At 72.2% G+C, this 50,780-nt stretch carries 47 protein-coding genes, 1 pseudogene and 1 riboswitch; of the genes and pseudogenes, 35 read left to right on the forward strand and 13 right to left on the reverse strand.

The genetic code is table 11. From position 1 onward, the window contains the following. From ABZV94_RS18675 to ABZV94_RS18720, 10 genes and pseudogenes are all read left to right on the forward strand, one after another. Nucleotides 1–538: pseudogene (locus tag ABZV94_RS18675) on the forward strand (rRNA cytosine-C5-methyltransferase); the annotation flags it as partial. Nucleotides 539–658: 120 nt separating this feature from the next. Continuing rightward, a complete protein-coding gene (gene rpe / locus ABZV94_RS18680; protein ID WP_356341448.1) occupies nucleotides 659–1,345 on the forward strand; it encodes a ribulose-phosphate 3-epimerase in 687 nt (228 codons plus the stop codon). A gap of 90 nt (nucleotides 1,346–1,435) precedes the next feature. Continuing rightward, nucleotides 1,436–2,479, forward strand: a complete 1,044-nt coding sequence (locus tag ABZV94_RS18685) for a sugar-binding domain-containing protein (RefSeq protein WP_356341450.1) — start codon at nucleotides 1,436–1,438, stop codon at nucleotides 2,477–2,479. Nucleotides 2,480–2,583: 104 nt separating this feature from the next. Then, nucleotides 2,584–2,991, forward strand: coding sequence for a ribonuclease domain-containing protein (locus tag ABZV94_RS18690; protein ID WP_356341451.1), 408 nt, complete (start codon nucleotides 2,584–2,586; stop codon nucleotides 2,989–2,991). Beyond that, the gene (locus ABZV94_RS18695; RefSeq protein ID WP_356341452.1) at nucleotides 2,988–3,341 is read left to right on the forward strand and encodes a barstar family protein; all 354 of its coding nucleotides are present in this window, start codon (nucleotides 2,988–2,990) and stop codon (nucleotides 3,339–3,341) included. The genes ABZV94_RS18690 and ABZV94_RS18695 overlap by 4 nt, the downstream gene beginning before the upstream one ends. Before the next feature lie 108 nt (nucleotides 3,342–3,449). Further along, nucleotides 3,450–4,892, forward strand: coding sequence for a GuaB1 family IMP dehydrogenase-related protein (locus tag ABZV94_RS18700; protein ID WP_356341453.1), 1,443 nt, complete (start codon nucleotides 3,450–3,452; stop codon nucleotides 4,890–4,892). A gap of 377 nt (nucleotides 4,893–5,269) precedes the next feature. Then, nucleotides 5,270–6,757, forward strand: coding sequence for an amino acid permease (locus tag ABZV94_RS18705; protein ID WP_356341454.1), 1,488 nt, complete (start codon nucleotides 5,270–5,272; stop codon nucleotides 6,755–6,757). 27 nt (nucleotides 6,758–6,784) lie between these two features. After that, nucleotides 6,785–7,237: an Lrp/AsnC family transcriptional regulator gene (locus ABZV94_RS18710; RefSeq protein WP_356341456.1), complete on the forward strand. Its 453-nt coding sequence runs from the start codon at nucleotides 6,785–6,787 to the stop codon at nucleotides 7,235–7,237. Between the two features lie 535 nt (nucleotides 7,238–7,772). Continuing rightward, complete coding sequence (locus ABZV94_RS18715; RefSeq protein ID WP_356341457.1) at nucleotides 7,773–8,561, forward strand: carbon-nitrogen hydrolase family protein; 789 nt, start codon at nucleotides 7,773–7,775, stop codon at nucleotides 8,559–8,561. Between the two features lie 46 nt (nucleotides 8,562–8,607). Next, entirely contained in the window at nucleotides 8,608–10,320 is a 1,713-nt protein-coding gene (locus tag ABZV94_RS18720) for an NAD(P)/FAD-dependent oxidoreductase (RefSeq protein WP_356341458.1), read from the forward strand. Nucleotides 10,321–10,396: 76 nt separating this feature from the next. On the opposite strand, the gene ABZV94_RS18725 is transcribed toward ABZV94_RS18720, so the two are convergent. Both ABZV94_RS18725 and ABZV94_RS18730 read right to left on the reverse strand, forming a co-directional pair. Continuing rightward, the gene (locus ABZV94_RS18725; protein ID WP_356341459.1) at nucleotides 10,397–11,083 is read right to left on the reverse strand and encodes a DUF5995 family protein; all 687 of its coding nucleotides are present in this window, start codon (nucleotides 11,081–11,083) and stop codon (nucleotides 10,397–10,399) included. Nucleotides 11,084–11,159: 76 nt separating this feature from the next. After that, nucleotides 11,160–12,569 (reverse strand): solute carrier family 23 protein, encoded by a 1,410-nt coding sequence (locus ABZV94_RS18730; protein ID WP_356341460.1) that lies wholly within the window; start codon nucleotides 12,567–12,569, stop codon nucleotides 11,160–11,162. A 149-nt stretch (nucleotides 12,570–12,718) separates the two neighbouring features. On the opposite strand from ABZV94_RS18730, the gene ABZV94_RS18735 reads away from it, so the two are divergent. Both ABZV94_RS18735 and ABZV94_RS18740 read left to right on the forward strand, forming a co-directional pair. After that, nucleotides 12,719–13,987 (forward strand): alginate lyase family protein, encoded by a 1,269-nt coding sequence (locus tag ABZV94_RS18735; protein ID WP_356341462.1) that lies wholly within the window; start codon nucleotides 12,719–12,721, stop codon nucleotides 13,985–13,987. Nucleotides 13,988–14,094: 107 nt separating this feature from the next. Beyond that, on the forward strand, nucleotides 14,095–14,550 hold the full coding sequence (locus ABZV94_RS18740) for a thioesterase family protein (RefSeq protein ID WP_356341463.1): 456 nt from the start codon (nucleotides 14,095–14,097) through the stop codon (nucleotides 14,548–14,550). Here the strand turns inward: ABZV94_RS18740 and ABZV94_RS18745 are convergent. After that, nucleotides 14,510–15,721: an MFS transporter gene (locus ABZV94_RS18745; RefSeq protein ID WP_356341464.1), complete on the reverse strand. Its 1,212-nt coding sequence runs from the start codon at nucleotides 15,719–15,721 to the stop codon at nucleotides 14,510–14,512. The two genes, ABZV94_RS18740 and ABZV94_RS18745, sit on opposite strands and share 41 nt — an antisense overlap. A gap of 139 nt (nucleotides 15,722–15,860) precedes the next feature. Between ABZV94_RS18745 and ABZV94_RS18750 the strand changes: the two genes are divergently transcribed. From ABZV94_RS18750 to ABZV94_RS18795, 10 genes are all read left to right on the forward strand, one after another. Further along, nucleotides 15,861–17,132: an ROK family transcriptional regulator gene (locus ABZV94_RS18750; RefSeq protein WP_356341465.1), complete on the forward strand. Its 1,272-nt coding sequence runs from the start codon at nucleotides 15,861–15,863 to the stop codon at nucleotides 17,130–17,132. A 290-nt stretch (nucleotides 17,133–17,422) separates the two neighbouring features. After that, a riboswitch (FMN riboswitch) is annotated at nucleotides 17,423–17,553 on the forward strand. A gap of 164 nt (nucleotides 17,554–17,717) precedes the next feature. Next, entirely contained in the window at nucleotides 17,718–18,323 is a 606-nt protein-coding gene (locus ABZV94_RS18755; protein WP_356341466.1) for a riboflavin synthase, read from the forward strand. Next, complete coding sequence (locus ABZV94_RS18760) at nucleotides 18,320–18,961, forward strand: nicotinamide mononucleotide transporter family protein (RefSeq protein WP_356341468.1); 642 nt, start codon at nucleotides 18,320–18,322, stop codon at nucleotides 18,959–18,961. The genes ABZV94_RS18755 and ABZV94_RS18760 overlap by 4 nt, the downstream gene beginning before the upstream one ends. Continuing rightward, nucleotides 18,958–20,277, forward strand: a complete 1,320-nt coding sequence (locus tag ABZV94_RS18765; RefSeq protein ID WP_356341469.1) for a bifunctional 3,4-dihydroxy-2-butanone-4-phosphate synthase/GTP cyclohydrolase II — start codon at nucleotides 18,958–18,960, stop codon at nucleotides 20,275–20,277. The genes ABZV94_RS18760 and ABZV94_RS18765 overlap by 4 nt, the downstream gene beginning before the upstream one ends. Before the next feature lie 23 nt (nucleotides 20,278–20,300). After that, complete coding sequence (gene ribH, locus ABZV94_RS18770; protein ID WP_030644798.1) at nucleotides 20,301–20,786, forward strand: 6,7-dimethyl-8-ribityllumazine synthase; 486 nt, start codon at nucleotides 20,301–20,303, stop codon at nucleotides 20,784–20,786. A 34-nt stretch (nucleotides 20,787–20,820) separates the two neighbouring features. Further along, complete coding sequence (locus ABZV94_RS18775) at nucleotides 20,821–21,093, forward strand: phosphoribosyl-ATP diphosphatase (RefSeq protein ID WP_023552153.1); 273 nt, start codon at nucleotides 20,821–20,823, stop codon at nucleotides 21,091–21,093. A gap of 57 nt (nucleotides 21,094–21,150) precedes the next feature. After that, the gene (gene hisG / locus ABZV94_RS18780) at nucleotides 21,151–21,999 is read left to right on the forward strand and encodes an ATP phosphoribosyltransferase (protein WP_356341470.1); all 849 of its coding nucleotides are present in this window, start codon (nucleotides 21,151–21,153) and stop codon (nucleotides 21,997–21,999) included. Nucleotides 22,000–22,014: 15 nt separating this feature from the next. Continuing rightward, nucleotides 22,015–22,500: a PH domain-containing protein gene (locus ABZV94_RS18785; protein ID WP_356341472.1), complete on the forward strand. Its 486-nt coding sequence runs from the start codon at nucleotides 22,015–22,017 to the stop codon at nucleotides 22,498–22,500. 164 nt (nucleotides 22,501–22,664) lie between these two features. Beyond that, nucleotides 22,665–23,999 carry a hemolysin family protein gene (locus tag ABZV94_RS18790; protein ID WP_356341473.1) on the forward strand — a complete coding sequence of 445 codons (1,335 nt, stop codon included), beginning with the start codon at nucleotides 22,665–22,667 and terminating at the stop codon, nucleotides 23,997–23,999. Further along, nucleotides 23,996–25,069: a hemolysin family protein gene (locus ABZV94_RS18795; protein WP_356341474.1), complete on the forward strand. Its 1,074-nt coding sequence runs from the start codon at nucleotides 23,996–23,998 to the stop codon at nucleotides 25,067–25,069. Before ABZV94_RS18790 ends, ABZV94_RS18795 begins: the two co-directional genes overlap by 4 nt. 76 nt (nucleotides 25,070–25,145) lie before the next feature. On the opposite strand, the gene ABZV94_RS18800 is transcribed toward ABZV94_RS18795, so the two are convergent. Then, nucleotides 25,146–27,017: an AAA family ATPase gene (locus ABZV94_RS18800; RefSeq protein WP_356341476.1), complete on the reverse strand. Its 1,872-nt coding sequence runs from the start codon at nucleotides 27,015–27,017 to the stop codon at nucleotides 25,146–25,148. 431 nt (nucleotides 27,018–27,448) lie between these two features. Continuing rightward, nucleotides 27,449–28,102, reverse strand: coding sequence for a hypothetical protein (locus tag ABZV94_RS18805; RefSeq protein WP_356341478.1), 654 nt, complete (start codon nucleotides 28,100–28,102; stop codon nucleotides 27,449–27,451). A 223-nt stretch (nucleotides 28,103–28,325) separates the two neighbouring features. On the opposite strand from ABZV94_RS18805, the gene ABZV94_RS18810 reads away from it, so the two are divergent. The 5 genes from ABZV94_RS18810 to ABZV94_RS18830 all read left to right on the forward strand — a co-directional run bounded on the left by ABZV94_RS18810 (nucleotide 28,326) and on the right by ABZV94_RS18830 (nucleotide 33,425). Beyond that, a complete protein-coding gene (locus tag ABZV94_RS18810; RefSeq protein WP_356341479.1) occupies nucleotides 28,326–29,282 on the forward strand; it encodes a hypothetical protein in 957 nt (318 codons plus the stop codon). Between the two features lie 41 nt (nucleotides 29,283–29,323). Continuing rightward, nucleotides 29,324–30,862: an amino acid permease gene (locus ABZV94_RS18815; protein ID WP_356341481.1), complete on the forward strand. Its 1,539-nt coding sequence runs from the start codon at nucleotides 29,324–29,326 to the stop codon at nucleotides 30,860–30,862. 215 nt (nucleotides 30,863–31,077) lie between these two features. Then, nucleotides 31,078–32,442 carry a peptidase C39 family protein gene (locus ABZV94_RS18820; RefSeq protein WP_356341483.1) on the forward strand — a complete coding sequence of 455 codons (1,365 nt, stop codon included), beginning with the start codon at nucleotides 31,078–31,080 and terminating at the stop codon, nucleotides 32,440–32,442. Nucleotides 32,443–32,558: 116 nt separating this feature from the next. Further along, nucleotides 32,559–32,699, forward strand: a complete 141-nt coding sequence (locus tag ABZV94_RS18825; protein ID WP_356341484.1) for an SCO1431 family membrane protein — start codon at nucleotides 32,559–32,561, stop codon at nucleotides 32,697–32,699. Nucleotides 32,700–32,777: 78 nt separating this feature from the next. After that, nucleotides 32,778–33,425 (forward strand): TetR/AcrR family transcriptional regulator, encoded by a 648-nt coding sequence (locus ABZV94_RS18830; protein ID WP_356341486.1) that lies wholly within the window; start codon nucleotides 32,778–32,780, stop codon nucleotides 33,423–33,425. Nucleotides 33,426–33,438: 13 nt separating this feature from the next. Here ABZV94_RS18830 and ABZV94_RS18835 read toward each other — a convergent pair whose 3' ends face one another. Then, entirely contained in the window at nucleotides 33,439–34,671 is a 1,233-nt protein-coding gene (locus tag ABZV94_RS18835) for a glycoside hydrolase family 18 protein (RefSeq protein WP_356341487.1), read from the reverse strand. A 333-nt stretch (nucleotides 34,672–35,004) separates the two neighbouring features. Between ABZV94_RS18835 and ABZV94_RS18840 the strand changes: the two genes are divergently transcribed. Next, nucleotides 35,005–36,177, forward strand: coding sequence for an acyl-CoA dehydrogenase (locus ABZV94_RS18840; RefSeq protein ID WP_356341489.1), 1,173 nt, complete (start codon nucleotides 35,005–35,007; stop codon nucleotides 36,175–36,177). Between the two features lie 511 nt (nucleotides 36,178–36,688). On the opposite strand, the gene ABZV94_RS18845 is transcribed toward ABZV94_RS18840, so the two are convergent. Next, nucleotides 36,689–37,123, reverse strand: a complete 435-nt coding sequence (locus tag ABZV94_RS18845) for a hypothetical protein (RefSeq protein ID WP_356341490.1) — start codon at nucleotides 37,121–37,123, stop codon at nucleotides 36,689–36,691. A gap of 235 nt (nucleotides 37,124–37,358) precedes the next feature. Between ABZV94_RS18845 and ABZV94_RS18850 the strand changes: the two genes are divergently transcribed. The 4 genes from ABZV94_RS18850 to fxsA all read left to right on the forward strand — a co-directional run bounded on the left by ABZV94_RS18850 (nucleotide 37,359) and on the right by fxsA (nucleotide 41,656). Beyond that, on the forward strand, nucleotides 37,359–37,799 hold the full coding sequence (locus tag ABZV94_RS18850; protein WP_356341492.1) for an Lrp/AsnC family transcriptional regulator: 441 nt from the start codon (nucleotides 37,359–37,361) through the stop codon (nucleotides 37,797–37,799). 275 nt (nucleotides 37,800–38,074) lie between these two features. Then, a complete protein-coding gene (locus tag ABZV94_RS18855; protein ID WP_356341493.1) occupies nucleotides 38,075–39,682 on the forward strand; it encodes an amidohydrolase in 1,608 nt (535 codons plus the stop codon). A gap of 559 nt (nucleotides 39,683–40,241) precedes the next feature. Then, nucleotides 40,242–41,036, forward strand: a complete 795-nt coding sequence (locus ABZV94_RS18860; RefSeq protein ID WP_356341494.1) for a polyprenol monophosphomannose synthase — start codon at nucleotides 40,242–40,244, stop codon at nucleotides 41,034–41,036. Between the two features lie 68 nt (nucleotides 41,037–41,104). Then, nucleotides 41,105–41,656 carry an FxsA family membrane protein gene (gene fxsA, locus ABZV94_RS18865; protein ID WP_356341496.1) on the forward strand — a complete coding sequence of 184 codons (552 nt, stop codon included), beginning with the start codon at nucleotides 41,105–41,107 and terminating at the stop codon, nucleotides 41,654–41,656. An 80-nt stretch (nucleotides 41,657–41,736) separates the two neighbouring features. On the opposite strand, the gene ABZV94_RS18870 is transcribed toward fxsA, so the two are convergent. The 4 genes from ABZV94_RS18870 to ABZV94_RS18885 form a co-directional block, all read right to left on the reverse strand. Beyond that, the gene (locus ABZV94_RS18870; RefSeq protein WP_003977404.1) at nucleotides 41,737–42,111 is read right to left on the reverse strand and encodes an RNA polymerase-binding protein RbpA; all 375 of its coding nucleotides are present in this window, start codon (nucleotides 42,109–42,111) and stop codon (nucleotides 41,737–41,739) included. A 278-nt stretch (nucleotides 42,112–42,389) separates the two neighbouring features. Continuing rightward, nucleotides 42,390–43,736, reverse strand: a complete 1,347-nt coding sequence (locus ABZV94_RS18875; RefSeq protein ID WP_356341497.1) for an MFS transporter — start codon at nucleotides 43,734–43,736, stop codon at nucleotides 42,390–42,392. 55 nt (nucleotides 43,737–43,791) lie between these two features. Beyond that, entirely contained in the window at nucleotides 43,792–44,568 is a 777-nt protein-coding gene (locus ABZV94_RS18880) for a glycerophosphodiester phosphodiesterase (RefSeq protein ID WP_356341498.1), read from the reverse strand. Then, complete coding sequence (locus tag ABZV94_RS18885) at nucleotides 44,565–45,236, reverse strand: hypothetical protein (protein WP_356341499.1); 672 nt, start codon at nucleotides 45,234–45,236, stop codon at nucleotides 44,565–44,567. Before ABZV94_RS18885 ends, ABZV94_RS18880 begins: the two co-directional genes overlap by 4 nt. A gap of 103 nt (nucleotides 45,237–45,339) precedes the next feature. Between ABZV94_RS18885 and ABZV94_RS18890 the strand changes: the two genes are divergently transcribed. Continuing rightward, nucleotides 45,340–46,848 (forward strand): PLP-dependent aminotransferase family protein, encoded by a 1,509-nt coding sequence (locus ABZV94_RS18890; RefSeq protein WP_356341500.1) that lies wholly within the window; start codon nucleotides 45,340–45,342, stop codon nucleotides 46,846–46,848. Nucleotides 46,849–46,914: 66 nt separating this feature from the next. Here ABZV94_RS18890 and ABZV94_RS18895 read toward each other — a convergent pair whose 3' ends face one another. Continuing rightward, on the reverse strand, nucleotides 46,915–48,534 hold the full coding sequence (locus tag ABZV94_RS18895) for a hypothetical protein (protein WP_356341501.1): 1,620 nt from the start codon (nucleotides 48,532–48,534) through the stop codon (nucleotides 46,915–46,917). Between the two features lie 40 nt (nucleotides 48,535–48,574). Next, nucleotides 48,575–48,769: a hypothetical protein gene (locus ABZV94_RS18900; RefSeq protein WP_014671463.1), complete on the reverse strand. Its 195-nt coding sequence runs from the start codon at nucleotides 48,767–48,769 to the stop codon at nucleotides 48,575–48,577. Between the two features lie 295 nt (nucleotides 48,770–49,064). Between ABZV94_RS18900 and ABZV94_RS18905 the strand changes: the two genes are divergently transcribed. Continuing rightward, nucleotides 49,065–49,457 carry an ankyrin repeat domain-containing protein gene (locus tag ABZV94_RS18905; RefSeq protein WP_030985309.1) on the forward strand — a complete coding sequence of 131 codons (393 nt, stop codon included), beginning with the start codon at nucleotides 49,065–49,067 and terminating at the stop codon, nucleotides 49,455–49,457. A 300-nt stretch (nucleotides 49,458–49,757) separates the two neighbouring features. Next, nucleotides 49,758–50,780 (forward strand): HEAT repeat domain-containing protein (locus tag ABZV94_RS18910; protein WP_356341503.1); only part of this gene is annotated, 1,023 nt, incomplete at its 3' end.

Raw genomic sequence — 50,780 nt, forward strand, 5'->3', positions numbered from 1 at the left:
GGCCGCGCTGCTGGCCGCGCTCGCCGCCGAGCGCGGGGACGCGCTGCTCGCCTCGGAGAAGCAGCCGCACCGGGCCGGTCTGGTGGCCCGGGCCCTGCACGGCAACCCGGGGCCGTACCAGGTCATCGCCGCCGACGGCACCCGCCCGCCGTGGCGGCCCGGCAGCTTCGACCGGGTGCTGGTGGACGTCCCCTGCACCGGCCTCGGCGCCCTGCGCCGCCGCCCCGAGGCACGCTGGCGCCGCCGCCCCGAGGACCTGGACAACTTCGCCCCGCTCCAGCGCGGCCTGCTGCGCACCGCCCTGGACTCCGTCCGCGTCGGCGGCGTCGTCGGCTACGCCACCTGCTCACCGCACCTGGCGGAGACCCGCGCGGTCGTCTCCGACGTGCTCAAGCAGCGCCCGGACACGGAACTGATCGACGCCCGCCCCCTCCTCCCCGGCGTCCCCGACCTCGGCGAGGGCCCGGACATCCAGCTCTGGCCGCACGTGCACGGCACGGACGCGATGTACCTGGCGCTGATCCGCAGAACCGGATGACGCCGGGTCCCGAACGGGGCGCGGGGAACCGCGCGACCGGCCCGCACCGGCCCGCACACGAACCCCCACCTCAAGGGACCGCCGCTACAGCCCAGCGCGGCGACATGGCAGGCTTGGGTCATGGCCGTGCAGATCAACCCCAGCATCCTGTCCGCCGACTTCGCCCGCCTCGCGGAGGAGGCCAAGGCGGTCCAAGGCGCCGACTTCCTCCATGTCGACGTCATGGACAACCACTTCGTCCCGAACCTCACGCTCGGCGTGCCGGTCGTGGAGTCCCTGGCCCGTGCGACGGACACCCCGCTGGACTGCCACCTGATGATCGAGGACCCCGACCGGTGGGCGCCCCAGTACGTCGAGGCGGGGGCGTCGTCGGTGACCTTCCACGTGGAGGCCGCCGCCGCACCGGTGCGGCTCGCCCGGGAGATCCGCGCCAAGGGCGCCCGCGCCTCCATGGCGCTCAAGCCCGCGACGCCGATCGAGCCGTTCGAGGACCTGCTGCCGGAACTCGACATGCTGCTGATCATGACGGTGGAGCCCGGCTTCGGCGGCCAGGCGTTCCTCGACATCATGCTGCCGAAGATCCGCCGCACCCGTGAACTGATCAAGAAGCACGGTCTGGAGCTGTGGCTGCAGGTCGACGGAGGGGTCTCGGCCTCGACGATCGAGCGCTGCGCGGACGCGGGAGCGGACGTGTTCGTGGCCGGCTCGGCCGTCTACGGTGCGAAGGACCCGGCGGAGGCCGTACGTGCCCTGCGCGCCCAGGCGGAGGCGGCCACCGCCAAGGCGTCCTGGGCATGCGACCACTGAGCCACGCCCAAGTGAACGGTTAAGTGAACGGCGCCCATCAGGGCAGATCAGTCGCCCCGAATCTGCAAGGATGAACGGCGAATCCAGAGTGTGAACAGCAGTGAGGAGATCGCCGTGTCGGGTATGTCGGCGGGCCGGTCAGCCATGCGGATGGGACCCGCTGAGCTGGTGCAGGCGGCGGCCATGGCCCGCCGCTTCTACCTCGAGGGAAAGTCCAAGATCCAGATCGCGGAGGAGTTCGGCGTCAGCCGCTTCAAGGTGGCCCGGGTACTGGAGACTGCCCTCGAAAGGGACCTCGTACGCATCGAGATCCGCGTGCCGGCCGAACTGGACGCCGAGCGCTCCGACGCGCTCCGCGCCCGCTACGGCCTGAGGCACGCCGTCGTGGTCGAGTCCCCGGCCGATGCCGAGGAGACCCCCGATCCCGAGAACCTCGGCGAGGTCGCCGCCGACCTGCTCGGCGAACTCGTCAACGAGGGGGACGTGCTGGGGCTGGCCTGGGGCCGGTCCACCATCCACATGGCGGCGGCGCTCGACCGGCTGCCGCCGTGCACGGTGGTGCAGCTGACGGGCGTGTACGACGCCGGGACCGCCGAGCGCGGCTCGGTGGAGGCCGTCCGCCGGGCCGCCCAGGTCTCCGGCGGCGACGCGCACCCCATCTACGCGCCGATGCTGCTGCCGGACGCGGCCACCGCGGCGGCGCTGCGCCACCAGACCGGGATCGCGCGGGCCTTCGAGTACTTCGACAAGGTCACGGTCGCCTGTGTCTCCATCGGTTCCTGGGAGCCGGGCATCTCGACGGTGCACGACATGCTCAGCGACGAGGAGCGCGCCCACTACGCCTCGCTCGGGGTCGCCGCCGAGATGTCGGCGCACCTCTTCGACGCCGAGGGGCGCCGGGTCGGACGGGACCTGGGGGAGCGGTGCATCACGGTCAAGGCCGACCAGCTGCGCCGTATCCCGGAGGTCGTGGCCATCGCGGGCGGGCAGCGCAAGGCCGCCGCGATCGACGCGGTGCTGCGCTCCGGGCTGGTCACCAGCCTGGTGACGGACACCTCGGCCGCCGACTACCTGATGACGGCGGGCCCGACCCCGAAGCCGGCGCTCAGCCGTCAGGACCCCGACGGGATCTGAGGGCCGGCCGCCGGGACCTTCGGCGGACTCCGACCGGGTCCGGCGGCGTCCGGTAGCGGGTCGCGGCGGGGCCGTCGCGGGACGGCCGTGGCAGCATCGTCCGCATGCTGCCACGGTTCGTCCCCCGTGCTCTCGCCGGGCTGCTGGTCTGTCTCGCCGTCCTCCTGGCCGGGTGCTCCGGCGCCACCGGCCCCGCCTCCCCGGCGTCACCCGCGTCACCGGCCCGGACGCGGGGCATGGCGACCGTCCCGGAGTCCCGGCTCCCGGCCGAGGCCCGCAGGACGCTCGCCCTCATCGACAAGGGCGGCCCCTTCCCGTACGCCAAGGACGGGACCGTCTTCGGGAACTTCGAGGGACGGCTGCCGAAGCACCGGCGCGGCTACTACCACGAGTACACCGTGCCGACCCCGGGCTCGCACGACCGCGGCCCCCGGCGCATCGTCACCGGGCAGGGCGGGGAGTTCTACTACACCGATGACCACTACGAGTCGTTCCGGGCGGTACTGAGATGAGCGAAGACCTGACCGGCCGCCTGGTGGTCGCGCTCGACCTCGACGGCGTCACGGACAAGGCCGGCCTGATGGACCGCGCCGCCCGGGCCCTGTCCCTGCCCGACTGGTTCGGCCGCAACTGGGACGCGCTGGCCGACTCCCTGTCCGACCTGTCCGTGTGGCCGCGGGAGGCGGAGGGCAGGGGGCTCCTGGTCGTCGTACGGGGCTGGGAGGGGTACGCGAAGAAGCGCCCGCGGGAGTGGGAGACCGCCCAGGAGGTGTTCACGCACGCCATGCGCGTGACGCCGTCGCTCACCGTGGCCCTCGCCCTTGGAGGAACCTCCGAGCTGATCGGCGACGACCCTGGATGATCCGTCAGGGCATGACACGGGCACCGACATGGGACAATGAAGTACGTGCTCTTTCCCCCTGGCACACCTGTCAGGGGGTCGCCTCTGATCGACTGGGATGTGCAGCACGTGCGTTTCCTCAATGACATCCAGCCCGCGTACGACCTGACGTACGACGACGTGTTCATGGTGCCGAGCCGCTCCGCGGTCGGCTCGCGTCAGGGCGTGGACCTCGCCTCGCCGGACGGCACGGGCACCACCATCCCGCTCGTCGTCGCCAACATGACCGCCATCGCCGGCCGCCGCATGGCCGAGACGGTGGCCCGCCGGGGCGGCCTGGTGGTCATCCCGCAGGACATCCCGATCGACGTCGTCACCGACGTGATCTCCTGGGTGAAGAGCCGCCACCTGGTGCTGGACACCCCCATCGTGCTGGCCCCGCACCAGACCGTCGCCGACGCCCTCGCGCTGCTGCCCAAGCGGGCGCACAACGCCGGCGTCGTCGTGGACGACGATCACCGGCCCGTCGGTGTCGTCACCGACGCCGACCTGTCCGGCGTCGACCGCTTCACCCAGCTGGAAGTGGTCATGTCCAAGGACCTGCTCCTGCTGGACGCCGACATCGACCCGCGCGAGGCCTTCAACACCCTCGACCACCACAACCGCCGCTACGCCCCGGCCGTCGACAAGGACGGCAGGCTCGCCGGCATCCTCACCCGCAAGGGAGCTCTGCGCGCCACGCTGTACACCCCGGCCGTGGACGCGAACGGCAAGCTGCGGATCGCCGCCGCCGTCGGCATCAACGGCGACGTGGCGGGCAAGGCCAAGCAGCTGCTCGACGCGGGCGTGGACACGCTGGTCATCGACACCGCGCACGGCCACCAGGAGTCGATGATCAACGCCATCAGGGTGGTGCGCGCGCTCGACCCGCAGGTGCCGGTCGCCGCGGGCAACATCGTCTCCGCCGAGGGCGTCAAGGACCTGATCGACGCCGGCGCGGACATCATCAAGGTCGGTGTCGGGCCGGGCGCCATGTGCACCACCCGCATGATGACCGGCGTGGGCCGGCCGCAGTTCTCCGCCGTCCTGGAGTGCGCCGCCGAGGCGAAGAAGTACGGCAAGCACGTCTGGGCCGACGGCGGTGTCCGCCACCCGCGCGACGTCGCCATGGCGCTCGCCGCCGGCGCGTCCAACGTGATGGTCGGCTCCTGGTTCGCGGGCACCTACGAGTCGCCCGGCGACCTCCAGCACGACGCGGGCGGCCGCGCCTACAAGGAGTCGTTCGGCATGGCGTCCGCGCGGGCGGTGGCCAACCGCACCTCGGAGGAGTCGGCGTACGACCGCGCCCGCAAGGCGCTGTTCGAGGAGGGCATCTCCACCTCCCGCATGTTCCTCGACCCGGCCCGCCCGGGCGTCGAGGACCTGATCGACTCGATCATCGCGGGTGTGCGCTCCTCCTGCACCTACGCCGGCGCCGGCTCCCTGGAGGAGTTCGCCGAGAAGGCCATCGTCGGCATCCAGAGCGCGGCCGGCTACGCCGAGGGCAAGCCGCTGCACGCCAGCTGGAGCTGATCCGCTCCGCACCGACGGCCCCCGCCGTTCCCGCGTCCGGGAACGGCGGGGGCCGTCGGCGTTCGCGGCGCCGGGGGGAAGCCGGCCGGCACACGGGACGGGCGGGACCGGCGGGACCTGTGTGCAACGGTCGACAGGTCGCGCGCAACGATTTGTCATTCCACCCCGATGAACGCAATGATCATGCGGGGATGCGCAAGGTTGCTGCATTACGCCCGTGAAGGCCCGCCTCATAGGGTGCTGCGCTAGTACGTGGCGTGGCGGGGACCCCGCTCGGCGGGTTCCTGCCCTCGCAGGCCCCGCTGGTCCCCGCCCACGAGGGCCGGCGCTCTTGCCGGCCCGCCCCGCGATCCCCGGCAGCGATAAGGAGCCAGCGCGTGCTCGACCAAGGCGCACCCCCGCAGAACCAGACATCGGCCGCCCCCGCGTCCCCGGGCGTCGCCGCGCGCCTCCTACGTCGCAAGCCCGTGGAGCGGCTGGTCGCGGAGGGCGGCCACGGTGAGGGAGGGCAGCTGCGGCGCTCCCTCGGCCTGTGGCAACTGACCATGATCAGCATCGGTGCCACCCTCGGCACCGGCATCTTCGTCGTCCTCGGGGACGCCGTTCCCAAGGCCGGGCCCGCCGTCACCCTGGCCTTCGTCATCGCCGGCCTCACGGCGCTGTTCTCGGCCCTGTCCTACGCCGAACTGGCCGGCAGCATCCCCGTCGCCGGCTCCTCCTACTCGTATGCGTACGCAACGATGGGCGAACTGGTCGCCTGGGTCTGCGGCTGGTGTCTCGTGCTGGAGTACGGCGTCTCGGTGGCCGCCGTCGCCGTCGGCTGGGGCGAGTACCTGAACGAGCTGCTGGACGGCACCATCGGCGTCACCATCCCGGCCGCCCTGTCCTCGGCGCCGGGCGAGGGCGGCATCATCAACCTGCCGGCCCTGATCGTCGTCCTGCTGGCGATGGCGTTCCTGCTCGGTGGCGCGCGGGAGTCCGCCCGCGCGAACACGATCATGGTCTGTGTGAAGATCGCCGCGCTGGTGCTGTTCTGCGCGATCGGCGTCATGGGCTTCAAGTCCGGCAACTACGCCGACTTCATGCCGCTCGGCATGACCGGGGTCAGCGCCGCCGGTGCCACGCTGTTCTTCTCCTACATCGGCTTCGACGCCGCCTCCACCGCCGGTGAGGAGGCGAAGGACCCCAAGCGGGACCTGCCCCGGGCGATCATGCTGTCGCTGATCATCGTGACCGCGCTGTACGTGCTGGTCGCGGCCGTCGCCGTGGGCGCCTGGAACTGGAAGAAGTTCGACGGCTCCGAGGCCACCCTCGCCGGGATCATGAACGACGTCAGCGGTCAGACGTTCTGGGGCACGCTGCTCGCGCTCGGCGCGGTCATCTCCATCGCGAGCGTGGTGCTCACCGTCCTCTACGGCCAGACCCGCATCCTGTTCGCGATGGCCCGCGACGGCCTGGTGCCGAAGGCGCTCGGCAGGATCCACGCCAAGACCGGCGCGCCGCGCCTCAACACGGTGATCGTGTCCCTCTTCTGCGGTGCGCTCGCCGCCCTCATCCCGCTGGGCAAGCTCGTCGACGCCACCAGCATCGGCACGCTGTTCGCGTTCGGTCTGGTCAACATCGCGGTGATCGTGCTGCGGGTCAAGCGGCCGGAGCTGGAGCGCACGTTCAAGGTGCCGTTCGGCCCGGTCCTGCCGGTGCTGGGCTTCCTGTTCTGCGCGTACAACATGTTCAGCCTCGACACCGTCACCTGGGTGGTCTTCGGATGCTGGATGGCCGCCGGGCTCGTGTTCTACTTCCTCTACGGCTATCGCCGTTCCCGTCTCGCGGCCGACGGCGCTCTCGCGGTGACGGCAGAGAAGTGACCGGACCGAAGAAGTGAACCACCCCCTGTGCTGAACGATCTCGACGAACGCATCGTGCACGCCCTCGCCGAGGACGCCCGCCGCTCCTACGCGGACATCGGGCAGATGGTCGGCCTGTCCGCGCCCGCGGTGAAGCGGCGCGTGGACCGGCTGCGGGCCACCGGAGCCATCACCGGATTCACCGTGCGGGTGGATCCGGCGGCGCTCGGCTGGGAGACCGAGGGATTCATCGAGATCTACTGCCGGCGCAACACCTCGCCGGAGACGATCCAGCGGGGCCTCGAGCGGTACCAGGAGGTCGCGTCCGCATCCACGGTCACCGGGGACGCGGACGCGATCGCGCAGGTCTTCGCGTCCGACATGCGTCACTTCGAGCGGGTGCTGGAGCGGATCGCCGGGGAGCCGTTCGTGGAGCGGACCAAGTCCGTCCTGGTGCTGTCGCCCCTGCTGCGCAGGTTCTCCTCGGGGGCGCCGGGCTAGAGGCGGACCCCGTCGCGGGGCGCGCCCCCGTCGCGGGGCGCGCGGTCGGGTGCCGGGTGCGGTCACCTCGGGCGGCTTCCTCCGGGGCCCGTGTCGTTGCTGCGGCAGCGTGTGGTGCCGGGGTGGAGGCGGACCCGCCCGGTGCCGGTACGCCGTGGTACCTCGCGCGGTTCCCCGCGCCCCTAGGGGGGCGCCTCCGCCGTCCTTGCGCAGCCCCTCCTTGCAAAAGCGGTGTGCCCACGGCAGGTTGGGCGCGCGGTGCCGCGCCCTCGGCGATAGCCGGCTCGGTCTTCCCGGGGCGTTCGGCCGGGCCTCGGGCGCTGCCCCTGCGGGTGCCGGGCGGCCCGCCACCCCGCGTGTGCGGAGCCGTCCACCCGGAACCGCTCCCCCCGGCGCGCAACGAATCGCCGTCTGGGCCCCGCTCGACGCAACGAACCGCGCACCGGCGCGCAACGGCTCCTTCTTGTCCGGCCGAGCGCGCCGAACGTACCTTCTTTCTGACCCCCCAAACCACCCGTTCCGGTGAGGATGACGCATGCGCACCGCCCTGCTCCAGAGCTCCGGCCGTCCCGGCTCGGTCGCCGAGAACCTCAAGGTCCTCGACGAGGCCGCGGGCCGGGCCGCCGCCGCGGGCGCCGGGCTGCTGGCCGCGCCGGAGATGTTCCTCACCGGGTACGCGATCGGCGACGACATCGCCCGCCTCGCCGAGCCCGCCGACGGAGACTCCGCCGACGCGATCGCCGAGATCGCCACCCGGCACGGCCTCGCCCTCGCCTACGGCTACCCCGAGCGCGACGGCGACGCCGTCTTCAACTCCGCCCAGTTGATCTCCGCCGACGGCACCCGGCTCGCGAACTACCGCAAGACCCACCTCTTCGGCTGCTTCGAGCGCGACCACTTCACGCCGGGCGGGCGGCAGGTCGTCCAGGCCGAGCTGAACGGCCTCACCGTGGGCCTGCTGATCTGCTACGACGTCGAGTTCCCGGAGAACGTCCGCGCCCACGCCCTGGCCGGCACCGACCTCCTGGTCGTGCCGACCGCGCAGATGCACCCCTTCCAGTTCGTCGCCGAGTCGATGATCCCGGTGCGCGCCTTCGAGAACCAGATGTACGTCGCCTACGTCAACCGGGTCGGCCAGGAAGGCGAGTTCGAGTTCGTCGGCCTCTCCGTCCTCGCGGGACCCGACGGCGTCGCTCGCACCCGGGCCGGCCGCGCCGAGCAGCTGGTGCTCGCCGACGCCGACCCCGCCTTCCTGGCCGCCTCCCGCGAGCACAACCCGTACCTGAGGGACCGCCGCCCCGGTCTGTACGGGTCCCTCGTCTGACACCCCAGCCTTCCCCGAACCACCCCGTGCAAGGAGTCCGTACCCCATGACGTCCACGGTGCCCAACGCCGTCGAGCACACCGACGAGCAGCAGCCGCCGATCACCATGTTCGGCCCGGACTTCCCCTACGCCTACGACGACTTCCTCGCCCACCCGGCGGGCCTCGGCCAGATCCCGGCGACCGAGCACGGCACCGAGGTCGCGATCATCGGCGGCGGCCTGTCCGGCATCGTGGCCGCCTACGAGCTGATGAAGATGGGTCTCAAGCCCGTCGTCTACGAGGCCGACCAGATCGGCGGCCGGCTCCGCACGGTCGGTTTCGAGGGCTGCGACGACTCGCTGACCGCCGAGATGGGCGCGATGCGCTTCCCGCCGTCCTCCACCGCGCTCCAGCACTACATCGACCTGGTCGGCCTGGAGACCAAGCCGTTCCCGAACCCGCTGGCCGAGGCGACCCCGTCGACCGTGGTCGACCTCAAGGGCGAGTCGCACTACGCCGAGACGATCGACGACCTGCCCCAGGTGTACCGGGACGTCGCCGAGGCCTGGAACAGGTGCCTGGAGGAGGGCGCCGACTTCTCCGACATGAACCGCGCGATGCGCGAGCGGGACGTCCCGCGCATCCGCGAGATCTGGGCCAAGCTGGTCGAGAAGCTGGACAACCAGACCTTCTACGGCTTCCTCTGCGACTCCGAGGCCTTCAAGTCCTTCCGGCACCGCGAGATCTTCGGCCAGGTCGGCTTCGGCACCGGCGGCTGGGACACCGACTTCCCGAACTCCATCCTGGAGATCCTCCGCGTCGTCTACACCGAGGCCGACGACCACCACCGCGGCATCGTCGGCGGCTCCCAGCAGCTCCCGCTGCGCCTGTGGGAGCGCGAGCCGGAGAAGATCGTCCACTGGCCGTACGGCACCTCGCTCGCCACGCTGCACGAGGGCGGCAAGCCGCTGCCCGCCGTGACCCGGCTGCACCGCACCGCCGGCAACCGGATCACCGTGACGGACGCGAACGGCGACATCCGCACCTACCGGGCGGCGATCTTCACCGCCCAGTCCTGGATGCTGCTGTCCAAGATCCAGTGCGACGACTCGCTGTTCCCGATCGACCACTGGACCGCGATCGAGCGCACGCACTACATGGAGTCGTCGAAGCTCTTCGTGCCGGTCGACCGGCCGTTCTGGCTGGACAAGGCCGTCGACGACAGGGGAAATCCGACCGGGCGGGACGTCATGTCGATGACGCTCACCGACCGCATGACGCGCGGCACCTACCTGCTGGACGACGGCCCGGACAAGCCCGCCGTGATCTGCCTGTCGTACACCTGGTGCGACGACAGCCTGAAGTGGCTGCCGCTGTCCGCGAACGAGCGGATGGAGGTCATGCTGAAGTCGCTCGGCGAGATCTACCCGAAGGTCGACATCCGGAAGCACATCATCGGCAACCCGGTGACCGTCTCCTGGGAGAACGAGCCCTACTTCATGGGCGCGTTCAAGGCCAACCTGCCCGGCCACTACCGCTACCAGCGGCGCCTGTTCACGCACTTCATGCAGGACCGGCTGCCCGAGGACAAGCGAGGCATCTTCCTCGCCGGCGACGACATCTCGTGGACGGCCGGCTGGGCCGAGGGCGCCGTGCAGACCGCGCTCAACGCGGTCTGGGGTGTCATGCACCACTTCGGCGGCGAGACCGACGCGGCGAACCCGGGCCCGGGTGACGTCTACGACGAGATCGCTCCGGTGGAGCTTCCCGAGGACTGAGCCGGGAGACGGACCAAGGCGCGGGCGGCGGAGCACGGAACTCCGGCCGCCCGCGCCTTTTCCATCCCCTGAGGTCTCAGTCGGCCAGCGGCGTCAGCAGCATCCGGCCCGCGAACCCCACCGCCGCGTCCAGCCGTTCGGTGAACTCCTCGGCCACGTCGGCGCAGTCGCGCAGCACCCACAGGGCGCGGGCCGCCGCCCAGGTCGCGTCCCGGGCCCGCTCCAGGCTCCAGGAGCCCAGCAGATGGGTGAGCGGGTCGGCGATCTGCAACAGGTCGGGGCCCGGCATCAGGTCCTCGCGGATGCGCTCCTCCAGCGACACCAGGAGGTCGCCCACGCGGTCGAACTCGTCCTCCAGGTCGGCCGGTTCGCAGTCCAGGGTCCGGCAGGCGTCGACCACGGCCAGGGCGAGGTCGTGCCCGATGTGCGCGTTGATGCCCGCCAACGCGAACTGGAGCGGGCGCACCCCCGGGTGGCGGCGGAACTGGAACAGGGGCCGCCAGCAGGCGGGCGGGCGGCGGTCCGCGGCGGCCGCGTCCACCGCGGCGAGATAGCGCTCGGCGAACCGGACGTCCAGCGCCGCAGCGGCGCGCGGGTCCGGGAACTCCCCGGCGTCCAGGCGCCGGTCGATCTCCTCGGTGACGGCGAGGTAGACCCGGTTGAACACGGCGACACCGTCCCGTGGGGGCAGGGCCGCGTCCATTGCGCGCATCCGTGCGACGACGGCGTCGACGGGGGCGGTGAGGTGTTGCAGCTGCACCATGGGGGAAGGGTCCCAGCCCGGGGCCGGCCGGCGGGCCGACCGGCCCGGTGCTTCGCCGGAACGGGGGAACGCCGGACTACGACTCGGCGCGCGGCGCCGCCGAGTCCGCGCCCGCCTCCGGGTCGTAGGAGGACGTGCCCTCGTCCAGCAGGGGCTCCTGCTGCTTCAGGTGGGCCGGGGCGAAGGCGCGCAGCGCGTGGTAGCCGGTGATGACGACCAGCGTGCCGAGGGCGATGCCGCTGAGCGAGAAGGTGTCGGTGAACTTCATGGTGACGTTGCCGACGCCGATGATGATGCCCGCGGCGGCCGGGACCAGGTTCAGCGGGTTGCGCAGGTCCACCTTGGCGTGCAGCCAGATCTGGGCGCCGAGCAGGCCGATCATGCCGTAGAGGATGACGGTGATGCCGCCGAGCACCCCGCCCGGGATCGCGGCGACGACCGCGCCGAACTTGGGGCAGACGCCGAAGAGCAGCGCGAAGCCGGCGGCGGCCCAGTAGGCGGCGGTGGAGTAGACGCGGGTCGCGGCCATCACGCCGATGTTCTCGGAGTAGGTGGTGTTGGGCGGGCCGCCGACGGCCGTCGACAGCACGGAGGCGACGCCGTCCGCCGAGATCGCCGTACCGAGCTTGTCGTCCAGCGGGTCGCCGGTCATCTCGCCGACCGCCTTGACGTGGCCCGCGTTCTCCGCGACCAGCGCGATGACGACCGGCAGCGCGACCAGGACGGCCGACCACTGGAACGTCGGGCCGTGGAAGGACGGCAGGCCGATCCAGTCGGCCTTGGACACGCCGGAGAGGTCGAGCCGCCAGTGGTCGGTGAGCCTGCCGCTCGCGTCCACCGAGTGGATCTTGCCGAAGAGCCGGTCGGACGCCCAGGAGAGGGCGTAGCCGAACACCAGGCCCAGGAAGATGGCGACGCGGGACCAGAAACCGCGCAGACAGACCACGGCCAGACCGGTGAAGAGCATCACCAGCAGGGCCGTCCACTGGTCCTGCGGCCAGTAGGTGGACGCGGTCACGGGGGCCAGATTGAAGCCGATCAGCATGACGACGGCGCCGGTGACGATGGGCGGCATGGCGGCGTGGATGATGCGCGCGCCGAAGCGCTGCACCGCGAGGCCGACCAGGAACAGCACGGCACCGACGACGAGGACGGCGCCGGTCACGGTCGCGCTCGTACCGCCCTGGGCGCGGATGACGGCGGCCACGCCCACGAAGGACAGGGAGCAGCCGAGGTAGCTCGGCACCCGGCCCCGGGTGGCGAGCAGGAAGATCATGGTCGCCACGCCCGACATCATGATCGCCAGGTTGGGGTCCAGGCCCATGAGCACGGGGGCCACGAAGGAGGCGCCGAACATGGCGACCACGTGCTGGGCGCCCAGGCCCACGGTGCGGGGCCAGGACAGCCGTTCGTCGGGGCGTACCACCGCTCCGGGCGCGGGCGTGCGCCCGTCACCGTGCAGCTTCCAGCGCACGCCGAGATCCATGAGGGGTTTCGCTTTCTCTGTACGTGAAGAGGGTCCGCACCATTGTCAGGGGTACCTGGCGGCTCTACGCTCGCACGGTCTTACTCATGAACTCGGTTCACATACCTGATCGACGTCTGAGCGTGCCGAGCGAAGATCGGAGTGCCTGAATGAGTGGAAGACCCCGTGCGGTCGCTCTCCTCGCCGCCCTGGTGGCCTTCGGAGCCCTGCTCGTCCCCGCCGCACACGCGGCACCGGCCCCGTCCGCGGCGGCCCCGCGGACCGCGGTCCTCGACGGAGTCCGCCTCCGGCAGACCCGGGCCCGCCTGCCCCACGACCCCCGGCTCCGGCGTGCCCTCGCGGACCTGACCGCGCGCGCCGACGCCTGGCTGGACCAGGGTCCCTGGACGGTCGTCGACAAGCCGAGGCCCGCCCCCGGCGGCGACGTCCACGACTACCTGAGCCAGGCCCCCTACTGGTGGCCCACGACCGCCCCCACCGCCGACAACCCCTGGGGCTGCCCCTACGTCCAGCGCGACGGGCAGCGCAATCCGGAGGTCGACAGCGGGACCGACCGGCAGGACGCGGAGAAGGTCTTCGACGCGACGTACGACCTCTCCCTCGCCTGGTACTACACCGGAAGGCGGAGCTACGCCGAGAAGGCCGGGCAGATCCTGCGCACCTGGTTCCTCGACCCGGCCACCCGGATGAACCCCGAGCTCGACCACGCCCAGTTCATCCCGTGCAAGTACGACGGCCGGGCCATCGGCATCATCGACTTCTCGCAGTCCTACACCAGCGTCCTGGACGCACAGGCGATCCTCGCCACCGGCGCACCCGGCTGGACGGCCGCCGACCGCACCGCGATGACCCGCTGGAACCAGGACTTCCGCGACTGGCTGGAGCACAGCGACTTCGGCCGGCAGGAGGGCGCCGCCGCCAACAACCACGGCACCTTCTACGACCTGCAGCTCGCCGCCCTCGCCTACGCCACCGGCGACACCGCGCTCGCCCGGCGCACCGTGCTGGAAGCGCGCGCGAAGCGCATCGACCCGCAGATCGCGGCCGACGGCAGCCAGCCCCAGGAGCTGACCCGCACCCGCAGCTGGCACTACTCGACCTTCGACCTGGTCGCCTACACCCGGCTCGCGGCCATCGGCCGGCACGTCGGGGTGAACCTGTGGGGCTACGCGGGACCGGAGGGACAAGGCCTGTTCAAGGCGGTCGACTACCTGCTGCCCGCCGCGACCGGCGCCGCCGCCTGGCCGCACCCGGAGCTGGAGTTCCACCGCTACGCGGCGACCGACGTCGTGCACGCGGCGGCCGACGCGGGTGACCCGCTGGCCGAGGCGGCCGTACCGAAGCTTCAGGCGCCGCCCGGGGGAGACCTCTGGGCGCTGCGTCCCGCCGCCGAGCAGCTGGACTCGATCGCGGGCTGACCCCGGTTGACCTGGGGGTTCCGGGCCAGGGCTCCTGAGCGGTCGCTTAGTATGGGGGCGTACGAGGGTGCCGCCACCCCCACAGCGTCTGCTCAGGAGCCCTGCCCGTGACCGTCGAAGCGACCGCCCCCGCCGTCTCCTACGGCCGGCTGATCCCCGTCACCGTCCACTTCGACGACCTCGACGCGCTCGGGCTGCTGCACAACGCCCGCTACCCGCTGATGGTCGAGCGCGCCTGGACCGAGCTGTGGAACGAGCACGGAGTCCGCTTCGACGGCGACTGGGCGGCGGCCGGCGACGCCTGCAACGCCGTACGGGAGCTGCGCATCGGCTACGAGGCGCCGGTCACCCGCCCCGGCACCTACGCCGTCCACCTGTGGCTGGAACGGCTCGGCACCACCGGTCTCACCTACGGCTTCCGGTTCTGCTCGGCCGACGGGACCGAGACCTACGCCCGGGGCACCCGGGTGCTGGTCCGGCTGGACGCGGCCACCCTGCGCCCCGCGCCCTGGAGCGAGACCTTCAGGGCCGTGGGTCGGGAACTGCTGCGGCCCGCCGGCTGACCTCGCCGCCGCCGCGCTCGGCGGTGCGCAGCACCCCCGCGAACGCCGCGAGTCCGCACGCCAGCGCCGTCACCACCACGAAGGACACCATCAGGCTGGTCGCCTGGGCCACCCCGCCGATCAGGCTCGGCGCGATCAGCCCCGACGTGTAGGTGATGGTCGCCACGCCCGCGATGGCCTGGCTGGGGTTCGGTCCCGCGTGCCCGGCCGCCGCGAAGCACAGCGGCACGACCACCGCGATGCCGAGCCCCATCAGCGCGAACCCGGTCATCGCCACCACCGGATGCCCGGCGAGCACGATCAGCAGCCCGCCCAGCCCGGCCAGGACACCGCCGGCCCGTACCGTACGGACCGCGCCGAAACGGTTCACCACCGCGTCCCCGGCGATCCGCGCCACTGCCATGGTCAGCATGAACCCGGTCGTGGAGGCCGCCGCCAGCCCCGCCGAACTGTCCAGCCGGTCCCGCAGGAACACGGCCGACCAGTCCAGGCTCGCCCCCTCCGCGAACACCGCGCAGAAGCCGACCGCGCCGATCAGCAGCGCGGAGCGCGGCGGCAGCGCGAACCGCGGCGGCGGCTCCTCGTCCTCGGCGGGCTGGAGGTCCAGCACCCAGCCGCAGGCCACCAGGCCGAGCAGGGTCAGGACGGCCGACGCCAGGGCGAAGTGCACGCGCGCGTCCGCGCCGAGATGCGCGGCGAGGGTGCCGGCCGCCGAGCCGATCAGAGCGCCCGCGCTCCACATGCCGTGCAGCCCCGACATGATCGACTTTCCGAGCCGCCGCTCGACCTCCACGCCGAGCGCGTTCATCGCGACATCGGCCATGCCCGCGCTCGCGCCGTAGACGAACATCGCCAGGCACAGGGTGACCAGGTTCGGCGCGATCGACGGCAGGATCAGGGACAGCGTCCACAGCGCGAGCAGGCCGCGCAGGGCCGTACGGCTGCCGAAGCGATGGGTGATCCCGCCCGCCAGCGGCATCGCGCACGAGGCGCCGAGCGCCGTGAAGGCCAGTGCGAACCCCAACTGGCCGGCGCCGAGCGAGGTGTGGTCCTGGACCCACGGCACGCGCGTCGCGAACGAGCCGGTCACGGCGCCGTGCACCGCGAAGACGGCCGCCACGGCGTACCGGGCGCGCCTGATCTCGTCGCCCGCACGCGTCACGTCACTCATGATCCTGCCCCTCCCCGGGAGTGCCCGGCCGGTCGGCGCCGCTCCGCTGCAACGGGCCGTAAACTATCAGGAACCCTGCCTGATAGATAGCGGATACACCGACCGGCCCGGCCACGGCCCATCTGGGAGGATTCCCGTCATGCCCGCATCACCCAGCACCGCCCGGGCCATCAACGACCGGCTGGCCCTGCGGCTGCTGCAGCAGGAAGGCCCGCTGACGGCAGGGCAGTTGAAGCAGCTGACCGGCCTCTCGCGGCCCACCGTCGCCGACCTGGTCGACCGGCTCACGGCCTCCGGGCTGATCACGGTGGTCGGGGAGTCCGGCGCACAGCGCCGGGGCCCCAACGCCCGGCTCTACGGCATCGTCGCCGACCGCGCCCACCTCGCCGCGCTCGACGTCCGCACCGAGGGTGTCCTCGTCCTCGTCTCCGACCTGGTCGGGCGGGTGCTCGCCGAGGCGTCCGTGCCGATCGGGGCCGACGCCGGAACCGGGCCCGCCGTGGAGCAGGCGGTGGCGGCGGTGGAGAGCGCCGCGAAGGAGGCCGGGGCCGACCGGTTGCACACCGTCGGCATCGGTGCGCCGGGCCTGATCGACCCGGCCACCGGAGACCTCCGCGACTCGGCCGGGCTGCCCGCCTGGCACCGCAGCCTGGCCGCCACCCTCCAGGACCGGCTGCCCGGCGCCCGGATCACCGTCGAGAACGAGACGAACCTGGCCGCCCTGGCCGAACAGCGCGAGGGCGCCGCACGGGACCGGGACACCTTCGTCCTGCTCTGGCTCGGCCACGGCGTCGGCGCCGCGGTCGTCCTGGACGGCACCCTCCGCCGCGGGGCCTCCGGCGGCACCGGCGAGATCGGCTTCCTGCCGGTCCCGGGAACGGACACGCTGCCCTCGGCGACCGACTGCGCCGGCGGCTTCCACTCCCTCACCGGCGCGTCGGCGGTCGCCGCCCTGGCGGCGGAGTGCGGCCTGCCGGCCCCCGCCGCACCGGACGGCCCCGGGGCGGCCGAGGCGGTGCGGGGGGCTGTGGCGGAGGTGGAGAGGGCGGGGGCGGAGACGCCGGCGCGGAGTGCGGTGCCGGTGCCGGTCTCGGTGCCGGTGGCCCTGCCCGGGGACCTTCCCGCCACCCGTTTCCTGCGCGTCCTCGCCGACCGGATCGCCGTCGGGGCCGCCTCCGTGGTGGCCGTTCTGGACCCCGGCTGCGTGGTGCTCGGCGGGGAGGTCGGCCAGGCCGGGGGCGCGGTGCTCGCCGGGCTGGTGGAGGAGCGGCTGCGCCGGATGTCGCCGCTGGTCACCGAGGTGCGGGCGAGCGGCCTCGGCGGGACGGCCGTACTCCGCGGCGCGCTGCTCACCGCCCGGGAGCGGGCGCAGGACGAACTGTTCGCGCCACCGGAGCGCCCGGGCGGCTGACACGCCTCCGGGGGCCCATGTCCGCCTGCCCGTCGCGGAGTTCACTCGGCGGGGTGGCGGCCCGGCGGCGGGCAAGGGCCGTCGTCACCGCCGCCGGGCCCGACCGCACCCTAAAAGGACTAGACCAGTACGGTCAATGGTCCGGACCGAGGCCAATGCCCCTTCCGTCGTGGCCGGTTGGCGAGGCCGGCCGGGGAGCGTACGAGCGGGGACACGCCCTGTGAGCGACCCCACACCCTTCACCCGCTTGGACGCGTACCCGGCGTGGCACACTGGCCCTGTACCAGAAGCAGCGCACTCCGGGGTCGGTGAAACTCCGAACCGGCGGTTACAGTCCGCGACCCGGTCGCTTCCAGCGGCCGGTTGACCAGGTGAAATTCCTGGACCGACGGTTAAAGTCCGGATGGGAGGCAGTGCGCGGCGGGCGGGCATGCGTTCTCCGTGTGCGCGCCGCCGTATTCCGGACGCGTCCGTGCGCGGGCGTGCCCCTTGCGGCGACGCCCCCGGTGCGTGCTCATCCGTACACCTCTGTCGTCATCGACAGGCCCCGGAGTCCGTGCCCGAAGAGGCAGGAGGACCCGGGAAGTGTTCACCGGAATCGTCGAAGAACTGGGTGAAGTCACCGCCGTCGAGAACCTCGGCGACTCCTCCCGCTTCCGGCTCCGCGGCCCCGTCGTGACCGAGGGCGCACGCCACGGCGACTCCATCGCCGTCAACGGGGTCTGTCTCACGGTCGTCGAGCACGAGGGCGACGAGTTCACCGCCGACGTCATGGCCGAGACCCTGAAGCGGTCCAGCCTGGGCGCGCTCACCGTCGGCTCCCGCGTCAACCTGGAGCGCCCCACCGCCGTCGGTGCCCGCCTCGGCGGACACATCGTGCAGGGACACGTGGACGGCACCGGTGAGATCCTGGCGCGCACGCCCTCCGAGCACTGGGAGATCGTGAAGATCTCCCTGCCCGCCGACCTCTCCCGCTACGTCGTGGAGAAGGGCTCCATCACCGTCGACGGCATCAGCCTCACCGTCGTGGAGGCCGGCCCCGGCCACTTCACCGTCAGCCTCATCCCGACCACCCTCGCCCTCACCACGCTCGGCGTGAAGCAGCCCGGCGACCCCGTCAACCTCGAAGTCGACGTCATCGCCAAGTACGTGGAGCGTCTGCTCGCGGCCGGACAGGGGGCCGGCAAGTGAACTGGATGAACTCCGAGGCGTTCACCCTCTTCGGCCAGCACATCATCTGGTCCGACATGATCGGCAACATCCTGGGCCTCATCACCCTGGCCCTCGGCTGGCGCCGCTCCCTGTGGACCTGGCCCGTGCAGTTCCTGTCCGGCCTGGTCCTGTTCGCCGCCTTCTACGGCCACCTGACCGGCAGCGCCGGCAAGCAGGTCGTCGTCATGGCCGTCGCGCTGTACGGCTGGTGGCAGTGGCAGCGCAGCAGGGACCGGTCCGACGACGGCCACATCACCCCCCGCTTCGCCACCTGGCGGGAGCGCGCGGCCATGCTCGCCGCGGCCGCCGCCGGAACCGTCGCCGTCGCCCTGCTCTTCACGGCCTACCCCAAGCTCTCCTGGGACCCCTGGCCCGACGCCTACATCTTCGTCGGGACCATCGTCGCCATGTACGCCCAGGCCAAGGGCATGGTCGAGTTCTGGATCGCCTGGCTGCTCGTCGACCTCGTCGGCGTCCCCCTCAACTTCGCCAACGGCTACGCCTTCTCCGGCTTCGTCTACGTCATCTACGGCGCACTCGTCCTGTGGGGCATGCGCGACTGGTGGCTGCGCTCCCGCCGGGGCCCGCAGCCCGCACTGGAAGGAGCCCCGGCATGACCTCCGCACCGCTGCTGTACGGCACCGACGACACCGACATCGAGAACTTCGCCCTCGACCCCGTCGAGCAGGCCATCGCCGACATCGCGGCGGGCCGCCCGGTGGTCGTCGTGGACGACGAGGACCGGGAGAACGAGGGCGACCTCGTCATCGCCGCCGAGAAGGCGACCCCCGAGATCGTCGCCTTCATGATGAGCGAATGCCGGGGCCTGATCTGCGCCCCCATGGAGGGCGAGGAACTGGACCGGCTGCACCTGCCGCAGATGGTCCAGGACAACACCGAGTCGATGAAGACCGCGTTCACCATCTCGGTGGACGCCTCCGCCGCCCACGGCGTGAGCACCGGCATCTCGGCCGCCGACCGCGCGACGACGCTCCAGCTGCTCGCGAGCGGCACGGCGGAACCCACCGACCTCGTCCGCCCCGGCCACGTCTTCCCGCTGCGCGCCCGGTCCGGCGGCGTCCTCGTGCGCAACGGCCACACCGAGGCCGCCGTCGACCTCGCCCGGCTCGCGGGGCTCCGCCCGGCCGGAGCCATCGTGGAGATCGCAGGTGAGGACGGCCGGATGCTCCGCCTTCCCGAGCTGATCCCGTTCGCCCGCAAGCACGGCCTCACGATCATCTCCATCGCGGACCTGATCGCCTACCGCCGCAGCAGCGAGCCCACCGTCCGCCGCGAGGCCGAGACCCGCCTGCCCACCCGGCACGGCACCTTCACCGCCTACGGCTACCGGTCCACCGTCGACGGCGTCGAGCACGTCGCCCTCGTGCACGGCGAGATCGGCGACGGCGAGGACGTCCTCGTCCGCGTCCACTCCGAATGCCTCACCGGCGACGTCTTCGGCTCCCTGCGCTGCGACTGCGGCCCCCAGCTGGACACCGCCCTGGAACGCATCCAGGCCGAGGGCCGGGGCGTCGTCGTCTACCTGCGCGGACACGAGGGACGCGGCATCGGCCTGCTGTCCAAGCTGCGCGCCTACGAACTCCAGGAGCAGGGCCACGACACCCTGGACGCCAACCTGGAACTCGGCCTGCCCGCCGACGCCCGCGACTACGGCGCCGGGGCGCAGATCCTCGCCGACCTCGGCGTGCGCGGCGTCCGGCTGATGACCAACAACCCCGACAAGACCGAAGCGCTGCTGCGCCACGGCCTGAAGGTCACCGGCCGCGAGCCGATGCCCGTCCAGGCCGGCGAGCACAACCTCCGGTACCTGCGCACCAAGCGGGACCGGATGGGGCACGACCTGCCCTGGCTCGACACGCCCCCCGTGTCGGCTTCGACGGCCGCGTCCGCGGCCACCTGCGGCAACCAGTAAGCACGAAAGCACTGAGGAGAGACGTGAGCGGCAAGGGTGCACCGGAACTGTCCGTACGCAATGTGAGCGACCTGAGGGTCGCCGTCATCGCGGCGCAGTGGCACGAGCAGGTGATGGACGGTCTGGTGAACGGCGCCCTGCGCGCCCTGCGTGAGCTCGGCATCGACGAGCCGACCCTCATCCGGGTCCCCGGCAGCTTCGAGCTGCCGGTCGCCGCCAAGGTCCTCGCGGGCCGCGGCTACGACGCCGTGGTCGCCCTCGGTGTCGTCATCCGGGGCGGCACCCCCCACTTCGACTACGTGTGCCAGGGCGTCACCCAGGGCCTGACCCAGGTGTCCGTCGAGACCGGCGTCCCCGTCGGCTTCGGCGTGCTCACCTGCGACACCGAGGAGCAGGCCCTGGACCGGGCCGGCCTGGAGGGCTCGAACGAGGACAAGGGTCACGAGGCGGTGACCGCGGCGGTCGCCACCGCGGCCACGCTCCGCTCGGTATCCGAACCCTGGCACTGAGGAGTGGGGCCGACCGCGTAGGGTGGGCAGCACCATGTCCAAGAAGACGTTCGAGGAGCTCTTCACCGAGCTCCAGCAGAAGGCCGCCCACGGCGACCCCGCCACCTCCCGTACCGCTGAGCTGGTCGGCAAGGGTGTCCATGCCATCGGCAAGAAGGTCGTCGAGGAGGCCGCCGAGGTCTGGATGGCCGCGGAGTACGAGGGCAAGGAGGCGGCGGCCGAGGAGATCTCGCAGCTGCTGTACCACGTCCAGGTGATGATGGTCGCCCGCGGGATCTCCCTGGACGACGTCTACGCCCACCTCTGACCCGCCCCCGCCGCACACAGCCGTAGAAAACCCCTTCACGCAAAGGAAGCCGACCTCATGCTGCGCATCGCCGTCCCCAACAAGGGTTCACTGTCCGGCCCTGCGGCGGACATGCTGCATGAGGCCGGCTACCAGCAGCGCCGTGAGTCCAAGGAACTGCGCATCGTCGACCCGGAGAACGAGGTCGAGTTCTTCTACCTCCGCCCCCGCGACATCGCGATCTACGTCTCCTCCGGCCGCCTCGACATCGGCATCACCGGCCGTGACCTGCTGATCGACTCCGGCGCCGACGCGGAGGAGATCCTTCCGCTCGGCTTCGCCCGCTCCACCTTCCGCTTCGCCGCCAAGCCCGGCACGGCCGACGGCATCGAGGACCTCAAGGGCAAGACGGTCGCCACCTCCTACGAGGGCATCGTCGACAAGCACCTGACGGACCGCGGGATCGACGCCTCCGTCGTCCACCTGGACGGCGCCGTGGAGACCGCGATCGAGCTGGGTGTCGCCGAGGTCATCGCCGACGTCGTCGAGACCGGCACCAGCCTGCGCAACGCGGGCCTGGAGGTCTTCGGCGAGCCGATCATGAAGTCCGAGGCGATCGTCATCCGCCGCACCGGCGCCGACGCCGAGGAACCCAAGGTCCAGCAGTTCCTGCGCCGTCTCCAGGGCGTCCTGGTGGCCCGGACGTACGTGATGATGGACTACGACTGCCGGGTCGAGCAGCTGGAGAAGGCCGTGGCGCTCACCCCCGGCCTGGAGTCCCCGACCGTCTCCCCGCTGCACAACGAGGGCTGGGTCGCGGTCCGCGCCATGGTCCCCGCCAAGGAGGCCCAGCGGATCATGGACGACCTCTACGCCATCGGCGCCCGCGCCATCCTGACCACGGCCATCCACGCCTGCCGCCTGTAAGAGGTACGCCGAGAGATGTCCGACCGAGAGTTGTCCGACCCGCCCGCTCTTCCCCGCCTCCCCGTCACCTTCCGGCCGGGGCACACCCGGGCGATCCTGCTCACCGCCGGTGTCGTGATCTTCCTGGTGATCTCCGGGATCGCGATGCTGCTGGAGCATCTCGGCCCGGGCTCGCGGCTCAGCTTCATCGTCACCGGAGCGCTGATCTTCTGGGCGCTGGCCCGGCTCGCCCGGGTGAAGGTGGTCGCCGACGAGTCCGGCGTCACCGTCGTGAACATCGCCGGCAAGCGGCGTCTGGCCTGGGCGGAGATCCTCCGGGTGAACCTCCGGCCGGGTGACCCGTGGGTGTTCCTCGACCTCAGCGACGGCACCAGTCTGCCCGCGCTCGGCATCCAGCCGGGCATCGCCAAGCAGCGGGCCATCGCCGACGCCAAGGCCCTGCGCGCGCTCGCCGAGGCCCACTCGGCGCCGTCCGCCCTGCCGCATGAGCCCAGATCTTGATTAATCTGGTGGGCGGAGGCCGTCTCGCTGCGCCTCCGCCCCTGCGCGCCGCCCGGTGCACAGGGGTTCCTGCTACCCGAGGAGTGACTCCCTCCGGCGATGGACGGATCGTCCTGTAGTACCTGCGCCACCCCTGCCCGACAGAGCGGGAAGGCGGTGGCAGCGTGACCATCCCCCTGCTGCTCCTAGGAGCGGCGTTCCTGCTGATTCTCGCCAACGGCTTCTTCGTGGCGGCCGAGTTCGGCCTGGTGACCGTCGAGCGACCGGAGGCCGAGAAGGCCGCCGACGACGGCGACACCCGCGCCCGTACGGTCGTGGAGTCGCTGAAGGAGCTGTCCTTCCAGCTCTCCGGCACCCAGCTCGGCATCACCATCACCTCCCTGGTCGTCGGCATGCTCGCCGAACCGGCCCTGGCGGCGCTGCTGCGCGGCCCCTTCACCGCGCTCGGCATCCCCGAGGGCGCCGCCTCCGGCGTCGCCGTGGTCGTCGGCATGCTGCTGGCCTCCGCGATCCAGATGGTGATCGGCGAACTCGTCCCCAAGAACTGGGCGGTCTCCAAGCCGTTGCAGGTCGCGCGCTTCGTCGCCGGCCCCCAGCACCTGTTCTCCCGCCTGTTCCGCCCGGTGATCTCGGCGCTGAACACGGTCGCGAACCGGCTGGTCCGCGCCCTCGGCGTGGAACCCGCCGACGAGCTGGCCTCCGCCCGCACCCCCGGCGAACTCGTCTCCCTGGCCCGGCACTCCGCCCAGGCCGGCGCCCTGGAACAGGACACGGCCGACCTCTTCGTCCGCACCCTGTCCCTGGGCGAGCTGACCGCGCAGCACGTCATGACCCCGCGCGTGAAGGTGAGCGCGCTGCAGGACTCGGCCACCGCCGAGGACGTCGTCAACCTCACCCGGGCCACCGGCCTGTCCCGCTTCCCCGTGTACCGGGAGAAGATCGACGAGATCGTCGGCATGGCCCACCTCAAGGACGCGCTGGCGGTCCCCGTGCACGAGCGGCTGCGCACCCCGGTCAGCCGGATCGCCCGCAAGGCGCTGCTCGTCCCCGAGACCCTGCCGGTCCAGCCGCTGCTCGCGCGGCTGCGCAGCGAGCAGCCCATCGCGGTCGTCGTGGACGAGTACGGCGGCACGGCCGGCGTCGTCACCCTGGAGGACATCGTCGAGGAACTGGTCGGCGAGGTCCGCGACGAGCACGACGCCAAGGACACGCCCGAACTGGTCCCCGCCCCGCCGGAGGACGGCAGGCCCGCCTGGGACGTGGACGGCAGCTGCCGCGTCGACGTCCTGCAGCGCATAGGCCTCGACGTGCCCGAGGGGCCGTACGAGACCGTCGCCGGCCTGGTCGCCGACCTGCTGGGCCGGATCCCGGCCCCCGGAGACCGGGCCGAGCTGTCCGGCTGGCGGCTGTCGGTCCGCCAGGTCGGTCACTACCGCGCCGAACGGGTCCGCCTGGTCAGGACGGCCCCGGCGGCGAACGTGGTGGAGGCCGCCCGGTGAGCGTCCTCCAACTGGTCTTCGCGGCGCTGCTCGTGCTCGCCAACGGTTTCTTCGTCGGCGCCGAGTTCGCGCTCGTCTCCGTCCGCCGCAGCCAGATCGAACCGCTCGGCACCGCCCGGGCCCGGCAGGTGCTGTACGGCCTGGAACACCTGCCCCAGATGATGGCCGCCGCCCAGTTCGGCATCACCGTCTGCTCGCTGACGCTCGGCGCGGTCGCCGAGCCGACGGTGGCGCATCTGCTGGAGCCGGTCTTCGAGTGGATCCACCTCCCGCACGGCATGATCCACCCGCTGGGCTACGTCATCGCCCTGGCCGCGGTGGTCTTCTTCCACCTCGTCATCGGCGAGATGGTCCCGAAGAACCTCGCCATGGCCGCCCCGGAGAAGGCGGCGCTGTGGCTCAGCCCGGGGCTGGTCTGGTTCGCCCGCCTCTGCAAGCCGATCACGGTGTCCCTCGGCGCCTGCGCCCAGGGCATCCTGCGGCTGTTCCGGGTCGAACCGAAGGACGAGGTGGAGGCGGTCGTCACGACCGAGCAGCTCAACCGGCTCCTGGAGGACTCCGGCCAGGCCGGCCTCCTCGACCCGGAGGAGCGCGAGCGCCTGGAGGACGCCCTGGAGCTGGGTTCGCGCCCGGTGACGGACGTCCTGCTGCCCCGGGAGGGCCTGGTCACGGTGACCCCGGCGGTCACCCCGGGCGAGATCGTGCAGCTGACCGCCCGCACGGGCTACTCCCGCTTCCCGGTCGCGGCCGGCGAGAAGGGCCCCTTCATGGGGTACGTGCACGTGAAGGACGTCCTGGACCTGGAGGAGTCCGACCGGGCCGTCCCACAGCACGTGTGGCGTCCGATGGCCACGCTCCGCTCCGAGCTTCCGCTGGACGACGCCCTCACGGTGATGCGCCGGGCGGCCACGCATCTGGCCCAGGTGGCGGACGCGACCGGCAAGGTGCTGGGGCTGGTCGCCCTGGAGGACGTCCTGGAGATGCTGGTGGGCGAGGTCCGCGACCCGGCGCACCGGGACATGCCGGAGCCGCGCGTCAGCGGGGAGCCGGAGGGAGCGCTCGCCGGCTAGCCCGGCCCGGGGAACTGCGCGGCGGCCGGCCGGTGGCGGGCCGGCCGCGCAGTTCCCCGCGCCCCTTCGGGGCGCTTCACACACCCGACGGATCCTGGGGCCCCCGGCCCGACAGCACCTCTCCGTACGCCTGCATCAGATCGGGCAGGCGCAGGGTCGCCAGGTCGTCCCGGGACAGGGAGCCCGCGTACGTCGACAGCCGAAGATCCCGGTACGCGCAGCTCTTCTCGTACAGCGTCCGCAGGAACCGGCCGTTGCCCAGTTCGTCGATCCACCCCTGATCGACCACGTGCCCGGCGATGGACCGCAGCTCGTCCAGCGCCTCCTCGTCCCACACATCCCCGTTCTCCGCCGCGAGCACCTTGCCGATCTCGGTCAGCTCCAGCGGCCGGTAGGAGGGGAAGTCCACTCGGGTGGTGAAGCGGGAGGACAGCCCCGGGTTGGCAGTGAGCAGCCGGTCCATGCCCTCCGGGTAGCCGGCCAGGATCACCACCAGGTGGTCCCGGTTGTCCTCGGCCCGCTTCAGCAGCACCTGCAAGGCCTCGTCGCCGTACGCGTCCCCCTTGCCGTAGCCGGAGTTGGACAGCGAGTACGCCTCGTCCACGAACAGCACCCCGCCGATCGCGGAGTCGATCAGCTCGTTGGCCTTCACGGCCGTCTGCCCCAGGTACTCTCCGACCAGGTCGGCGCGCTGGGCCTCGACGAGGTGGTCCCCGCCCAGCAGCCCCAGCGCGTAGAACACCCGGCCGAGGATCCGCGCGACCGTGGTCTTGCCCGTGCCGGACGGGCCGGAGAAGACGAAATGCCGTTTGGGCGGCTGGACCGGCAGCCCCTGCCCGGCCCGCAGCCGCGCCATGTTCAGCTGCGCCGACAACGCCTTGACCTGGCGCTTGACCGGTTCGAGCCCCACCATGCGCTCCAGTTCGGCGAGCGCCTCCTCCAGTAACGCGGGGTCCGTGGGACCGGCCGGGACCGGCGCGGCGGACGCTCCGGACGGCCCCGTCTTGGTCCGCACCGAGGGGTCGGTCACCGACGGCAGCGGCCCGGTCGGCAGATCGGGCTCCGGCAGCCGCAGATCCCGGCCCTCCGTGCCGAACAGCGGATCGAACCCGTCCGGCCCGTCCACCGTGTCCTGCCCCGTGCCGGTCAGTGTGATCGCGGCGTAGTCGGCCGCCTCGTCGTACCCGTCGCCCTCGGAGATCGCGGCGAGCCGGGCGGAGGTGTCCATGAACGCCGGGTCCACCCGGTGCACCGCGCGGTACAGGGGGAGCGCGGCGGCCGAGCGCCCCTTCCCCTCGTGGGCCCTGGCCAGCCAGTAGCGCAGTTCCTTGCGCTGCGGCTGCTCGCTGCGGCACCGCATCAGCGCCGCCGACAGCAGCGGCTCGGCCTGGCCGTACATCTCCAGCCGGACGCGGGCCATGCCGCCGAAGAGGCCGGCCTCGATGCCGAGCAGCGGATCGTCCAGCAGCGGATCGGTGTGCCGGACCAGCTGTTCCCAGTCCTTGACCAGATAGGCACGGCAGGCGTGCAGGAAGCGGACCTGCGGATCGGCGTCGACCGGGGGCAGCCCGGCGAGGGCGCGGTCCAGCTCGGGCACGTGCCGGCCGTCCAGCCAGTGGGAGGCGTGCGCCAGCAGCAGATCGCGTGGGCTCTCCAGCACCGGCTGCACCCACCAGCCCAGCCAGTACCAGGAGTTGAGGCTTCGCCGGTGCCGGGTGCGCTGTTCCCCGAAGCGGTCGCGGTGCCGGAACATCCGCAGCAGCGCGGTGGTCGTGTCCACCCGGAGCGCGTGCAGCCCGAGCCAGGCGTCCGCCATGCCCGGGTCCATCCGCACCGCGGTGCGGAACTCCTCCTCCGCCTGCGGGTAGGCGCCCATCGTGTAGGCGTCCACACCCCGCAGCCAGGCGAGGTCGGCCGGAGCCTCGGGGCCCCGCGTGCCGAAGTCCATCACGTCCCCCCACAGACCGTGCCCCCGTGGTTCACCACCGGGCAGTCGCCCGACGGCCGCCGCGGTCGAACCGCTGTGCCGCGGACCGGAGTTGCAGGTGCGCGAGGCAGCCGCTCGAAGGTCGCACCGAGGGCATCGTACCCGCGGTACCCGCGCGCGCCGAAGGGTGCCGCACGGGGCGTTCGACGAGGTGGGAGCAGACGGGGCGCACGGCGTTTCGTGACCGAGGGTGAGAGTGCGGGTGCGCCGGGCGCCCGCGGAACGGTCTTCGCGGGCAGAACGAAGCCCCCGGTCACGGGGGAACAACCGGGGGCTTCGCGTCGGTGGGCGGCTCCGAAAGCCGCACATTGAGAACGTAAGACCTGTACGGCCCCCCGGTCAAGCGGAGTTGAGGGACTCGGAGAAGTTGCCCCGCAAGGCTCTTCACGACTTCACCACATCCGGGGCGGTCCGTCACCGAGCGTCACATTCGGCCCGGCTTCGGGAGTCGCCGCCGGTCCCGGCAGCACCTCATATCCCTCAGGTGTCTGGAGTACCAGCAGGTCGGCATGGGAGCGCGAGGGATCCCCGGCGAAGTGCGCGTGCTCCGCGGCGACCCAGCCGTCCCAGAACTCCCGCTGCTCCGCGCCGTCCCGTCGCCGCCCGCGCGCCCAGGACTCCTCCCGGGGCACCTCCATCCACAGCAGCCGGGCCAGGTGCGGTCGCAGGGCCCGGCGGCCGGCGCCGACGCCCTCGATCAGGACGACGGGTGCGGCCGGCAGCGGGCGCGGGGAGCCGAAGGTGCGGGCCCGCCAGTCGTAGGGCGTGTAGTGCGCGCTCTCCCCCCGGGCCAGGGGCTCGATCACCTGGGTCATGAGCCGGTCGGTCCACGCGAAGAGCCGCTCATGGCTGGCGATGTCGTCGAGGTGGAGCACCGGGGCCCCGCCCAGCGCGTGCGCCAGCCGTCCGGCGAAGGTCGACTTCCCCGAGCCGGCGTGCCCGTCGACGGCGACGAGCCGGACCGGTCCCAGGGAGGGCGGGAGCCCGTGCAGCCGGGCGGCGAGGTCGTGAATGGCGATTCCCGGGGTGTGCTGTGTGTGGGGCATGAGGTCCGGTGTCGTGGGTTTTCCGTGAAAAACAGTGTAGGGGTGGCCGCGGGCCCGTAGTTGTCCCGTCTTGAACCATCGGCTGGCGGCCAGTCAATGGCACCGATAAACCGTCCGAATCCGCTGACCGATATGTCGAATTCGGCGTTCCCGGTGTGCCCCACGCTGAGTAAGGTGCCTCCTGCGCAACGTGATGCGTCGAACGGGGACCGGCAGGGGGACCATGGCCGCGGAATTATTCGAAGGGCACTATGTATGGCATCCGGCGGCCGACGACCGGGTCCTGGCGAGCGTATGCGTCGATGTGCGCGCGGGACGCCATCGATACGCCCACGAGGCCCTCGCCGAGACGCGTTCCGACTTCGCCCTGCGTGCCCACCGCTCGCTCGTCCTCGCCTCCGAGGCGGCCGGCACCGATCTGGTGGAGCGCTGGCTGGCCGAGGAGCCGACGCCCGAGGCCAGCCTCATGTGGGCCCGGGTCGCCGTGCAGCGCGCCCTGCGGGCCGCCGACGCCCGTGACGAGCGCGCGGGGGCGCTGGAGCGGATCGCGCTGACCGCCTGCGACCGGGCCGCCGAAGCGGCCCCCGCCGACCCCACCCCCTGGGTGGCCAGGCTCGCCATGGCCCGGCTGCACCGGCTGCGCGACCCTGCCCCGCACGGCCTGCTCACCTCCCCGCCCGGCCCCTGGCGGCTGTTCGCGCACATCCTGTCCCTGGACCCGTGGCACCGCGAGGCCCACCACCGCTTCCTGTCCTGCTTCTTCACGCGGTACGGCGGCTCGGTCACCGCGGCCTGGGACGTGGCCGCCTTCCTCAGCCAGCGGGCGCCCGCCGACTCCGCCCTGCGGCTGCTGCCCCTGGTGGCCCTGGTGGAGAGCTACAACCCCACCCAGCTCCTCGCCGACCGCGTCTGGGAGCAGCCCCAGTGGCGCTCCACCGCGCTGGCGATCTACCAGCACTGGCTGCCCACCGTGGCCGGTTACCGCTTCACCCCCGTGCTCGACCTGGCCTACCTCGCGCACGCGCTGGTCATGGCCCAGCGCGCGTTCGAGGCCCGGGCGGTCTTCACGGCGATGGGCCCGTACGCCTCGCGCATGCCGTGGAGCGCCTTCGGCGACCCCGTCGAGCAGCTCTCCCGGGCGCGGCGCGCCTGCGGCCTGCCCGTCCCGGGGCCCGCCTGACCACGCTCGTCCCCCAACCCCCACCTCAGAAAGGCCGATCTGTGTCGGAACGGATGTCGACTCCCCGGGCCCGCGCCCGCTCGGCGGACTCCGTCGTGCTCGACGACGACGCCACCCTGCACGCGATGGGTTATCCGCGGAAACTCACCCGGCGCTTCCAGGCGTTCGACAATTTCGCGATCTCGTTCACCATCATCAATATTCTCTCGGGTATATTCTCGTCCTTCGGATTCGGTATGAACGCGGGCGGTCCCCGCATTCTCGTGTTCGGCTGGATCGGCGTCTCGGTCATGGTGCTCCTCATCGGCGCCGCCATGGCGGAAGTCGCCTCCGCCTATCCGACGAGCGGTGCCCTGTACTTCTCCGCCGGGAAACTCGCCAAGCGGCACAAAGGCGCCTGGTCGTGGTTCACGGGCTGGCTGAACTTCGTCGGCCAGATCGGCGGCACCGCCGCCACCGGCTATGCCGCCGCCACCTTCATCCAGGTGTTCGTGCAGTTGCAGTGGCCCTCCTACGAGCCGACCGCGCACCAGACGGTCCTCATCACGGCCCTGATCATCGTGCTGCAAGGGCTCGCCAACACCTACACCGTCCAGCTCGTCGCCGTACTGAACCGCATTTCCGTGTGGTGGCTGCTGATCGGACTCGTCGTGATCGTGGGAGCACTCATCGTGATGCCCGAGCACCACCAGTCCGCGTCCTTCGTCACCCGTTTCGAGAACAACACCGGCTTCACGAGCGGGCTTTACGGCGGCATGCTCGGCCTGCTGGTCACCAGCTGGACCTTCACCGGGTTCGACGGCAGCTTCCACATGTCCGAGGAAACGGTCCGCGCGACGGTCAGCGCCCCGAAGGGCATCACCCGCGCCATCGGCTGCTCTGCGATCACCGGTCTCGTCCTGATGCTGGCCCTGGTCTACAGCATCGGCGACTACGCCCGGGTGGCCGGCGCCGCCGCACCGCCCGTCCAGATCCTCATCGACGGCCTCGGCCTGCGCACCGCCAAGGTGATGCTCCTCATCGTCATCGGCGCGATGCTCTTCTGCGGTCTGGCCAACCTCACCAGCAACACCCGGCAGATCTTCGCGTTCTCGCGGGACGGGGCCATGCCCGGCTCCCGCTGGTGGCACTCGGTCTCGCTGCGCACCCGTACGCCGGTGAAGGCTGTCTGGCTCGCGGTCGCCTGCTCGCTCGCCCTGGTGGTGCCGGGCTGGTGGTCGCACACGGCGTTCACGGCCATCGTCAGCGTCAACGTGGTCGGCCTGTTCCTGGCCTACGCCGTACCGATCTTCCTGCGGCTGCGGCTCGGCGACGCGTTCCAGCCCGGCCCCTGGCACCTGGGCCGCTGGGGCAGGCCGATCGGCTGGCTCGCGGTGACCTGGATCCTGCTCAGCAGCGTCCTGTTCATGCTGCCGCAGGCCTCACCCATCACCGCCGACTCCTTCAACTACGCGCCGATCGCACTCGCCGTCGTGCTGCTGGTGGCGACGGTGTGGTGGTTCGCCACGGCCCGCCGCCGCTTCCAGGGGCCGGTCAGCTACGGGCGCCCGGACGAGGTCGCCGCGATGGACCTCGTCTGAGGGTGTCCCGGGCGCAGGGGCGCGGGGGCCGCTAGCGTCCCGGTGCGCAGCGGCACCGCGACACGGCCCCGCGTCCCTTCGGGCCCTCCGTCAGTGGACCAGACCAATATTCGTTTCCGCGGCATGCGCGGAAGTGCTGGCAGCGAGATCCGGCCTGCTTCATAGTTACCGCACCGGATCAGCCCGTCTCGGACACCCTGGGGGTCATCGCGCCCATGAGCAGAGCCCAACAGCCGTCCCGCAGAACCGTTTTGGCCGTGGCCGTCGCCGCGGCGGTGACCGGCACGGCGGTCCCCGCCGCCGCCGCACCGCGACCCGCCGGCACCGACGACCCCGGCCAGGCGCAGGCCCGCCCGATCGACTACCACTCCTGGACCACGTTCCGCGACTGGCGCTGCGGCACCGCCCAGGGCGCCCGGCCCGTCTCCGGCAGCCGCCCCGGCGTCGTGATCGGCGCCCCCGCCGGCCGGACCGACTACACCGACCCGCACACCGGGACCACCGCCACCTGGGAGTACGCCACCTGGACCTCTCCGGTGCACCGGCTCACCGTGCCCGCGACCGAGGTCATCGCGTCCTGGAACGCGCACACCCCCGCCGGCACCTGGCTCCAGGTCGAACTGCACGGCACCTACTCCGACGGCACCGACACACCCTGGTACGTGATGGGCCGCTGGGCCGCCGGCGACCAGGACATCAAGCGGACCTCGGTGGACGACCAGACGGACGGCAGGAGCACCATCTGGACGGACACCTTCGCCATCGACGACGCGAGCACCGGCCTGCGCCTGACCTCGTACCGGCTGCGCCTCACCCTGTACCGCCGGCCCGGCACGCACCTGACTCCGACGGTCTGGCGGCTCGGCGCGATGGGCTCCGACATCCCCGACCGCTTCACCGTGCCGGCCTCCGCCCCCGGCCTCGCCCAGGAACTCGCCGTCCCGCGTTACTCGCAGGAGATCCACAAGGGCCAGTACCCCGAGTACGACAACGGCGGCGAGGCCTGGTGCAGCCCCACCTCCTCCCAGATGATCATCGAGTACTGGGGCGGCCGGCTCACGCCCGAGCAGCTGTCCTGGGTCGACCCGTCCTACGCCGACCCACAGGTCTGTCACGCGGCTCGGTTCACCTACGACCACCAGTACCAGGGCTGCGGCAACTGGCCCTTCAACGCGGCCTACGCGGCCACCTTCGACGGCCTTCAGGGCGTGGTCACCCGGCTCGCATCCCTCACCGACCTGGAGACCCTGATCGCGGCCGGCATCCCGGCCATAACGTCCCAGTCGTTCCTCAAGGAGGAGCTGACGGGCGCCGGTTACGGCACCTCAGGCCACCTGATGACCGTCATCGGCTTCACCGCGGACGGCGACGTGATCGCCAACGACCCCGCCTCGCCGAGCGACGACGCGGTGCGGCGCGTCTACAAGCGGCGCGAGTGGGAGAACATCTGGCTCAGGACCAAGCGGTACAACGCCTCCGGCAAGGTCGTCTCCGGCACCGGAGGGGTCTGCTACCTCTACTTCCCGGCCCACCCGACCCCGCAGCAGCGCAAGGCGCTCGCCGCGGTGGGCGTGTACTGACACCGGGTTCGCGGCGTGTGACCAAGCTCATCGCCGCGAACGCCGTCGCGGGTGGCATGGTGGACGGATGGGTGGGGGGATTCCGCCGTATACGTCCGACCTCTGCGAGTAACACCATGACCGCACACCCGGCCACCGCCACCCGCGCCGTCACCGGCGGCCCGCAGGAAGACGGCCCGAAGATCGTCGAGCACGTCATGGGATGGGTCCTCGTCGCCGTGTTGGCGATGCTCGTGACCCAGCTCGGCCTGCTCTGAACCGACCCCTCCCGCGTGCGGCTTGTTCTGACATACTGCCGCTGTCCCGTCGCACCCGGATCAGGGCCGGTCTTGAACATGCCGCAGCAGCGTGTCGTCACCCAGGCGCGCGGCACCGAGCGCTCCGTGGCGCGCCGCGCCGAACTCATCGCCATCGGGCGGAAGTTGTTCGCCGACACGTCCTACGACGCGTTGTCCATGGACGACATCGCCCGCCAGGCACAGGTGACCAAGGGCCTGATCTACTACTACTTCCGGTCCAAGCGCGGCTACTACCTGGCGATCATCGAGGACTCCGTCGCCGACCTGGTCACCTCCGCCGCCGGCGGGGTCCAGCTGCCCGCCGTGGACCGTGTGCACCGCACGATCGACGGCTACCTGCGCTACGCCGAGCACCACCAGGCCGCCTACCGGACCATCGTCAGCGGCGGCGTCGGCTTCGACACCGAGGTGCACGCCATCCGGGACGGCGTACGCGAGGCGATCGTCACCACGATCGCCGAGGGCGCCTACGGCCGTGGCGACATCTCCCCGGTGGCGCGGATGGGCCTGCTCTCCTGGGTGTGCAGCGTGGAGGGGGCCACCCTCGACTGGATCGACCACCCCCGGCTGTCCCGCGACACCCTGTGCGAGCTGCTGGTGAAGACACTGGGCGGGGCCCTGCGCGCCATCGAGGAGCTGGACCCCGCCCACCCGGCCCAGCCGCCCGCCCGGCGGGACCGCTGATCCGGGAGAACCGTCAGTTGATCGCCTTGATCAGCTCACCGTTCGCCGTGTCGCCGCTCAGCTCCCAGAAGAAGGTGCCGCCGAGGCCCTGCTGGTTCTTGTACGTCATCTTCGTGGCGATGGTGGCCGGGGTGTCATAACTCCACCAGTCGCTGCCGCACTTGGCGTAGGCGGTCCCGCCCACGGTGCCGGTCGCCGGGCACTTGGTCTTGAGGACCTTGTAGTCGTCGATGCCCTGCTCGTACGTCCCGGCCGCCGGACCCGTGGCCGTACCGCCGGGGGCCGCCTGGGTGACGCCGGTCCACCCGCGCCCGTAGAAGCCGATGCCGAGGAGCAGCTTGGGGGCCGGGATGCCGAGGCCCTTGAGCTTGGCGATCGTCGCCGACGTGTAGTAGTTCGCCTTGGGGATGCCCGAGTAGGAGTTCAGCGGGGAGTGCGGGGCGGTCGGGCCGGTGGCGTCCCAGGCGCCGAAGTAGTCGTACGTCATCGGGTTGTACCAGTCGACGTACTGGGCGGCGCCGGCGTAGTTCGCGGCGTCGATCTTGCCGCCGCTGGTGGCGTCCGCGGTGATCGCCGCCGTCACCAGGTTCCCGGAGCCGAACTTCGAGCGCAGCGCGGCCATCAGGTTCTTGAACGCCTCGCGTCCGCTGGTGTCGCAGGTGTTGCCGCAGGCGTTCGGGTACTCCCAGTCGATGTCGATGCCGTCGAAGACCCCCGCCCACTTGGAGTTCTTCACCAGGTCGTAGCAGGACTGGGCGAAGGCGGCCGGGTTCTTCGCCGCCTCGCCGAAGCCGCCTGACCAGGTCCAGCCGCCGAAGGACCACAGGATCTTCAGGCCGGGGTGCTTCTTCTTCAGCTTCAGCAGCTGGTTGAAGTTGCCGCGCAGCGGCTGGTCCCAGGTGTCGGCGACGCCGTCGACGGACTCGGCGGCGGTGTAGGCCCGGTCGGTGGCCGCGTAGGAGTCGCCCATGGCGCACTTGCCGCCGGTGACGTTGCCGAAGGCGTAGTTGATGTGGGTCAGCTTGGCCGCGGAGCCGGAGGTCTCGATGTTCTTGACGTAGTACTTGCGGTCGTAGGTGCCCCATTCGGTGAAGTAACCGACGACCTTGGAGCCGGCGGTCAGCTGCGGGGCGCTCGGTGCCGCCGCGGTCGCCGTGCCCGTCCCGGCCAGCAGGCCGGCGCCGAGTGCGGCGGTACACGCGGCCGAGACCAGGGCCCGGACGAGGGAGCGGTGGGGAGAGTGCATTCGGGTGTCTCCTCGTGGGGGAGAGGGGAACGCGCGCCGATTGGCATGAACGCGGTAAAGCGTTGGTCATGCACCCTAGGAGGACTAGACCATTAGGTCAATGGTTCGGACCAATATTCGGGGCTGCGGGCAGCCCCGACTGGACTCCTGAAGTGAGCGGTCGTTAACTGGTGACGGGAGGTCGCTGATCGGGCATACTCACTGCGCATGCCGCTGGTCAGCAGCTTCCGAGACCCGGGAGCGGGCGCCTTCGGCGAAGCGCGATCATCAGGCGGAGCCGCCCCCCACCCCGGGCCGGACCGCCGGTGCCCGAACAGGGAGGAGCCCGACGCCATGTCCGACCGCGACCCGCAGCCGGTGGAGCGTCAACTGCCGACGGAAGAGGCGAGGGATCTGCTCGCCCTCGTCCGGGAGATCGCCCAGCGCGAGATCGCGCCCCGGGCCGCCGAGGAGGAGGACGCGGGACGCTTCCCGCGCGAGACCTTCGCTCTGCTCTCCGAATCCGGCCTGCTGGGCCTGCCGTACCCGTCCGAGTACGGCGGCGGCGACCAGCCCTACGAGGTCTATCTCCAGGTCCTGGAGGAACTGGCCGCGGCCCGGCTCACCGTCGGCCTCGGCGTCAGCGTCCACACGCTCGCGTCCTACGCCCTCGCCACCTACGGGACCAAGCAGCAGCAGGTCGAGCACCTGCCCGCGATGCTCGGCGGGGGCCTGCTCGGCGCGTACTGCCTCTCCGAGCCGTCCTCCGGCTCGGACGCCGCCTCCCTGCGCACCAAGGCCGTCCGGGAGGGCGACCACTGGGTGATCGACGGCACCAAGGCCTGGATCACCCACGGAGGGATCGCCGACTTCTACACCGTGATGGCCCGCACCGGCGAGGACGGCCCGCGCGGGATCACCGCCTTCCTCGTGCCCGGCGACGCACCCGGCCTGAGCGGTGCCGCGCCCGAGAAGAAGATGGGTCTGAAGGGCTCACCCACCGCGCAGGTGCACTTCGACGGCGTCCGCGTCCCGGACGACCGGCGCATCGGCGAGGAGGGCCAGGGCTTCTCCATCGCCCTGGCGGCGCTCGACTCCGGCCGGCTCGGGATCGCCGCCTGTGCCATCGGCCTCGCGCAGGCCGCACTGGACGAGGCGGTCCGCTACGCCACCCAGCGCCGCCAGTTCGGCCGGCCCGTCGCCGACTTCCAGGGCCTGCGCTTCATGATCGCCGACATGGCCACCCAGATCGAGGCGGGCCGCGCGCTGTACCTCGCCGCGGCCCGGCTGCGGGACGCGGGCAGGCCGTTCGCCAAGCAGGCCGCCATGGCCAAGCTGCACTGCACCGACACCGCCATGAAGGTCACCACGGACGCGGTGCAGATCATGGGCGGCTACGGCTACACCGCCGACTTCCCGGCCGAGCGCTATATGCGGGAGGCCAAGGTGCTCCAGATCGTCGAGGGCACCAACCAGATCCAGCGGATGGTCATCGCCCGTCACGTGGCGGGGCCAGAAGGTCGCTGAACTGGCCCGTGAGCACCGTCGGGGCCGCCAGCCTGATCCACTCCGGGTCATGGCGGCCCGGCAGGGTGCGGCCCCGGTCGGCCCAGGTCCGCATGAGGTCCCGGTAGATGGGCGGGTCCGGCGGCGCGGCCGGGGGTACCGATTCTCCGGGGCGGGGGACGAAGATACGGCGCTGACGCCCTGTTGCCGAGTAGGTGGGGGTCATACCAGGGCAACGCGGCGACGGCCGGACAGGTCACCCTCCGAGGGAATCGAGCTTCAGTTCATCCTCGTCTGGTTCCCGCTCCGGCCTCCCGCGGCCCGCTGACGTACCGTCGGCGGGCCGTCGTCCACGTGTGCGAGGGCGGTCGGCGGCGGACGGACCGCCGGGCCGGCTGTACGGCCAAGTCCCCGCGCGCCCTGCGGAGTTGCTCGTCCCCGCTCACCTCTCACCCGGGCGGGGTGAACCTCGGCCGGGCGGGTGGGGTGAGCGCGGGGCGGGGTTTGCGCGGACTGGCGTGAGGGCGCCGGCTCAGGCGGCCTGGCGGCGCATCGACGGCACGCGCATCGGGCGCGAGCCCGGGCCACCGACGTGCGAGAAGGGCTGCGTCCGCCAGTTCAGCCCCTGGGGGAGCGTGAGCAGCAGGGCGGTGTCCTGCTCCTGCGGCTCGAACGACTCGTCCGCGGGGCGGGCGTCGGCCGCCGCACGGCCCGTACCCGCGCACACCGTGAGCCCGAACGGGTTCCACGGCGAGGCGCACAGCGCGTGCTCCGGCAGCACCTCCTCGTCCGCCAGCAGCGCGATCGGCTGCGCGCAGTCCGGGCAGATCACCCGGTACATCTCGAAGGTGTCGTAGGCGTCCGGATCCTCGTCGTAGGCGTCGGCTTCGACGCCCTCCGGCTCGGCTTCGGCGACCGGCTGCCGGTGCGTGGACGTGGATCGACCAGGGCGATGGGCACTCTGCATGGGATTCTCCCCCTAAGGCTGGGCCGTGAAGGCGCTGCGGCCTCGACCACAGCAAGCACTTCCCGCCGGGTCTCGGCGGTAATCACGAGAACATCACGGAGCCTGCCCGAGGCGTGTGGTCTTCGTCACATGCCGTATGCAGGTGCCCGTCCCGGTGCGTTTTCTGCCGAACAGGGAATGACCTGCGCCTCTCAAGGTATCCGCGGAGATCAAGCGCACTGTAGGTTTTGGCGGCATGGAGGAGCTGGACCGTCAAATCGTGCAGCTGCTCGTCAAGGACGGGCGGATGAGCTACACAGACCTGGGCAAGGCCACGGGCCTGTCCACGTCGGCCGTGCACCAGCGGGTGCGCCGGCTGGAACAGCGTGGCGTCATCCGCGGCTACGCCGCGGTGGTCGACCCCGAGGCCGTCGGGCTGCCGCTGACCGCGTTCATCTCGGTGAAGCCGTTCGACCCCAGTGCCCCGGACGACATCGCGGAACGCCTCGCCGGCGTCCCCGAGATCGAGGCGTGCCACAGCGTGGCGGGCGACGAGAACTACATCCTCAAGGTGCGCGTGTCCACCCCGCACGAGCTGGAGGAACTGCTGGCCCGGCTGCGCACGCTGGCGGGGGTCTCGACGCGGACGACGGTGGTCCTCTCGACACCGTACGAGGCCCGGCCGCCGAAGATCTGACAGCCGACGTCCGCCGGCCGACGGCTGAGCCCGCACTTGGCAGCCGCCGGCACTGGCCGCCAGCCGGCAGCCCGCAGTCGGCAGCCCCCGGCTCCGCAGCTGCCAGCCCGCGGTCGGGAGCCCCCGCTGAGCGCAGCCGTCGGCGCAGCCCGCATGCGCAGCCGACAGTCGGCAACCCCGCCCGCAGCCGAGCCGCCAGCCGGCAGCCCGCGGCGCGGGTCCTTCCCGGCGCCCCAAGTGCGGCTCCTGCTCGGCGGCGAGGGAAACTGTCGGCTATGAGCAACCGCACCGCCGAGCCCCCCAAGACCGTCCTGCTCCGCCGCGGCGAGGTGCACAGCCCCGCGGACCCCTTCGCCACCGCGATGGTGGTGGAGCGCGGCCATGTCGCGTGGGTCGGCTCCGAGGGGGCCGCCGACGCCTTCGCCGACGGCGTGGACGAGGTGGTCGATCTCGACGGCGCCCTGGTCACCCCGGCCTTCACCGACGCCCATGTGCACACCACGGCCACCGGCCTCGCCCTGACCGGCCTCGACCTGTCCGGCGCCCCTTCCCTGGAGGCCGCCCTCGCCCGTGTCCGCGAGTTCGCCGCCGCCCGCCCCGACGACCGGGTCCTGCTGGGCCACGGCTGGGACGCCGCCCGCTGGCCCGGCGGCCGGCCGCCGACCCGGGCGGAGCTGGACGAGGCCACCGGCGGACGTCCGCTGTACCTTTCCCGCATCGACGTGCACTCGGCGGTCGTCAGCACCGCCCTGCTCGACCTGGTCCCCGGCGATGTCGCGCGCGAGGACGCCCCGCTCACCAAGGACGCCCACCACGCCGTCCGCGAGGCCGCCCTCGCCGCCATCACCCCCGCCCAGCGCGCCGAGGCCCAGCGCACCGCCCTGGAGCACGCCGCCTCCCTCGGCATCGGCACCGTGCACGAGTGCGGCGGCCCGCGGATCTCCTCCGAGGACGACTTCACCGGCCTGCTGCGGCTCGCCGCCGAGGTGCCGGGCCCCCGCGTGGTGGGCTACTGGGCGGAGGAGGACACCGCCAAGGCCCGCGAGCTGGGCGCGACCGGCGCCGCGGGCGACCTCTTCGCGGACGGCGCCCTCGGCTCGCACACCGCCTGCCTGCACGAGCCGTACGCCGACGCGGGCCACAGCGGCACCGCCTACCTCGACGCCGACGCCGTCGCCGCCCACGTCGTGGCCTGCACCGAGGCGGGCCTCCAGGCCGGCTTCCACGCCATCGGCGACGCCGCCGTGGCCGCCGTGGTGGAAGGCGTGCGCACCGCCGCCGAGAAGGTGGGCCTCGCCCGGATCCGCGCCGCCCGGCACCGCGTCGAGCACGCCGAGATGCTCAGCCCCGACACCATCGCCGGCTTCGCCGAGCTGGGCCTGATCGCCTCCGTCCAGCCCGCCTTCGACGCCCTGTGGGGCGGCGAGGACGGCATGTACGCCCAGCGTCTGGGGGCGGAGCGGGCCCGCACCCTCAACCCGTTCGCCGCCCTGCTCCGCTCCGGCGTGCCGCTCGCGTTCGGCTCCGACAGCCCGGTCACCCCGCTCGACCCCTGGGGCACGGTCCGTGCCGCCGCCTTCCACCGCACGCCCGAGCACCGGATCTCCGTCCGCGCCGCCTTCACCGCGCACACGCGCGGCGGCTGGCGGGCCGTCGGCCGTGACGACGCGGGCGTCCTGGTCCCGGGCGCCCCCGCCGACTACGCCGTCTGGCGGACCGACGAGCTGATCGTGCAGGCCCCCGACGACCGGGTCGCCCGCTGGTCCACCGATCCGCGCTCCGGCACGCCCGGCCTGCCCGACCTCACCCCGGGCCGTGACCTGCCGGTCTGCCTGCGGACCGTGGTGGGCGGGCGGACGGTGTTCGTACGGCCGGGCGAGTGATCTCCCGGAGTGGTGCGGGCCGCCCCGGCCGCCGGGGCCCCGCCGCCCGACCTGCGCATCCTCCCCACCGGCCGCGCCGCCGGTGTCGTCGGCCCAGCTCAGGGGGCTGTTGACAGTCGGCTGCCAGGGGCCGGTAGGTTCGGCCGAGTCCACCACCGGACGCCCGACCGGAGGACGTTCAGCCGACTCGTCGCAGCGCCGCTGGGTCAGGGACGGTGTGCCGCACCGGGGCACCGTCACTGGGAGCCAGGCTCAGCGCCCGCGCCGACGAGGGGAACGTTCTCGCGGGTCGGCCAGGTGTGACCCGGGTGGGGCCCGGGCGCTCAGTAGACAACGGCTTTCGGTCGACCCGCAGCCAGCGGGTCCCGGGTCGGCCCGAAGGGCGCCGGGCCCCCATCCGTCGTGGTACGAAGGTGTTCGGCACGTGGCGGGAAGGGACCGGAAAAGACCTTCTTACCCCGCTCTTGTGGAACCGACACCACCATACGAACGCGCTGTCACGCCCACCCAGGCCGCGGCCACTATGGTGGACCCCTGCGTACGACATGAAGGGGCAGCAGTGAACGACGGCGACGGGACCCTCGCGGCCAAGGCCCAGGGGAGGCAGTTCGGTCCGCTCGGCACGGCCTTGGTGATCATTCCGACCTACAACGAGGCGGAGAACATCAAGTCCATCGTCGGCCGGGTGCGCAAGGCCGTCCCCGAGGCGCACGTACTGATCGCGGACGACAACAGCCCCGACGGCACCGGCAAGCTCGCCGACGAACTGGCCGCCGAGGACGAGCACGTCCATGTGCTGCACCGCATGGGCAAGGAGGGCCTCGGCGCCGCCTACCTCGCGGGCTTCCGCTGGGGCCTGGAGCGGGACTACGGCGTGCTGATCGAGATGGACGCCGACGGCTCCCACCAGCCCGAGGAACTGCCCCGGCTGCTCACCGCCCTCAAGGGCGCCGACCTGGTCCTCGGCTCCCGCTGGGTGCCCGGCGGCCGGGTGGTGAACTGGCCGAAGTCCCGGGAGTTCCTCTCGCGGGGCGGCTCCACCTACTCGCGGCTCATGCTGGACGTGCCGATCCGGGACGTGACCGGCGGTTTCCGGGCGTTCCGCCGGGAGACGCTGGAGGGGCTCGGCCTCGGCGAGGTCGCCTCGCAGGGCTACTGCTTCCAGGTCGACCTGGCCCGTCGCGCGGTGAAGGCCGGCTACCACGTCGTGGAGGTCCCCATCACCTTCGTCGAGCGGGAACTGGGCGACTCCAAGATGAGCCGCGACATCGTGGTCGAGGCGCTGTGGCGGGTCACCGCCTGGGGCGTCGGGGACCGTCTCGGCAAGCTCACCGGCAAGGACAAGCAGGCGTAGCGGCGGGTTCCCGGCCCGTCGATCACCCCCTTATCCCGTGCTGAGGCGTGCCCAGGCACACTGGGGGCATGACGACTGGCGCTCCGACCTCTCCGTACACCGCCCGCCGCCGGCGTTCCCGGCTGCGCAGGTATCTGCCGCTGGGTCTCGCCGCGTGGCTGGTGCTGGAGATCTGGCTGCTGACCCTGGTCGCGGGCGCGGCGGGCGGGCTCAGCGTGTTCCTGCTGCTGGTCGCGGGGGTCGTGGCGGGGTCCGTGGTCATCAAGCGGGCTGGCCGCCGCGCCTTCCGTAGTCTGAACGAGGCGCTCCAGCAGGGCGGCTCACCGGCGCGCGGCGGCGGCAACGGCCTGATGATGCTCGGTGGCCTGCTGCTGATGATCCCCGGTCTGGTCTCGGACGCGGCGGGTCTGCTCCTGCTGCTCCCGCCGGTCCAGAAGGCGGTGAGCCGCTTCACGGAGAACGCCCTGGAACGGGGTCTGCGCAAGGCCGCCCCGGGCAGCCTGGGCGACGCGTTCCAGCAGGTCCGCATCCACCGGCCGGACGGCAAGGTGGTGCAGGGGGAGGTCATCAGGGAGGACCGGCCCGAGCCGGGGGAGCAGCGGCCCCCGCTCACGCGCTGAACGGTCCGCGCACACACAACGACCGCGGGCGCCGTACGTGGAGACGTACGGCGCCCGCGGTCGTTCGTGCTGTGCGCGCGTTACGCGCTCTTGCGGCTGTCCCTGGGGTGGACCGCGATGTTCATCGCCCCCGAGCGCAGCACCGCCAGACGCTCCTCGAGGACCTCTTCGAGCTCCTCACGGGTGCGTCGCTCCATCAGCATGTCCCAATGGGTACGCGCGGGCTTGGCCTTCTTCTCCTCAGGGCCGTCGCCGTCCACGAGGAGTGCCTGGGCACCACAGACCTTGCACTCCCACTCCGGCGGGATCTCCGCCTCGACCGAGAAGGGCATCTCGAACCGGTGCCCCTTCTCGCATGCGTACTCCACGGCCTGGCGCGGGGCCAGGTCGATACCGCGGTCCGTCTCGTAGCTGGTCACCACGAGGCGCGTACCGCGAAGAGCTCGCTCACTCATGAATCGTGCCTCCCGGGCTTGTCGCCCACAGGACAGGTGTCGCTGTCGTCGTCATCCGGTCAACGTCCGGTCGGCGGTAAAGATTCCCGTTCCGAGTCCCGTTCCGGGTCATGCGTCGCCGTCGTAGCCGCCCCTTGTTCTACCCACAGGCGCCCGGTTTGTCACATCTGCTAGCAGATGTCACCCAGCGTTTCGGCATCTTTGACGCGCAGTAACGGTACGCCTGGCAGGCCAAACGCGTACACTACCGCCCTTTCACGCCGAGTGCTAAATCGGCGCTAGATCTTTTCCGGAACCGGGTTCCCCGCCTCGGAGATCGCACGCCTCACCGGGACCCGCGCGAGCAGGACGAAGCCGAGGACGAAGAAGGACACCAGCGAGAAGATCGCCGACCGGTAGCTGCCGGTCAGCTGGTAGGTGACGCCGAACACCAGCGGGCCGAGCCAGCTCATCCCGCGGTCGCTCATCTCGTAGGCCGAGAAGTACTCGGCCTCCTTGCCCGGCGGCACCAGATGGGAGAACAACGACCGGGACAGCGCCTGGCTGCCGCCGAGGACCAGGCCGATCCCCGCGGCCAGCACGAAGAACCACACCGGCGCCCGCGCCGGCAGGAACCAGCCGGCCGCCAGCGTGAGCGTCCACGCCACCAGCGAGCCGAGGATCGTCCGCTGCGCGCCGTACCTCCGCGCCAGCCGCCCCATCGCCAGCGCCCCCGCCACGGCCAGCACCTGCACCAGCAGGACCGCGCCGATCAGCGTGGACTGGCCGAGACCCAGCTCCTCGGAGCCGTATACCGACGCCTGGGTGATCACCGTCTGGATGCCGTCGTTGTAGACGAGGTACGCCAAAAGGAACGCCAGGGTCAGCGGATGCCGGCGCATGTCCCGGACCGTAGCGGCCAGCTGCCGCAGCCCCGGTGCCGTGGCCCGGCCCCCGCGCGCGCGGCGGTCGCGCAGCCTGCGCAGCGGTACGAGGGTGAAGGCCCCCCACCACAGGCCGGCCGACGCCAGGCAGACGCGGACGGCCGCGGTCTCGGACAGGCCGAAGGAGCCGTGGGCCGAGTACAGCACCAGGTTGCCGACGAGGACCAGCGAGCCCGCCGCGTAGCCGAGGGCCCAGCCCCGGGAGGACACCGCGTCGCGCTGCTCGGGCGGCGCGATCTGCGGCAGATAGGAGTTGTAGAGCATCATCCCGACGGACTGGGCCGCGTTGGCCACGACGAGCAGCACCCCGCCGAGCAGGTACCGGTCGCCGTCCAGGAAGAACATGCCCGTGGTCGCCGCCGCACCGGTGTACGCCGCCGCCGCGAGCAACGGCTTCTTGCGGCCCGTGCGGTCGGCCGCGCTGCCCACCAGCGGCATCGCGACGACGGCCAGCACCACCGACAGGGACACCGCGTAGGCGAAGAAGGAGCCCGCGCGGACCGGGACGCCCAGCGGGTGCACATAGCCCTCGGCGTCGGCCGCGTGCTCGGCGACCGAGGTGAGGTAGGGGCCGAGGAAGACGGTGAGGACGCTCGTCGAATAGACGGAGCACGCCCAGTCGTACACGTACCAGCCGCGCTGCTCGCGCCTGAGACCGGCGGCTTCGTCCGCCGCCTCCGCCCGCACGGTGCCGGTGCTCACCCGTGCCCTCGCTTCCCCGCTCAACTGCGAAGGCTCGGCCGGGGCGGGCGGGCGCTCAGACCCAGACGCCGCGGTCCTCCATGACCTTGCGCAACGTGTCGATGTGATCGGTCATGATGCCATCAACCCCGAGGTCGAGGAGCCGGTGCATCCGTTCCGGTTCGTTGATCGTCCACACGTGCACCTGGAGCCCGCGCGCGTGGGCGGCGCGGACGAAGCGGTGGTCGACCACGGGCACGCCCGACCGGGCCTCCGGAACCTGCGCGGCCACGGCCGACCGGCGCACCGCGGCCGGCAGCCCCCACGAGCGCAGCCGCAGGTTCAGCACCCCGCGCGTGCCGAACGAGGTGGCCAGCCGCGGCCCCGCCAGCCGCTGGGCGCGCAGCACGCGCGCCTCGGAGAAGGAGCCCACGCAGACCCGGTTCCAGGCGTCCGTGCGCTCGATCAGCTCCAGCAGGGGGCGCAGCGCCGGCTCCGCCTTGATGTCGACGTTCCAGCGCACCTCGGGGAAGGTCTCCAGCAGCTCCTCGAACAGCGGCACCGGTTCACGGCCGCCCACGCGCGCGTGCCGTATCTGCGCCCACGGCAGGTCGGCGATCCGGCCCGCGCCGTCGGTGACCCGGTCCAGGGAGGCGTCGTGGAAGGCGACCAGCCGGCCGTCCGCCGTGGCGTGCACGTCCGTCTCGATGTAGCGGTAGCCCAGCTCCACCGCGCGCCGGAACTGCGCCACGGTGTTCTCCAGACCGTCGGCCGCCCCGCCCCGGTGGGCGAAGGCGATCGGCACCGGGTGGTCCAGGTACGGATGGCGCGGGCGCGGTGTCGTGAGGTTCACGGACGCAGTATCGCGCGCCCGGGTGTCGCCGCGGCAACGACCGTGCTGCCCGTCGATGCCGCCGGGACGGCGAACACCCGCAGGAAGGCCTGGGCCAGCGGGCCGATGGACACGGCGTACAGCACCGTGCCGACCCCGATGGTGCCGCCCAGGAGGAATCCGGTGACCACCACCGCCACCTCGACCGCCGTCCGCATCAGCCGGATCGACCGGCCGGTGCGCCGGTGCAGCCCCGTCATCAGCCCGTCACGCGGGCCCGGCCCGAAGCGCGCCGCGATGTAGAGGCCGGTGGCCGCGCCGTTCAGCACGATCCCCGCGAGCAGCAGCGGGACGCGGGCGGCGAGGGAGCGCGCGTCCGGGAGCAGGGCGAGGGTGCCGTCCATGGCGAGGCCGACCACGAAGACGTTGGAGACCGTGCCGAGCCCCGGGCGCTGGCGCAGCGGGATCCACAGGAGCAGCACCGCCGCGCCCACGATGATCGACACCACCCCGATGCTCAGCCCGGTCAGCTCCGCGAGCCCCTGGTGCAGCACGTTCCACGGCTCCAGACCCAGGCCCGCCGCCACGAGCAGCGCGGAACTCGCGCCGTAGAGCGCGAGGCCCGCGTACAGCTGGACCAGCCTCAGTCCGAGTGGGCGGCCGGGAGCGGCCGTACTGGGAATGGACATGGAAATACCCCCCTGGGTGGTCGTGGTGGCCTGACGCATGACACTCTGTGGCTTGGGATGAATCGTCATCCATGGCCAATTCGGGGAAGGTGGACTGATCTTCATGGCGCAGTGGACCTCGGCCGTGGGGGCCGCGCAGCTCGCCCGGCTCCTCAACTCCCAGCAGGACCGCCCGGCCGGACCCGGCACCCGCCGTCCCCCCGCCTATCGCGCCCTGGCCGACGGCATCCGGCTGCTCGTCCTGGAGGGCCGGGTGCCGGTGGCCGCGCGCCTGCCCGCGGAACGCGAGCTGGCCCTCGCCCTGTCCGTCAGCCGCACCACCGTGGCGGCGGCCTACGAGGCGCTGCGCGGCGAGGGCTTCCTGGAGTCCCGGCGCGGCGCCGGCAGCTGGACCGCCGTACCGGCCGGCAACCCCATCCCCGCCCGGGGCCTGGAACCCCTGCCGCCCGAGGCCCTCGGCTCGGTGATCGACCTCGGCTGCGCCTCGCTCCCGGCGCCCGAACCGTGGCTCACCCGGGCCGTGCAGGGCGCCCTGGAGGAGCTGCCGCCGTACGCCCACACCCACGGCGACTACCCGGCCGGGCTGCCCGCGCTGCGCTCGATGATCGCCGAGCGGTACACCGCGCGCGGGATCCCCACCATGCCGGAGCAGATCATGGTGACGACCGGCGCGATGGGCGCCATCGACGCGATCTGCCACCTCTTCGCGGGCCGGGGCGAGCGGATCGCCGTGGAGTCCCCGTCCTACGCCAACATCCTCCAGCTGATGCGTGAGGCGGGTGCCCGGCTCGTGCCCGTCGCGATGGCCGAGGGGCTGTCCGGCTGGGACGTCGACCGCTGGCGCCAGGTGCTGCGGGAGGCCGCGCCGCGGATCGCCTACGTGGTCGCCGACTTCCACAACCCCACTGGGGCGCTCGCCGACGAGGACCAGCGGCGCCGGCTGGTGGACGCGGCCCGCTCGGCCGGCACCGTGCTCGTCGCCGACGAGACGATGAGTGAGCTGTGGCTCGACGAGGAGTTCCGGGACGGCGGCATGCCCCGTCCGGTGTGCGGTTTCGACCCGGCCGGCTCCACGGTGATCACGGTCGGCTCGGCCAGCAAGGCGTTCTGGGCGGGGATGCGGATCGGCTGGGTGCGGGCGGCCCCGGACGTCATCCGCAGCCTGGTCGCCGCGCGGGCCTACGCCGACCTCGGCACGCCGGTGCTGGAGCAGCTCGCCGTGAACTGGCTCTTCAGCACCGGCGGCTGGGAGCAGGCGGTCGAGTTGCGCCGGGCGCAGGCCCGGGAGAACCGGGACGCCCTGGTGGCCGCGGTGCGCCGGGAACTTCCGGACTGGGAGTTCGAGGTGCCCCGGGGCGGCCTGACGCTGTGGGTGCGCGCCGGCGGGCTCTCCGGTTCCCGCCTCGCGGAAGCGGGCGAACGGACCGGTGTCCGTGTCCCGTCCGGTCCTCGCTTCGGCGTCGACGGCGCGTTCGAGGGCTATGTCCGGCTTCCGTTCACCGTCGGGGGAGCGGTCGCGGACGAGGCGGCCGTGCGGCTCGCCGCCGCGGCTCGGCTGGTGGAGTCGGGGGCGACGGGGGCGGGCGAGGCGCCGAGGACGTTCGTGGCGTAGGCGGGGCCGGTCCGGGCGGCGAGCCGCCGCCCGGCCGCGGCGCCGGGACGATGCGAGGGGGAGGGCCTAGGAGGACTCCGCCGCCAGGGCCTCCGCGGGGACCGGGGCCTTGTCCGCCGCCGCCGTCGGTTTCGACAGGTCCGCGGGCTCCGCCTCCACGGCAGCGGTCCGCGGTGGCAGCAGCTCCAGCACCGCCTGCCGGTCGGCATCACTCGTGGCGTCGTCGTACGGATCCGGCGTACGCGGCACCTGGAGCCGGTGCACCGGGCCGGAGCCCAGCCGGGCGTACCCCCGCCCGGGCGGCAGATGCGCCGTCGACGTGGTGTGCGGCGGCGCCCCCAGTACCGCCTCCACCTGCTCCGGCGCGGCGGACCCGAGCACGACACGCGCGCGCGTGTGCTGCCGTACCGCGTCGGTCAGCGCCTCCGCGCTGTCGAACTGCTCGGCCACGACCACGGTCACGTTCGCCGCGCGGCCGTGCCGCAGCGGCACCTGGAGCAGCGCCTGCGGGTCCTTGCGGCCGTCCGCGAGGGCGAGGTGCGCGAAGACGCTCGGGCGGTCCAGCAGGATCCACAGCGGGCGCCGGGTGTCCGGGGGCGGCGGGTCGCCCGCCTGCCGCGCCAGGTTGATCGCGACGAGCCTCCGTTCGGTCTCCTGCGCGGCCCACTCCAGGCTGGCCAGCGCCCCGGGCAGCGCGCACTCCACGGCCAGGACGCCGCTCCGTCCGGTCAGGCAGGCGTACTCGCCGGTGCCGCCGCCGTCGACGATCAGCACGTCGCCGTACTGGAGGGCCTGAACGGCGACGGAGCGCAGCAGGGTGGACGTGCCGCTGCCGGGGTGGCCCATGGCCAGCAGGTGCGGCTCGGTGGAGCGGATGCCGGTGCGCCAGACGACCGGCGGCACGTCGACCCGTTCCTCGCCGTAGGAGAGCGGGAGCGTGCGCTGGACCTCGGTCGGGTCGGTGAAGCCGAGGACGGTCTCGCCGGGCGCGGTGACGAAACGCTGGGCGGGGATGTCGGCGGGCAGCGGGGGGAGGGCGGTGACGGTGAGCTGGTTGCCCTCCTCGTCCCACGCGAAGCGGTACTCGCGGCTCCGTCCGGCCTTGGCGGTGAGCAGCTGCTCGATCCGCGCGCGGGCCGCGGGCTCGCCGTCCGGGAAGTAGGCGGGGTAGCGGATCACGAGGTGGCCGATGCGCCCCGCGTCGTCGAACTCCTGGGCCGCGTAGGCCTTCTCCCACTCCCCGCCGTGCGTGTACAGCGGCGCCGGATCCTCCGGGCTGGAGAAGTACGGCACCAGGGCCTCGTACAGCGCCTGGAGCCGCTGGGTCTGGGACTCGTCGGGACCCTCGGGCGCCGACGGGGTGCGGTCGCGGCCGTGCCAGGCCGCTGCCGCCATCACGGAGATGACGGCGAGCAGCGGCCCGTACGGCATCAGGGCCACGATCAGGACCACGGAGGCCACGAAGAACAGCAGTGGCCCGCGCTTGTCCTTGGGCGTGTCCACCCACCTGCGCCGGCCGGCCGAGGCCAGCAGACGCAGCCCGCGCGTCACGGTGATCAGCGGGTGGAGGACGTCGGTGGCGCTGTCGGCCGCCGTCCGGGCCAGCTCCTTGCTCCGGGCGATCTGCGTCCGGGCGATCTGGGCGCTGTCCTTGCTCAGAATGCGGGGGAGAGGGCGCCGGGCCACTGCTGTCTCCTGTTGGTGCGTGCGGGCGGGACTGGCGGGGTCAGAACTTGATGCCGCCCAGGAGGCTGGCCAGGCTCTCCCCTCCGGCTTTGATGCTCGGGGCGATGCCTGTGGTCGACAGGTAGAAGCCGAAGAGGGCCGACACCGTGGCGTGCGAGCCCTTCAGTCCGTCCTTGCGGAAGAACAGGAAGACGACGACGCCGAGCAGCAGCACGCCTGAGAGCGAGAGGATCATTTGGGCCTCCTGGTGTCGATGGTGGGGGACAGTCACCATGAGTTCTTCCAGGATCACAGGATGTATCCATACGATTAAAGGTGCAACTGGGTGAAAAACGGTGGATTTCCCCCGCTCGGGCGAGCGGGTCAGACCCCGCGTGACCAGGCCTGTTGCCGGTGCGGTGGCTTCGGTGGACGCTGCTGCTGATCTTTACCTCGGGCAGATCGGCTCATGTGCCGCGCGAGCCAGTACGCTGGCGATTCACTCGTACGAAGCAGTCCCCGAATCAGCACATGGAGAGGCGGTCCGGCCGATGAGTGAAGTTCCCGACCCCGAGGTCGTGGAGCTGGCGACCAAGATCTTCGATCTGGCCCGGCAGGGGCAGACCGAGGCGCTCGTGGCGTACGTCGACGCGGGTGTTCCGGCCAACCTCACCAACGACCGCGGCGACTCCCTGGTGATGCTCGCCGCCTACCACGGTCACGCCGACGCGGTGCGCGCGCTGCTCGCCCGCGGCGCGGCGGCGGATCAGGTCAACGACCGGGGTCAGACCCCGCTCGCGGGTGCCGTCTTCAAGGGTGAGACGGACGTCATCAAGGCCCTCCTGGAGGGCGGAGCCGATCCTTCCGCAGGCACGCCGTCGGCCGTCGACACGGCCCGGATGTTCGGCAAGACAGAGCTTCTGGAACTGTTCGGCGTCCACTGACGTCGACACACTGACCAGGTACGACACGGAAAACGGGGGAGGCGGTACAGGGCCGCCGGAAATACGGTCGCGGCAGCACACACCGCGGGTCATCATGACGTCGTGATTCACGGACGCGATGGCTGGGCAGGTGTTGCCGCACCGCGCGGGCCGTGATGCGGTCCGCATGGGCCACCGACGAGAGGCAGAGAGAGATGGTCTACAGCGAGCAAGAGACGGCGGGCACTCCGACGTTGTGTCACGCGGCCAGGTAATGCATGTTTTCCGGTTGCGTCGACGCTTGATGTGAGGCTGTTTCCCATGTTCGATCCGGTCATAGCGCCCAGCGGTACGCTGCTCGGCCTGCTCCAGCGCGGCCGTGGTGACGGCACGCTGCACGCGCTCACGGCCCCGCGCGCCGAAGCGCTCGCGGCCCTGAACCACTGTGTGCTGCGCGACCCCCGCCACGACTGGCAGGTGGAGAACCGCTCCCTGTACTACGCCCGGCTCTACCTCGACCTCAACGGCGAGCTGGACGCCGTTCAGGCGCACCTGTTCGACCCCGAGGACGTCGTCGACACCGACGAGTCCCGCACCGGCCTGGCCCTGGCCGTCCTCGGCCACCTCGCCTCCTACGGCAGGCGCGACGCCCTGGAACTGCTGCGCAGGTACGCCGCGCACGGCTCCAACTGGGCCTGGGCCCTGGACGAGCTGGCCCTCAGGGACGACGACGCGGGCCTGCGCGCCCTCGCCGCCCCCGTCCTGGCCCGCTTCGCCACCGATCCCGAGGGCGAGGCCAAGCTGGCCGCCGCCGTACGCGACGCCTTCGAACCACGGCCCTGGCGGTTGTGGGCCGAGGATCCGCGCGCCTCGATCGCCACGCGGGTGCGCGCCGCCCAGGAGGCCGGCTGCTTCGACCGCTGGCAGCGGCAGATGCGGCCCAGCGGCCCCCGCCCCGACTGGAGCGTCCGCGCCGTCTTCGAGTGGGCCCAGCAGGGGCTGGAGCGCGGCGCCGCCCTCCATGTGCCCGCCGCCCGCTGCCTGGTCGCCGTGGCCGGCCCGGAGGACCGGCCCGAGATCCTCCAGGCCGCCCTGACCGGCACCGACGGAGCCCGCTGCACCGCACTGCGCTACCTCGCCGACAGCGACGACCGCGACGCGCTCGACCTGATCGAGGCGGCCGTCGCCGACGGGACGGCACCCGTCGTGGAGGCCGCCGTCGACGCCTTCGAACGGATGCGCAGCATCGCCGCCGTCGACCGCGCGCGCGGCTGGGCCCAGCGCCCCGACGCGCTCGGCGCCGCCGCCGGCCGCATGCTCGCCTGCCGCGGCGGCGCACAGGAC

Origin of the sequence: Streptomyces sp. NPDC004658, assembly GCF_040609555.1 — a bacterium.
Lineage (GTDB): Bacteria > Actinomycetota > Actinomycetes > Streptomycetales > Streptomycetaceae > Streptomyces.

What these genes read in the sequence shown, in the direction of transcription:
- ABZV94_RS18850 (WP_356341492.1), top strand. Translation starts at nt 37,359, where the DNA reads ATGGAGGAGCTGGACCGTCAAATCGTGCAGCTGCTCGTCAAGGACGGG.
- ABZV94_RS18750 (WP_356341465.1), top strand. Translation starts at nt 15,861, where the DNA reads ATGCCCGCATCACCCAGCACCGCCCGGGCCATCAACGACCGGCTGGCC.
- ABZV94_RS18855 (WP_356341493.1), top strand. Translation starts at nt 38,075, where the DNA reads ATGAGCAACCGCACCGCCGAGCCCCCCAAGACCGTCCTGCTCCGCCGC.
- ABZV94_RS18690 (WP_356341451.1), top strand. Translation starts at nt 2,584, where the DNA reads ATGCTGCCACGGTTCGTCCCCCGTGCTCTCGCCGGGCTGCTGGTCTGT.
- ABZV94_RS18820 (WP_356341483.1), top strand. Translation starts at nt 31,078, where the DNA reads ATGAGCAGAGCCCAACAGCCGTCCCGCAGAACCGTTTTGGCCGTGGCC.
- ABZV94_RS18775 (WP_023552153.1), top strand. Translation starts at nt 20,821, where the DNA reads ATGTCCAAGAAGACGTTCGAGGAGCTCTTCACCGAGCTCCAGCAGAAG.
- ABZV94_RS18725 (WP_356341459.1), bottom strand. Translation starts at nt 11,083, where the DNA reads ATGGTGCAGCTGCAACACCTCACCGCCCCCGTCGACGCCGTCGTCGCA.
- ABZV94_RS18840 (WP_356341489.1), top strand. Translation starts at nt 35,005, where the DNA reads ATGTCCGACCGCGACCCGCAGCCGGTGGAGCGTCAACTGCCGACGGAA.
- ABZV94_RS18870 (WP_003977404.1), bottom strand. Translation starts at nt 42,111, where the DNA reads ATGAGTGAGCGAGCTCTTCGCGGTACGCGCCTCGTGGTGACCAGCTAC.
- ABZV94_RS18715 (WP_356341457.1), top strand. Translation starts at nt 7,773, where the DNA reads ATGCGCACCGCCCTGCTCCAGAGCTCCGGCCGTCCCGGCTCGGTCGCC.
- ABZV94_RS18810 (WP_356341479.1), top strand. Translation starts at nt 28,326, where the DNA reads ATGGCCGCGGAATTATTCGAAGGGCACTATGTATGGCATCCGGCGGCC.
- ABZV94_RS18900 (WP_014671463.1), bottom strand. Translation starts at nt 48,769, where the DNA reads ATGATCCTCTCGCTCTCAGGCGTGCTGCTGCTCGGCGTCGTCGTCTTC.
- ABZV94_RS18885 (WP_356341499.1), bottom strand. Translation starts at nt 45,236, where the DNA reads ATGTCCATTCCCAGTACGGCCGCTCCCGGCCGCCCACTCGGACTGAGG.
- hisG (WP_356341470.1), top strand. Translation starts at nt 21,151, where the DNA reads ATGCTGCGCATCGCCGTCCCCAACAAGGGTTCACTGTCCGGCCCTGCG.
- ABZV94_RS18735 (WP_356341462.1), top strand. Translation starts at nt 12,719, where the DNA reads ATGAGTGGAAGACCCCGTGCGGTCGCTCTCCTCGCCGCCCTGGTGGCC.
- ABZV94_RS18745 (WP_356341464.1), bottom strand. Translation starts at nt 15,721, where the DNA reads ATGAGTGACGTGACGCGTGCGGGCGACGAGATCAGGCGCGCCCGGTAC.
- ABZV94_RS18835 (WP_356341487.1), bottom strand. Translation starts at nt 34,671, where the DNA reads ATGCACTCTCCCCACCGCTCCCTCGTCCGGGCCCTGGTCTCGGCCGCG.
- rpe (WP_356341448.1), top strand. Translation starts at nt 659, where the DNA reads ATGGCCGTGCAGATCAACCCCAGCATCCTGTCCGCCGACTTCGCCCGC.
- ABZV94_RS18805 (WP_356341478.1), bottom strand. Translation starts at nt 28,102, where the DNA reads ATGCCCCACACACAGCACACCCCGGGAATCGCCATTCACGACCTCGCC.
- ABZV94_RS18845 (WP_356341490.1), bottom strand. Translation starts at nt 37,123, where the DNA reads ATGCAGAGTGCCCATCGCCCTGGTCGATCCACGTCCACGCACCGGCAG.
- ABZV94_RS18905 (WP_030985309.1), top strand. Translation starts at nt 49,065, where the DNA reads ATGAGTGAAGTTCCCGACCCCGAGGTCGTGGAGCTGGCGACCAAGATC.
- ABZV94_RS18800 (WP_356341476.1), bottom strand. Translation starts at nt 27,017, where the DNA reads ATGGACTTCGGCACGCGGGGCCCCGAGGCTCCGGCCGACCTCGCCTGG.
- ABZV94_RS18785 (WP_356341472.1), top strand. Translation starts at nt 22,015, where the DNA reads ATGTCCGACCGAGAGTTGTCCGACCCGCCCGCTCTTCCCCGCCTCCCC.
- fxsA (WP_356341496.1), top strand. Translation starts at nt 41,105, where the DNA reads ATGACGACTGGCGCTCCGACCTCTCCGTACACCGCCCGCCGCCGGCGT.
- ABZV94_RS18730 (WP_356341460.1), bottom strand. Translation starts at nt 12,569, where the DNA reads ATGGATCTCGGCGTGCGCTGGAAGCTGCACGGTGACGGGCGCACGCCC.
- ABZV94_RS18720 (WP_356341458.1), top strand. Translation starts at nt 8,608, where the DNA reads ATGACGTCCACGGTGCCCAACGCCGTCGAGCACACCGACGAGCAGCAG.
- ABZV94_RS18890 (WP_356341500.1), top strand. Translation starts at nt 45,340, where the DNA reads ATGGCGCAGTGGACCTCGGCCGTGGGGGCCGCGCAGCTCGCCCGGCTC.
- ABZV94_RS18695 (WP_356341452.1), top strand. Translation starts at nt 2,988, where the DNA reads ATGAGCGAAGACCTGACCGGCCGCCTGGTGGTCGCGCTCGACCTCGAC.
- ABZV94_RS18825 (WP_356341484.1), top strand. Translation starts at nt 32,559, where the DNA reads ATGACCGCACACCCGGCCACCGCCACCCGCGCCGTCACCGGCGGCCCG.
- ABZV94_RS18765 (WP_356341469.1), top strand. Translation starts at nt 18,958, where the DNA reads ATGACCTCCGCACCGCTGCTGTACGGCACCGACGACACCGACATCGAG.
- ABZV94_RS18830 (WP_356341486.1), top strand. Translation starts at nt 32,778, where the DNA reads ATGCCGCAGCAGCGTGTCGTCACCCAGGCGCGCGGCACCGAGCGCTCC.